We start from the raw sequence: 56,388 nt of genomic DNA, 5'->3' as shown, positions 1-56,388 counted from the left end.
GCAAGCCGCCTTCATCCTCTCCGAGTCCTGCCTGCGGCGGCAGATCGGCAGTCCGGCGATCATGGCCGAGCAGTTGCGCTACCTCGAAGAGATGGCCCTGATGGACAACATCCACCTCCAGGTCATGCCGTTCGACGCGCAAACGTATGCCGGAGCGATCAGCTACGACTTCACCCTGCTGACCATCCCCTCGCCGGGCGCCACCCCTGATCTGGAGTTTGTCTACGTGGAGTCTTTCGACGACGCTCACTACCTGGACAGCAAGGAAGCAGTAACCGACTACGTAAGCTTGTGGGGACGACTGCAAGCCGCCGCGCTGGGGCCGAAGGAGTCCCTGGACCGCATCGGGACGGTCGCGGAGCAGTACGCCCTCTAACGAACAGGAAGGCCCCACCATGTCAAACAGCCCTGACTTCAGCGGCGCACGTTGGTTCAAGAGCAGCCGTAGCAACGGCGCGCAGAACAACTGCGTCGAGACCGCCTTCGTTCCCGGCTTCATCGGCGTCCAGGACACCAAGGACCCGCACCGCCGGGACCGGCTGGTCTTCAGCTCCCAGCAGTGGGCCGCCTTCATGGCCGACGTGCAGGCGGGCCACCGCGACCTCTGAACAGATCGGCTGCACAACAGCAAGCACCCGCCTTCGGCATCCGACCTGCCGGGGGCGGGTGCTCTGCTTCTGCGCGACGACTCGCCGAGCGTGCGGCGGCGCAGCTATCCCTCGCCGATCATGGCTCGGTGTGGGCGACGACTACTGCGGCCGTTCGCGCAGGTCTGGCATCGGCGGTGGGTTCGAGCCCAGTTCACGCATACTGCGCTGCAGGTTTGCCCCAAGGTCGTCAAGTGAGCGCTCGACGGCACTCGTGGCGGCTTGGAGTTCGTTGGTGAAGGCTGCGAGTTGTTCGGGATTCCGAGCGCTGAGCTTTTGTACCAGGTCGTCGTACGCTGCATTGACGACTGCCGTAATCCGGTCGGCCAGCGTAGTTGTATCGAGCACGGGGCCATTTCGGCCCCTGCGAAGCAGTTCGGGGTCCAAGCTCAACTTCTGAAGGCGCCCTTCGGCATCCAGGTCTGCTGTGACCAGGCCGTCGTCCGAACGCGCAGTCCCGGTGAGCTCTTCCATGAGTTGCCCCAAATCTGTCTTCATCGAGATCTGGACAGTGTAACTTGTACCTTCGAGCACGGGACGACTCGGTCAGCCCACAGGTTGCGAGGTGCGATGGGATTCTCGATCGACCCGGAGAGGATGCACGACTCCGGGAGAAAGCTCGAGCAAACCAGTCAAGAGGGGGAGGCTGATCTCGCGGCACCGCGGATGACCATTACTGGTCAACGTCCATGGGGAGGAGACGAGGGCGGCGCGGCGGTGGCCGAGGCCCACGCAGAACTCGGTGCCGTAGCTGGCGAAGTGCTGACGCAGTTATTTTCAGCGATCAGCGACGTTGGAACCAACGTGAAGGGAATGGCCGACGACATGCAAGAGATCGACGAGCGTTCCCGTGATGACCTCAACATGGTCGCCCGACAACTGGGGGAGAGGTTGTGAGCGTCCAGCTTCCCGGGGACCTGGCGGCGCTCCTCGAGCGAGCCGGTGGAACGTGGCCGGAAACGGACGAAGACGGCGTCCGCGAAGTCGGACGCGCCTGGCGTGACCTGTCATCGAGACTTTCAGCTGTGCGCGAGGAATGCGGAAGCATCGCGAAGAAGATCAGCAATGAGCACACGGGCGAAGGCGTTGATGCTTTCGCGGTGCACTGGTCAGATTTGGACCGACGTCTGGAAACCGCGGTATCCCTTTCGGCGAAAACTGCCGATGTTGCCGACGGAGCCGCAGCTTCGACCGAAGCCGCGAAGCACGGGATCGTGCAGTCCCTTGAAGCGGGAAGAGCGGCCGTCGGCCAAGCCGAAAGGGTGCAGGCGATACCTGTTGCTGGGGCCGCGATGGCATCAGGAGTCGGCGTAGCACTGCGCTTGCTAGGCCAAGCCGTCGGCCTGATCATCAGAACTCTTTGGAAGTTTCTCGTCTGGGTCGGGAAGCTGATCGGCCAGTGGCTGGTAGCTCTATGGAAGAAGATCGCCGAATTATTCAAAAAGATCACCGGCCCCAAAGGAGGAAAGCCCAAAAAGAAGCCGAATTCAGAAAAGCTCAAGGAAGATTTTGGCGGCCTGAAAAAGGGCAAAAATGATCGCGTGCGATTGGCCGAGAACGAAGACGAGCTCCGAGGCCTCTTTGACAAGTGGACGAACGGCGCCGAACAGATGCCACCCCGAGGGGGCAAGGTGCCGGAAGTCTACAAGTTAGATGACGGAACCGTCGTCCAGTGGCGAACCGGATCAAAGTCCGGCGGAGCCACCATTGATATCATCCCGCAGTCAGGCAAACCGATGAAGGTGCACGTAGAATGAGTGAAATCAACGATCTCATTGACGAGATTCTCGAGGAAGGATTCGATGACTGGGTCATGCTGGTCAGCATTGTCCGGTCGGCGGAGGAGCGCAGGCCGGGCGACCCACAGGGCGCCCGGACGCTGGCTACCGCATTGATCCATGAGCTCATCGTGGGGGAGTGGATGCTTCCCGGCGAGGTCGGGGATTCGGGATTCAAGCCATGGCAGGAGCCGCCAGCCGACGCGGCAGCTCGCGTGATCCGCGACCTTGATGCCGTTGACTGGAACGTTGTTGACAACGTTGTTGCCTGGTTCGACAACACCGACAAGGGCAATCAGCGCGCTGACGAATTGTAGGACCGCCTCGGTGGACTGTTGTATTGGTGTGCGCGAGGGGGCCAGCGCGGTTTGGAGGATGGCGGGATGGACTCCGGTCAGGGGCGGTGGCGGCCTAGGCAGTTGAGCGTGGGTGCATGGGCTGGGCTGCCGAGGTCGCAGAGGAGTACCGAATCGCCCTTGAAATCACCTCGATGAAGGGCGGTCCCCAGGGATCGCGACAGGGTCGCAGATCCGAGCCTGATGGCCTGGGGCTTTGTGGCGAGTTGCGGCGGGTGTGGTTCCCGGAGGTGCGGAGAGATCACATCGAGGCGGCGAGGTCGCCGAGAACCTGGCGTACCTCGTGTCCCCAGCGGCTCTCTCCCGGAGCCGCCCTTCAATCGAGACGCCAAGAATGACGGCATCGCCGTGTACCTCTCGAGCGACCCAGCGGTTCCCGCCGGGACCCGTTGCGAGTCGGGATTAGGGCCTGTCCGCCGGGAGGCTCGACATGGAGACTGCTCGTTCGGCTGGGTTGCCGTGCTGCCGTACCGATAGCTGTGGTGTGCGCGATCGGCGTCATGTCTTGGGGCCGCTCTCGAGCATGGCTGGGCGGCACCGCCCTCGTGGGCGGGTGTTGCTGCCCAACCGCACTGCTCGCGACGTTGAAGGGATAGCGCAGCGATGTCCGCCAGCCGAACAGCGGATCGAACTTGCACAGGTGGGGCGCCGCCTACCTGCTCGTAGTGCTGTTCGTTGGGTCGTGGACCGACCAACGGTGGACGGCTGGGAGCGGGATTGTGGGAGGAAATTGGGAGGAGCCACATGCGCTGAACGGCGTCGAACAGGCTCGACAGGTACCCAACTACACCGCCCTGACCTGCGCAAAGTCGTTCAGTGCAGGTCAGGGCGATGTTGAGCGCTACCTTGACACGGTAGAGGTCACTGGTTCAATCCCAGTATCGCGCACCATTCACAATCGCAGGTCAGAGCCCCTGTCGGTGATCAGCACCGGCGGGGGCTTCGTCGTTTCCGGTCGAGCTGGGCCGCCGCGGTCCCGGTCCCTCCCGCTCCGACCCGACCGCGGTGTCGGTGCGGCCCGAGGCCCGCCTCCCGGGAGGAGCTCGGCGCGGGGCTAGTGGGCGTTCTCCGGGGCGGTTGCCGTTCGGTGGTCCGGCGCGTCCTGGGCTACCCGGACACCTGGCTCGTGGTCGTCAAGAGCGCGGTGGCGGCCACGCTGTCGTGGTGGATCGCCGCGGCGGTGCTGCGAGGAACTCGGCAGGCGGCTCGGAAGGAGGGGCTCGACTCGCCGGACCAGTGGCCGACCTTCCGCGCCCTCACCACCGATGCGCACCGCCTGGTCGATGACCTCACCGGCGCGCGGGGCGAGCTGGCGCAGCTCGTCTGAGGGGGTGCTCGTGCCGGGTAGTCCCAGGTATGGCCAAGAGCAGGAAGGACTACCGCGACACGTACACCGAACCCGAGTTGCGGGAGCGGCTCAAGGAGGAGGTCAAGGCATCGGACAAGGGCGCCGCGCCGGGGCGGTGGTCGGCCCGCAAGAGCCAGCTGCTGACCCAGGCCTACGAGCGGCACGGTGGTGGTTACCGGAACCCGGGGCGGAAGACGTCGTCGCAGCGCAGCCTCGAACGGTGGACCGAGCAGGAGTGGCAGACGGCGTCGGGTTCCGCGCGGGCCCGGCACGGTGACCGGACGGAGCGGTACCTGCCGAAGCAGGCGTGGGAGGAGCTCACCGAAGGCCAACGGCGGGAGACCGAGCAGCAGAAGCGGGACACGTCCCGGCGGGGGCGGCAGCACGCCTCGAACCCGCCGGCGGCCAAGAGCGCGCGCCGGATGGCCGAGCTCGACGAGCTGCCCGCGCAGGAAGCCGTGCAGCGGGCGCGCACCTTCGCGCCCGAGGAGGCCGAGCGGGCCCTCCGCCACGAACGTGAGCACAAGGCCCGCAAGACGGTCCTCGGTCAACTGTCCAAGCGCATCGACCGCGGTCGGTAGCGGCGGATCTCTGCCGGGAGCCGACCCGCCGGCACCGTGGCGACGTGGCCGGCCACGAGGTCCTGGATCCGCCGCTGCTCGGCGGTCGACGAGCTGTCTTCCCCGAGTTCTTCGGCCAGGACATCCACCTCGTCGTTCTGCGCGCCGGTGAAACCCGTGCCTGGCGCGGCCACTGCCGGGAACCCCGCCCCACCGCGCAGTCGAGCCCCGCTCCGTCGTTGGTGCGGAGGTACCGCGCGTGGGCGGCGTCGCAGTCGGAGCCGGGGACGAAGCCGACCACGCAGGCGCGGTCGGCGTGCCGCTGCTCGGCATCGCCGACCAACGCGGACGTGCGGCCCACTGCGAACAGCACCGCGCCGGTGAGGTACGCGAGACACCCCAGCGACAGCCGCAGGCGCACCTCGGTCCTGTGGTGGCTCCCGCTCCGGTGCGGTCGAGCCGTGCGGGGGCGTCAGGACGAGGACTGGTCCTGCTGGGCGGTGAGCGGGGTGGCGATGTCCTCCAGCGACCGGCCTTCGGCCTTGATGCCGAACGCGAGCTCGGCGATCCCGCCGAGCGCCATGATCGCCGCGCCGATGTAGAAGCCCAGGGCGACCAGCTCCGCGCTGCCGGATTCGATGAACCGGCCGAACAGCACGGGACCGGCGACGCCCCCGGCGGCGGTGCCCACGGCGTAGAAGAACGCGATCGCCAGGGCCCTGGTCTCCATCGGGAAGATCTCGCTGACGGTGAGGTAGGCGGCGCTGGCCCCGGTCGAGGCGAAGAAGAAGGTCACGACCAGCATCACCAGGAACGTCCACGAGGTCAGCCCGCCGCCGACGAACAACAGGCCGGTCACGGTGAGCAGCGCGGCGGAGCCGAGGTAGCAGCCGGAGATCATCGTCTTGCGGCCGACCGTGTCGAACAACCGCCCGAGGGTCAGCGGACCGGCGAGGCTGGCCAGCGCGTAGATCGCGAAGTAGTAGGGCACGGCGCCGGAGCCCACCGCGAAGAACTCGCTGAGCAGGGTGCCCAGGTCGAAGGTCACCGCGTTGTAGAGGAACGCCTGCCCGAGGAACAGCGCCAGGCACAGCAGGCTGCGCCGCGGGTAGGTCCGGAACGCGGTCCGGGCGATCTCGGCGATGCTGATGGAACGGCGCTGGCGGACGGTGATGCTCTGCTCGGGCCGGGCGAGCTGCCGGCCGGTCTGCTCGGTGACGGCGCGTTCGACGCCCTCGACGGTGCTCTCGGCCTCGCGGTCGCGGCCGTGGATGAACAGCCACCGGGGGCTTTCCGGGACGTGCCTGCGCACCAGCAGCACCGCGAAGCCGAGCACGACCCCGATCAGGAACGCGATCCGCCAGCCGAGGTCCGCGGCGAACACCGCGGTGTTGAGCAGGACCACGGCCAGCAGCGCGCCACCGGCCGCGCCGAGCCAGTAGCCGCCGTTGATGGCCAGGTCGACCCGGCCCCGGTACCGGGCGGGGATCAGCTCGTCGATCGCCGAGTTGATCGCGGCGTACTCGCCGCCGATCCCGACGCCGGTGAAGAACCGGCAGAGGTAGAAGAACCACGGCTCGAACGACGCCGCCGTCGCCGCGGTGGCGATCAGGTACACCGACAAGGTGATCAGCAACAGCCTCTTGCGGCCGTACCAGTCGGTGAGCTGGCCGAAGACCAGGGCGCCCAGGCACGCCCCGACGACGTAGATCGACCCCGCGAGGCCGATCTGACCGGCGGTGATCTCGATGCCGCTGCCCGGTTCGGTCAGCCGCGAGGACACGTTGCCGACCATGGTCACCTCGAGCCCGTCGAGGATCCACGCCGTCCCGAGCCCGAAGACGATCAACCAGTGGAACCGCGACCACGGCAGCCGGTCCAGCCGGGCCGGGATCTCGGTCCGGATCGTGCGCAGTCCAGCGGCGTCCGACACCGGCGTCCCTCCCATCAGGCGCTCCACGCGGGTCGGCGACCAGCGTGCTGGGTGACGAGCACCTCCGCGACCGCGGACCCCATGACCGGGTGGTCGCCCGGCGCCGGGGACGAGATGGTGTCCACCGGTTCGCCCACACCGTCGTGACATGCGGCCGCTCGTCGTTCACGATGGGGTATATGCAGTACGGTCGTACTGCATGTCCGATGGTGGAGGAGTCCGCACCCTTGATGAACCAAGCCCCCGACGGCCTGCAGCTGACGGCCGACGTCTACCGGACCATCCAGCTCCGGGACGGGCACCAGCCCGAGTTCAGCCAAGCTGCGCACGAGGTCCTGGAATCGCTGGAACCCGCCCTCTCGCGGCACCCCGAGTACCTGAAGTCCGGGGTGCTCGAACGGCTGTGCGAGCCTGAGCGCCAGATCATCTTCCGCGTGCCGTGGGTCGACGACTCCGGCGAGGTCCGGGTCAACCGGGGTTTCCGCGTCGAGTTCAACTCCGCGCTCGGGCCGTACAAGGGCGGGCTCCGGTTCCACCCGTCGGTGAACATCGGCGTGATCAAGTTCCTCGGCTTCGAGCAGATCTTCAAGAACGCGCTCACCGGATTGCCCCTCGGCGGCGGCAAGGGCGGCTCCGACTTCGACCCCAAGGGCAAGTCCGACGGCGAGATCATGCGGTTCTGCCAGTCGTTCATGACCGAGCTGCACCGCCACCTCGGCGAGTACACCGACGTGCCCGCCGGGGACATCGGGGTCGGCCGCCGCGAGATCGGCTACCTGTTCGGGCAGTACAAGCGCATCACCAACCGCTACGAGTCGGGCGTGCTCACCGGCAAGGGGCTCAACTGGGGCGGCTCGCAGGTGCGGACCGAGGCCACCGGGTACGGCACGGTCTACTTCGTCGAGGAGATGCTGCGCACCCGCGGGGCCGGGTTCGACGGTAGCCGCGTCGTGGTGTCCGGTTCCGGCAACGTCGCGATCTACGCCGCCCGGAAGGCCGAGGAGCTCGGCGGCACCGTGATCGCCATGTCCGACTCCGGCGGCTACGTCGTCGACGAGGCGGGCCTCGACGTCGAGGCGGTCCGGGAGCTCAAGGAGGTCCGCGGCGGGCGGCTCAAGGAGTACGTCGAGGGCCGGGGCAGCGCCAAGTTCGTCGAGGGCGGTTCGATCTGGGACGTGCCCTGCGCGATCGCGCTGCCCTGCGCGACGCAGAACGAGCTCGCGGACGACGCGGCCACCACCTTGGTGCGCAACGGCGTGACCGCGGTCGGCGAAGGCGCGAACATGCCGACCACCCCGGGTGCGATGAAGGTGTTCCTGGAGGCCGGGGTCGCCTTCGGGCCCGGCAAGGCCGCCAACGCCGGCGGGGTCGCCACCTCCGGCCTGGAGATGCAGCAGAACGCGTCCCGGGACTCGTGGCACTTCGACTACACCGATGCGCGCCTGTCGGAGATCATGGCCGACATCCACGAGGGCTGCCGGGAGACCGCCGAGGTCTACGGCGCTCCGGGCAACTACGTCCTCGGCGCGAACATCGCCGGGTTCATCAAGGTCGCCGACACCATGCTGGACCTCGGCGTCATCTGAGCGCCGGTCTCCCGTTCGGGGGCCGACCCGCGGGTCGTGCTCGCGGGCCCGCCGTCGACCGCTGCGAGGAGCGATGCCGTTGCCGTCCGCATCCGGCCTGGAACGGCACCAGGTCGCCGTCTACCTGGCGGCCCTGGTGGCCGGGGCCCTGCTGGGCTGGATCGCGCCCGGCGCGGGGCCGGGGCTGGAGCACGCCATCAACCCGGTGCTCGCCGCCCTGCTCTACGTGACGTTCCTGCAGGTGCCCGCCGCCGAGCTGGCACGTTCGCTGCGGGCGGGGCGGTTCCTGGGTGCCGCGCTGGTGGTGAACTTCGCGGTGGTCCCGCTGGTGGTCGCGGCGCTGTTCGCGTTCCTGCCCGACGACCGGGCGGTGCGGCTCGGCGTGCTGCTGGTCCTGCTGACGCCGTGCGTGGACTACGTGATCGCCTTCAGCGGGTTGGCGGGCGGCAGCAGCAGGCGGCTGCTGGCCGCCACCCCGCTGCTGCTGCTGGCGCAGTTGGTGCTGCTCCCCGGCTACCTGCTGCTGTTCCTGGGACCGGAGCTGGCCGAGGTCGTCGAGGTCGGCCCGTTCCTCGAGGCGTTCGTCGTGCTCATCGTCCTCCCGCTGGCGCTCGCCTGGCTCACCCAGGGCTGGGCGGCCCGCCGTCCGGCGGGGCGGCGGACCGCCGACGCGCTGGGGACGGCGATGGTGCCGCTGATGGCCGCGACCCTGTTCACCGTGGTGGCCTCCCAGGTGCCCGAGCTGGGCGGTGGCCTCGCCGACGTGGCCGGGGTCGTGCCGTTCTACGTGCTCTTCCTGGTGGTGATGGCCTTCGCGGGTCTCGGCGTGGCGCGGCTGTTCCGGCTCGCGGTCCCGGAGGCGCGGGCGATCGTGTTCACCGGTGCCACCCGCAACTCGCTGGTGGTCCTCCCGCTGGCCTTGGCGCTGCCCGACGCGTTGGCCCTCGCCGCGGTCGTCGTGGTCACCCAGACCCTCGTCGAGGTGGTCGGCATGGTCGCCTACGTCCGGGCGGTGCCCCGGCTCCTGCCCGACCGGTGATCGCCGCCCGCGGCGTCAGTCGCCCGGTCCCCGCTCGCCCGGGTCTTGCGGGGCGGGGTACCGCTTGGGGAGCTTGAGCCTGCGGTCGGCCATCAGCTCGCGCAGCCGGTCCGGGTGGTCGGTGATGATCCCGTCCACGCCGGCGTCCATCAGGGCGGCCATGGTCGGCTCGTCGTCGACCGTCCACGGGATCACGGCCAGCCCCGCCGCGTGCGCGCGGGTGACGAGCCCGGGCGTGGTGTAGGGCCGGTAGTCCGGGTCGGTGACGCGGCCGTCCTGCGGCATCCCGTGCACCGGCGAGATCGCGTCGGCGCCGAACGAGGCGGCGGCGGCGACCAGATCGCCGCCGAAGTCGTCGATGTCGATCCCGCCGAGCCACGGCGAGGCGCCGGGCTCGCCGACCTCGAGGAAGTCGCCGTTGGTCAGCGCCACGAGCGGCAGCCGCGGCTCGACCTCCCGCATCCGCATCAGCGCGCCCCAGTCGAAGCTCTGGACGCTCACCCGGTGCAGCAGCCCGGCCTCGCGCACCTCGCGGGCCACGATGCGGACGAACTGCTCGCGGGGTGCGGTCTCGTCCGGGGCGGCGGCTTCGACCTTGGTCTCGACGTTGAACCGCACCTGCTGGGCGCGGTAGCGCTCGACGAGGTCGAACACCTCCGACAGCAGCGCCATCCGGGCGCCCGGCACCGGCCGCTGCCCCGGGTGCTGCGGCTTGGTCAGCGAGCCGCAGTCCATCGTGCGCACCTGCGCCAACGTCAGGGTGCGCACGTACTTGCCGACGTACGGGTACTCGGGGTCGCCGGGGAAGGCCGGTCCGGTGTCCTGGCACACCGCGGCCGAGACCTGCCGGTCGTGGGTGACCACTGCGCGGCCGTCCTCGGTGATCTGCACGTCGAGCTCCAGGGTGCTGACCCCGAGCTCCAGCGCGTTCGCGAACGCCGCGAGCGTGCTCTCCACCACGAGCCCGGTACCACCGCGGTGCGCCTGGAGGTCGAAGCGCCCCGGCCCGGGGCGCGGCTCGGCGGTCGCCGGCGCGGTGAGCCCGCCGCACAGGCAGGCCACCACCAGGCCGACGAGGGCGGTCCTGGGCGCCCGTCGCGGACGCCGGTCCCCGTGCGGCGCCGCGGCGGTGCCGGTCGCGCGCGGCTGCCGCCGCATCGACAGGTGCGGCATCGACCCTCCCGGTGTTCGGTCACTTCGACCGGTGAGGATGCCGCCCGCGCGTGGAGCCCACTTGGATTCGCGCTGTCGGCCGCCCTGCGGGCCGGTGAACGGGCGGAGCGGCGCCGGGCTCAGGCCAGGGCGTCGCGGGCGCGGGTGCGCGCGGCATCCGCGCCCGCCGCGGTCAGGGCGGCCCGCGCGGCCTGCTCGCAGTCGGCCAGCGCGTGCCGGGCCAGGCGGGCGCCGACGGCGGGCAGCGCGGCCGCGGTCATGGACAGGCTGGTGATCCCGAGTCCGGTCAGGACCGCGGCCAGGGCCGGGTCGGCCGCGGCCTCGCCGCACACCCCGACCGGTGTGCCGCGCTCGCGGCCCGCGTCGGCCAGCATCGCGATCAACCGGAGCAGCGCGGGCTGCCACGGATCGTTGAGCCCCGCCAGCGCGCCGGTCATCCGGTCCGCCGCGAAGGTGTACTGCGCGAGGTCGTTGGTGCCGATGCTGACGAAGTCGACGACGTCGAGCAGTGCCGCGCCGCCGAGCGCGGCGGCCGGGGTTTCGACCATGACGCCGACGCGGTCCAGCCCGGCTTCCCGGGCCAGGTCGGCGAACCACGCGGCTTCCTCGGCGGTCGCGACCATCGGCGCCATCACCGACACGTCGGCGCCGGTGTCCCCGGCCGCGGCGGCGATCGCGTCGAGCTGCCGGCGCAGCAGGTCCGGCCGGTCGAAGGCGACGCGCAGTCCGCGCACGCCGAGCGCCGGGTTCGGTTCGGCTCCGGAGTCGAGGAACGGCAGCGGCTTGTCCGCGCCCGCGTCGAGGGTGCGGACCACGACGGGCTTCCCGCGCAGCGGGGCGAGCACCTCGGCGTAGGCGGCGCGCTGGGCGGCCACCCCGGGTTCGGCGGTGGCGGCGAGGAAGCAGAACTCGGTGCGGAACAGCCCGACGCCGTCCGCCGCCCCGGCGGCGCGCGCGTCCGCGGGGGAGCCGATGTTGGCCAGCAGCGTGACCGGGTGGCCGTCGGCGGTGGTGCCGGAGCCGTGCCAGTCGCCGCGGCTGCGCGGTGCGGCCACGGCCGGAACCGGCCCGGCGTGCAGTTCGACCACACCCCCGTCACCGTCCACGGTGGCGCCCGCGGCCGTTGCGACGAGAACACCGCGGGCGGCGACGACGGCCGGAATCCCCAGCGCCCGGGCCAGGATCGCCGTGTGGCTGGTGGGGCCGCCCTCCTCGGTGACCAGGGCCAGCACCAGCTCCGGGTCGAGGTCGGCGGTGTCGGCCGGGGCGAGGTCGCGGGCCACCAGCACGCTCGGACCGGTCAGCACCGGAACGCCCGGTGGCGCGACCCCGCCCAGCTCGGCCCGGATCCGGTCGGCCACGTCGCGCACGTCGCGGACCCGCTCGGCGAGGTAGTCGCCGGCGGCGGCCAGCATCTCGGCGACCTGCTCGGCCGCCTCGTGCACCGCCCGCGCGGCGGGCAGCGACCGCTCGGCGACCGATTTCTCCGCCTGCGCCAGCAACGTCGGGTCGACCGCCATCGCGGCCGTCGTCTCCAGCACCGACCGGGCTTCGCCCGCGGCCGCCGCTGCCCGGGTCCGCAACTGCCGCGCCACGGCCTCGGCGGCGGGACGGATCCGGGCCGCTTCGGCCGCCGGGTCGGCCGGTGCCGGACCGCGAGCCGGTTCCGGCAGGGGGTCGGCGACCCGCACGACCGGGCCGGAGGCGCGGCCGGGGCTGACGCCGACCCCGGACGGGACGGCGGGAGTGCTGCTGCCGGTCATGGAGCTCCCCTCGGGTTGCGCGTTGCTCATCCGCCGTTCGCACGGCCTTGACAATATGACAACAAGGGGCATACTCGGGCAACACCAAATATCAACCGGAGGAAAACGGGCATGTACGGGGCGGAGCGGCAGCAGCTCCTGGCGCAGCGGGCGCGCCGCGACGGGCGCATCGACGTGATGACCGCGGCGACCGAGTTCGAGGTGGCGCCCGAGACGATCCGGCGCGATCTCGGCGCGCTGGAACGGCGCGGCGTGGTGCGCCGGGTCTACGGCGGCGCCATCCCGGTGGAACGCCTCGACTTCGAGCCCGGCGTGTCCCTGCGGGACCGGACCAACTCCGCCGAGAAGGAACGCATCGCCCGCGCCGCGCTGGACCTGCTGCCCCCGCGCGGCACGCTGCTGTTCGACGCGGGCACCACGACCGCGCGGCTGGCCGCGCTGCTGCCGAACGACCGGGAGTTCACCGCGGTGACGAACTCGCTGCCGGTGGCGAACCAGCTCGCCACCCGGAGCAACTGCACCCTGCACCTGCTGGGCGGGCGGATCCGGGAGACGACGCTGGCCTCGGTCGAGTCCTGGGCGCTGAACGTGCTCGGCGGGCTGACCGTGGACGTCGGCTTCTTCGGCACCAACGGGTTCTCCGCGGCGCGCGGCTGCACCACGCCCGACCCGGCCGAAGCCGCGGTGAAGACGGCGATGGTGACCGCGAGCAGAAGGCGGGTGCTGCTGGCCGACCACAGCAAGTACGGCGACGACCAGTTCAGCCGGTTCGCCCGGCTCGCCGAGATGGACGTGGTCGTCACCGACGACGGTCTGGACGAGGCGGCGTGGACCGAACTCGCCGCCGAGACCGAAGTGGTGGCGGCATGATCGTCACCGTCACCCCGAATCCGAGCCTGGACCGCACGGTCCTGGTGGACGCCCTCGTGCCCGGGGCGATCCACCGGGTCGGCCCCGCGCGGCTCGACCCGGGCGGCAAGGGCGTCAACGTCGCCAGGGCGCTCACCGCGGCCGGGCGCCCGGCGGTCGCGGTGCTGCCCTCCGGTGGCGCCGAGGGGGCCAGGATGGCGGAACTGCTCGCCGCCGAAGGGGTGCCGGTGGTCGAGGTGCCGATCGAGGCGGCGACCCGCAGCAACGTCACCGTCGTCGAAGCCGGCGGGACCACGAGCAAGTTCAACGAGCCCGGCCCGGAGCTGACCGGTGCCGAACGGGCCGCGCTGGAGGGCAAGGCGGCCGAGCTCGCCGCGCGGGCCGACTGGCTGGTCAGCTCCGGCAGCCTGCCCGCGGGCGACGGCACCGATCTGCACGCCCGGCTGGTGCGCGCCGGACGCGGTGCGGGAGCCCGCGTCGCGGTCGACGCCTCGGGCCCGGGTCTGACCGCGGCCTGCCAGGCGGGACCGGACCTGATCAAACCGAACCTCCAGGAGCTGTCCGAACTCGCCGGCCGGCCGCTGCGGCGGCTCGGCGACGTGCTCGCCGTCGCCACCGAGGTGCGCGCGGCCGGGGTGCGGACGGTCCTGGTCAGCCTCGGCGAGCACGGGGCGCTCCTGGTGGAGCACAGCGGAGCCTGGCACGCGACGAGCCGGGCGGCGGCGGTGCGCAGCACCGTCGGAGCGGGAGACGCGGCACTGGCGGGTTTCCTGCACGCGGGCGGCACCGGGCCTTCGGCCCTGCGCGCGGCGGTCGCCCACGGCGCCGCCGCCGTCGGGCTCGCGGGCTCCCGGATGCCCGGTCCGCACCAGGTGCGCACGGCATCGGTGCGGGTGCACGAAGTGGACGAATCCTTGAGCCTCACTGGAGCGGCGGCATGACGCCCACCGATACCGAACTGATCACGCCCGACCTGGTCGACCTCGACCTCCGGGCCGACGACCGGCGCGAAGCCGTGCGGTCGCTGGCGATGCGGCTGGCCGACGCCGGGCGCGTCACCGACCTCGACACCTTCCTGTCCGACGTGGAAGCCCGCGAGCAGCAGATGGCCACCGGCCTGGAAGGCGGGATCGGGATCCCGCACTGCCGCTCGTCGGCGGTGACCGCGCCGACGCTGGCCTTCGGCCGCAGCGCCGCGGGCGTCGACTTCGGCGCCGCGGACGGGCCCGCGACGCTGATCTTCCTCATCGCCGCACCGGCAGGGGGTGGGGACGCGCACCTGGCCGTGCTCGCCGCGCTCGCCCGGCGGCTGGTGCGCGCGGAGTTCGCGCAGGCGCTGCGCGAGGCCGACGACCCGGCGGCGCTGGCCGAGTACGTGCGCGGGGAGGTCGCGCCATGAGGCTCGTCGCCGTGACCGCCTGCCCGACCGGCATCGCGCACACCTACATGGCCGCCGAGTCCCTGGAGCAGGCGGCGAAGGACGCCGGGGCCGAGATCCGGGTGGAGACCCAGGGTTCGGCGGGATCCGCCCCGCTGTCCGCGGCCGACATCCAGGCGGCCGATGCGGTGATCTTCGCCGCCGACGTCGGCGTGCAGGACCGCGAACGCTTCGCGGGCAAGCCGCTCGTCGAGGCCGGGGTCAAGCAGGCCATCAACGACGCCGCGGCGCTGCTGGACCGCGCGCGGACCGCCGCCGCAGGGCGGCCCGCCGAGCCCGGTGACGCCCCCGCCGCGGAACCGGCGGCGGGGCCGGAGCGGACCGGTGCGGTCGAGCAGGCCGGTGCGGTCGAGTCGGGCGCCGGGCCGGCCGCCCGGCTGCGCCAGTGGCTGATGACCGGGGTGAGCTACCTGATCCCGTTCGTGGCCGCGGGCGGCCTGCTCATCGCGTTGAGCTACGCGCTCGGCGGGTACCGGATCAGCGACGCCCCGGACGTGACCGAGCACTTCGACCCCGCGAGTCTGACGAGCTGGGCGGCGCTGACCAACCAGATCGGCACCGGGGCCTTCGAGTTCCTGGTACCGGTGCTGGCCGGGTTCATCGCCTACGCCATGGCCGACCGCCCGGCGATCGCCCCCGGGTTCGTCGGCGGCTACGCCGCGGTGACCGTCGGCGCCGGGTTCCTCGGCGGCCTGGTCGCCGGGTTGCTCGCCGGTGCCGTCGTCGCCGGGCTGCGCCGGGTCCGCGTCCCCCGCGCGGTGGCCGGGATCATGCCGGTGGTGGTGCTGCCGCTGGTGGGCTCGCTCGTGGTCGGCACCGTCATGTTCGTGCTGATCGGCAAGCCGATCGCCGCGGTGATGACCGGGCTCACCGACTGGCTCGGCAGCCTGTCCGGGGCCAACGCGGCGCTGCTCGGCGGGCTGCTGGGCGCGATGATCGCCTTCGACATGGGCGGACCGGTCAACAAGGTCGCCTACACCTTCGCGGTCGGCGGCCTGAGCATCGGCAACCAGACCTCGCTGGAGATCATGGCGGCGGTGATGGCCGCGGGCATGGTCCCGCCGCTGGCCCTGGCGCTGGCCGCCGCGCTCCGCGGCAGGCTGTTCACCCCGGCCGAGCGCAACGCGGGGCGCACCGGATGGCTGCTGGGCGCCTCGTTCATCACCGAGGGCGCGATCCCGTTCGCCGCGAGCGATCCGCTGCGGGTGATCCCGTCCATCGTGGTCGGTTCGGCCACCACCGGGGCGCTGTCGATGGCCTTCGGCGCCACCCTGCGCGCCCCGCACGGTGGGCTGTTCGTGCTGCCGCTGGCGGGCAACGCGCTGCCGTACCTGCTCGCGATCGCCGCGGGCGTGGTCGTCGCCGCCGGGGCGGTGCTGGTGGCCAAGCGGATCGGCGGCGGCACCGAACCCGACATCCCCGCGCCGACCACCACGGCCGCCACCGCCTGAGCTCGGCACCGCCCGAGCAGCAATCGACCCGGGAGGAGTCCCCGTGCAACGACGCGCCACCATCGCCGCCTCGATCGGCCTGCACGCCAGGCCCGCGGCCCTGTTCGCCGAGCAGGCCGCCGCCCAGCCGTCCCCGGTGACCATCGCCAAGGTCACCGACGGCCGACCCGGAACGCCCGTCGACGGAGCCAGCGTGCTCGCCCTGATGACCCTCGGCGCCCGGCACGGGGAGGAGGTGGAGCTGACCTCCGACAGCCCCGAAGCGCTCGACGCACTCGCCGCGCTGCTGGAGCAGGACCTCGACGAAGAGCCCGTCACCGCCTGACCGCCGCGGCCCGATCAAGGAGGATCGATGCCCGAAGCGACCGCAGCACCAGGTCCCCGTCCGAGCCGTCCCGAACTCACCCGACGCGGTTTCCTCGCCGGAACCGGCGCTGCCCTGGGACTGGGCCTGGCCGCGCCGCCGGCCTGGTCGGCGGTCCCGGCCGCACCGCCCGGCGGGACGCCCCGCTGGCGGCCGGAGGTGCACTTCACCCCGGCGCGGAACTGGATGAACGACCCCAACGGCCTGGTCTTCCACCAGGGCGAGTACCACCTCTTCTTCCAGCACAACCCGGAGAGCACCGAGCACGCCAACCTGAGCTGGGGCCACGCGATCAGCACCGACCTGGCCCGCTGGCAGGAGCTGGACGTCGCGCTGCTGCCCGACGAGCTCGGCGAGATCTACTCCGGCAGCGCCGTGGTCGACCACCACGACACCAGCGGGTTCTTCGGCGGTGGCGCGGGACTGGTCGCGATCTACACCAGCGCGGGCGACACCCAGCAGCAGAGCATCGCCCACAGCGCCGACAACGGGCGCACCTGGACCAAGTTCGAGGGCAACCCGGTGATCCCGAACCCGGGTGTCCAGGACTTCCGCGACCCGAAGGTGATCCGGCACGAACCCACCGGCCAGTGGGTGCTGATGCTGGCGGCCGGTGACCACATCCGGTTCTACGGTTCGCCGAACCTGCGCGAATGGCGGCTGCTCAGCGAGTTCGGCCGCGAGCACGGGGCGCACGGTGGCGTGTGGGAGTGCCCGGACCTCTTCGAGCTGCCCGTCGACGGCGACACCGCCGACACCCGGTGGGTGCTCGTCGTCAGCATCAACCCCGGCGGGCCCGCGGGCGGTTCGGGGACGCAGTACTTCCTCGGCGACTTCGACGGCACCGCGTTCGTCGCGGAAGGTCCGGCCGAGCAGGTCCGGTGGGCGGAGCGCAGCGCCGACTTCTACGCCGCGCAGTCCTGGTCGGACGTCCCGGCCGCCGACGGCCGCCGGTTGTGGGTCGGGTGGCTCAGCAACTGGGCCTACGCCCAGCAGGTGCCCACCTCCCCGTGGCGGGGAGCGATGACCGTGCCGAGGCAGGTCGGGCTCACCGCCACCGATTCCGGTCCGGCGCTGACCCAGCGGCCCGTCGCCGAGCTGGACCGGCTCCGCACCGGCGCGCGGCGGTGGAGCGGCGCGGTGACCGGTCCGGGGCCGGAGTTCGCCGGGACAGCGCTCGACGTCGTCGCCGAGTTCCGGCTCGACACGGCCACGTCGTTCGGGTTCGACGTCTTCGCGGGGGAGGCGGGGCGCACCCGCGTCGGCTACGACGTCGCGGCGGGCGAGCTGTTCGTCGACCGCACGGCGTCCGGGTCGACCCCGGTCAGCGCGACCTTCCCGGCGAAGCACGGCGCACCGCTCGCGGTGCCCGACGGGGTGCTGCGGTTGCGGTTGATCGCCGACCGGTCCTGCGTGGAGGTCTACGCCGACCGCGGCCAGGTCGTCCTGACGGAGCTGGTGTTCCCCGACGCCGGGAGCGACGCGCTCCGGCTGTTCGCCACCGGCGGTCGGGTCCTGGTCCCGTCGCTGGAGGTCTTCGACCTGACCGCGTGAGGGGACTGCCGGAGCGGTGCGGGTGGCGGAGCCCGACCCGTGGTCGGCGGCGGGATTCGGGTGCCCGGCCGGTGGGTAGCACCCACGGCGGGAACGATGGCCCCTCGTCGTGGAGGTGCGACATGGCCGTGAACACGGCACGCGAGATCATGACCGCCGATCCCCGGTGCGTCCGGACCGACGGGACCGCCGCCGACGCCGCGCGGCTGATGGCCGAGCAGGGCGTCGGTGCCCTGCCGCTGTGCGGACCGGACGACAAGATCAAGGGCGTGGTCACCGATCGCGACCTGGTGGTCAAGGTCGTCGCCCAGGGGCGCGACGCGGGCACCTTCCCCGCGGGCGACCTCAACCAGGCCGAGGCCGTCACCATCGGGGCCGACGACCCGCTGGAGGAGGTCATGACGACCATGTCCCGCCACGGGGTCAAGCGGTTGCCGGTCATCGACGGCAGCAGGCTCGTCGGGATGATCACGCTGTCCGACGTCGCCCGCTCGCTCCCCGGTTCGCGCACCGGCGAACTGGTCGACGCCCTGTCCCGCTGACCGCCGGGGGCGGCGACTTCGGAGCCGTTGCCCCGAAGTCGCCGCCCTCCGCTGCTCCGGGCGGCGGGCTCCGGGGGTGAAGTGAGCCACATCACAGTTAACTCTTTCTGGTGAACGTTTTCGGCGTGGCTGGCGTGGTCCCGGCGTGCCAGCAACCGCCGCCGTTCAGCGCGCCGTGGCTTTCCCGCGCGGGTGCGGTCGCATCGACGGCCCCGCGAACCGGGAGAGGAGTCCGCGCGCGTGACCATCGAGCAGAAGTTCGCCGCCCCCGATTTGGAGGCGACGGCGGATCCGCCGCCCCGGATGCGCACCGCCCGTCGCCCCGGGCCGCCCCACCGCCGGGAGCGCGCCCCGTGGTGGGTGCTCGGGCTCGGGCTGCTGGCCGGGCTCGGCTTCGTCGGGGTGAACCTGTACTACAACGGCGGGCGCTACATCCCGCCGCTGGACGACGCCTACATCCACCTGCAGTACGCCAAGCAGATCGGCTCCGGGCACTTCCTGCAGTACAACACCGGTGATCCGATCAGCACCGGCGCGAGCAGCCTGCTGTACGTGGTGCTGCTCGGCGCGCTGTACTTCCTCGGCGTGCAGGGCGCGCTGTTCCTGCCCGCCGCGGTGCTGTTCGGCGTCGTCTGCCACGCGCTGACGGCGGCGGGCGTCGTGGTCCTCGGCGGTCGGCTGTCCGGTCGGCGCACCGGCATCTGGGCCGGGGTGCTGGCCGCGCTCAGCGGGCCGCTGCTGTGGGGCGCCACCAGCGGCATGGAGGTGTCGCTCACCGCGCTGCTGCTGGTCGCCGCCCTGCTGGTTTTCACCGCGGAGGCGCCGCGCGCGCTGTTCCGGTTCACCCCCGCGGTCGTCGCGCTGGCCGCGCTGTGCCGGTTGGAGGCGTTCGTCTTCCTGGCACCGCTGGTGCTGCTGATGCTCGTCGCCGCGTGGCGCAGGCACCGGCCCGCGCGGGCGGCCGGGTGGTCGCTGTGGGCGCTGCTGCCGATCTGGGTCACCGGCGCCCAGCTGCTGTTCTACAAGGCGGCGACCGGGAGTTCCTCGCCGAACGGTTCGCAGGCCAAGTCGCTGCTCAGCGCCCCGCACTTCACCTGGGGCGAGTTCGCGGGCGGGGTGGCGGCCAACGCCCGCGAGTTCCTGTCCATCCTCAGCGGGCTGAGCAGGCAGGACTTCGCGTTCCCCGGTGCGCTGGCGGTGGCCGCGATCGGCGTGGTGGCGCTGACCGCGCGCGGTGGCGTGCGCAGGCAGGTCGGGCTGGCGATGGCGGCCGGGATGGCGCTGGCGGTGCTGGCGATCTCGACGATGGCCACCGCGCTGTGGCAGCAGGTGCGCTACCTCCAGCCGTTCCTGCCGCTGTTCGCGCTGGCCTGCGTGGTCGGCCTCGCCTCGGTGGCGACCTGGCTGGCCGGTCGCGCCGGGCGTCGCGCGGCCACCGCGCTGCTCGGCGTCGCGCTGGTGTTCACCGCGGTGTCGCTGCCGCTGTGGGCGAACAACGTCGGGCGGGACTCGGAGTCGATCCGGACCCGGATCGTGGCCCTGGCCACCTGGATGAAGGGGCACCTGCCGCCGGACGCGTCGATCGGGGTGCACGACGTCGGCGCCGCGGCCTACCTGGGCGGGCACGAGACGGTGGACCTGGTCGGGCTCACCACCAACGGCGTGGCCGACGCCGCGATCAACGGCATGGGCAGCCTGTACGAGGTGCTCAGCGGGTGGACCGCGCAGCAGCGACCGGACTACATCGCCATCTACGACGCGATGCCGGACGGCATCCGGCTGGAGGAGCTGGCCGACGGGTCGGTGTTCGGCACCACCATGCTCGCGCTGCCGAACATGACCGTCTACCGGGCCGACTGGAGCGAGCTGGGCAGCGGGGCGCAGCCGCTGGTCGAGGTCTCCGGGCAGCTCCGCGACCGGCTCAACGTCGGGTCGATGGCCGACGAGGAGGCGCACGACCACAGCATCGACCCGCCCCGCCGGAACTTCCAGCCCGCGACCGGCCTGCACACCGTGGCGGAGGGCGGCCGGGAGGTCGTCGACAGCTACCGGCACGTCTGGGGGACCGAGGAGTTCACCCTGAACGGGTTGACCCCGGGGCAGCCGGTGCAACTGGTCATGCGGCACGACTCGACCGAACCCAAGCCCGGCGCCTACACCGGTGCGCGGGAGGTCCGGGTGCAGGTCGACGGGGTGGAGATCGGCAACCAGCTCCTCGAACCGCACCCCCGGGGCTGGGCGGAGTCGGTGATCACCATCCCGGGCGAGCGGGTCACCTCCGACACCATCGAGATCCGGATGGCGCCCACCCAGGAGTACGTCGGTCCCTACCCGAACTACCGCTCCTTCGGCTACTGGGCCTACCAGTGAGGACCGGGCGCTAGCCGCTGCGGGGTCGGACTCGGTCTCACTCGATCGGGCTAGTGCGTTGCTAGGATGCCCCGCGCCGCGGACCGCGGTGCCGTCGCAGCCAGGGGAGTCCGATGTCCGAGCCCACCCACCCGGCGTCCGGCGACGCCGCGGCAGGCGCCGCGCGGCCGCGGACCAAGCGCGTCGCGGTCCTCGGCAGCAGCGGCGGCAACCTGCACAGCCACGGCGGGGACGATCCGGCGGCGCTGCTCGGCGACATCCGGCGCCAGCTCGCCGCCGCGGGCGTCGAACTCGCCGCGATCCAGTTCGTCGCCGCCGAGGGGTCGATGGACGGCATCGCCGAGGACGCCCCGGCGGCGCTGTGGGCGCTCCGCGACGGTGCCCCCGCGGTCGTGGAGCGGGGCCCGCTGGCGGCGGTGAACGCCGCCGCCCGGGAACGCGACGGGCAGCTCGCCGAGGCGGTCCGGAGCGGCGAGGTGGACGGGATCGTGCTGGTCAGCGCCGATCCCGACGACATCAACCACCTGACCGTGCGGGCCGCCGCCGATGCCGGCCTGCCCGCGGGCGGCACCGGGGGCACCTCGCTGGCCGGGGCGCGGGCGCTGGGCCTGGACCTCGTCGCCGCCTCCGGCACCACCGGGACCACCAGCGCCACCCGCGCGGTCTCCTACGCCGCCGGGCTGGCCCGCCACTGGGGGCTGAAGTACCGCCCGTCGATCGGCAGCGCCACCGCCGCGGCGGCGGGCAGCCCGTGGCGGCGGATCAGCCCGCGCGGGATCATGGTCGGCAGCATCCCGGCCTTCATCGCGCTGGCCCTGGTGCTGGCCGTCAGCAAGATCCCCGGGATGGACTTCCTCGGCCCGGTCTTCGACACCCTGATGGACGGCCTGCCGGTGGTGGTGGCCGCCGTCGCCGCCCGCCGGGTCTCCGGGCTCGACGAGGTCGGGCTGGTCGCCGGGGTCGTGGCGGGGGTGCTCGCGGTGCCCGGCGGCGTGCTGGGCGGACTGGTCGGCGGCGTGCTGGCCGGGGTGCTCGCCGCGGCCCTGCTCGGCTGGACGCTGGCGCGCCGCTTCCCGGCCACCACCGCCAACATCGTCAGCGGGGGGCTGGCCGGGCTGGTCGGCGGGCTGGTGGTGCACGGCGCGCTCGCCCCGGTGACCGACGCCCTCGGCGCCGGGGTCAAGACCGGGATCGAGGCCCTGGTGGCGTTCAACCCGCTGCTGGCCGGGGCCGTCGCCGGGCTGGCGATGTGGCCGGCCATCATCGGTGGCGTCTACCACGCGGTGATCCTGCCGCTGGTCCTGGTCGAGATGGGCGAGAAGGGGCACAGCTTCTTCGGCGCGATCGACATGGTGGCGCTGGTGATGGTCAGCCTGGGCGTCACGCTGGCCAACGCGGTGCTGCCGCGCACCGGCGGGGAACGCGCGCTGGCCGCCTCCGGGGCGGTGGTGAACTTCGGCTTCGGCACCTTCGTCGAGGCGTCCTACCCGTTCCTGTTCGCCGACAAGCGGGTCTTCGCCGGGGCGCTGCTCAGCGCCGGGCTCGGCGGTGCGCTGGTCGGGCTGTCCGGTTCCGAGGCGACCGCCTACCTGCCCGCGTTCGTCCCGCCGTTCATCGCGACGGACAAGGTGGGCATGGCGGTGGCGATGCTGGCCGCGTTCGGCTGCGCCTTCGGCCTCACGGCGCTGGTGAACCTGCACGTTCGTCGGCGGTCGGCCGCGGCGTAGCCGGTGCGGAGCGGCCGCCGGGCAGCAGCCGGTCGAGCAGCACCAGCGCGCTGCCGAGCAGCCAGAACGCCACCGCGTAGACGACCACGTTGAGCAGCAGGCCGTCGTAGCCGAGCGCGTCCACGTCGATGAACGGGTAGGGGTAGCGGTCCGGCCCGTCGACGAAGCCGCCCCGGATCATCGCGAACGCCAGGTAGCCGAACGGGTAGACCAGCCAGAGCGCGGCGTGCGACCAGCGCAGCCTGCGGTGCGCGGCGAACAGCAGCCAGTCCAGCGCCGCGAGCACCGGGGTGACGCTGTGCAGCAGGTCGCTGCCGAGCTGCTCCGAGGCGGGCTGGACGTGGGCCGGGGCGAACTCGTCGGCCGCGGTGTCCACCAGCACCAGGTTGAACACCAGGCCGGTGATCAGGATGTAGACGGTCACCGCACCCTTGAGCGCCGGGGGCAGGTGGCCGCGGCCGAGCGCCGAGGCCACCGCCGACCAGGCGAAGGCCGCCGCGAGCAGCACGTTGCTCTGCACGGTGAAGTAGACCAGCGAGCCGCTGAAGCTGCCGTCGCCGACGGTCAGCACGATGCCGACGACGGCGATGACGGCGATGGCCAGCCGGAACAGCACGGCGAGCGCTCGGAGCACGGGTGTTCCCCCAGGGAATGCGAAGAATATTCGCTACCCAGTGTAGGGGAACGGCGACCCCGGACGGGCCATGATCAGCTCGACGAGACCAGCGAGCGCAGGAAGAAGCCGAGGTTGGCCGGGCGCTCGGCGAGCCGCCGCATGAAGTAGCCGTACCACTCCTCGCCGTAGGCGACGTAGACCCGCATCCGGCTCCCCTCGGCCGCCAGCCGCCGCTGCTCGGCGTCCCGGATGCCGTAGAGCATCTGGTACTCGTGGTCGTCCGGTCGGCGCCCGGCCCGCGCCGCCAGCTCGGCCGCCAACGCCACCATCCGCGGGTCGTGGGTGGCCACCATCGGGTAGCCCGCGCCGTCCATCAGCACCTTCAGGCAGCGCACGTAGGAGCGGTCCACGTCCTCCTTGCGCTGGAAGGCCACCGAGGCGGGCTCGGCGTAGGCGCCCTTGCACAGCCGCACCCGCGAGCCCTCGCCCGCGAGGTCCCGGCAGTCCTGCTCGGTGCGGTGCAGGTAGGCCTGCAGCACCGCGCCCACCCACGGGAAGTCCACCCGCAGGTCGCGCAGGATGCCGAGGGTGGAGTCCGTGGTGGTGTGGTCCTCCATGTCCAGCGTCACGGTGGTGCCCGCCGCGGCGGCGGCCTCGCAGATCCGCCGGGCCCCGTCCAGCGCCACCTTCTCGCCGTCCGCGGGCAGGAACTGGCCGACCGCCGAGAGCTTCACCGACACCTCGGCGCGGTCGGCGAGCCCCTCCTCGCCCAGCAGCCGCAGCAGGTGCCGGTAGGCCCGCACCGTGGTCGCCGCCTGCTCGGTGTCCGAGGTGTCCTCGCCCAGGTGGTCGAGGGTGACGAGCCGGTCGTCGGCGCCGAGCCGGCGGACCGCCCGCACCGCGTCCTCGGCGCCGGTGCCGACGACGAAGCGCTCGACGACCTTGCCGGTCAGCGGGTTGGCCTCGACGAGCCGGCGCACGCCGCGGGACCGGGCGGCGGCGAGCATGCTGCTGCGGAGCATGGCGCTCTCCTTCGGGAGTGATCTGCGGTGCGGGCGGGGCGCGACGGGCACCCGGGGGACCGGTGCCCGTCGCGCGGGCGCGCCGGTTCAGCCCATGTGCGGGTAGGTGTGCGAGACCGGGGCGACGAAGGTCTCCTTGATCGCCCGCGGGCTGGTCCACCGCTGGATGTTGAGCAGCGACCCGGCCTTGTCGTTGGTGCCGGAGGCCCGGCTGCCGCCGAAGGGCTGGCGGGACACGATCGAACCGGTGGGCTTGTCGTTGACGTAGAAGTTGCCCGCCGCGTGCCGCAGCACCCGGTGCGCATGCTCCACCGCGGCCCGGTCGGTGGCGAACACCGCGCCGGTCAGCGCGTACGGGCTGGAGGAGTCGACCACCTCCAGGATCTCGGCGTAGCGGTCGTCGTCGTAGACGTGCACGGCCAGGATCGGACCGAAGTACTCGGTGGTGAACGCCTCGTCGGTCGGGTCGGTGCCGACCAGCACCGTCGGCTCCACGAAGTAGCCGGTGGAGTCGTCGCAGCCACCGCCGACCAGCACCTCCAGCGACGGCGTCGCGGCGGCCCGCTCCAGCGCGGCCTGGTGCTTGGCGAACGCGCGGGCGTCGATCACCGCACCGCCGAAGTGGCTGAAGTCGGTGACGTCGCCGTAGCTGATGGCGCGGGTCAGCTCCACCAGCTCCTCGCGGAGGCCGCCCTCCCAGATCGACCGGGGGACGTAGGCGCGGGAGGCCGCCGAGCACTTCTGGCCCTGGAACTCGAACGCGCCGCGCGCGAACGCGGTGGCCAGCGGCGCCGGGTCGGCCGACGGGTGCACGACGATGAAGTCCTTGCCGCCGGTCTCCCCGACGATGCGCGGGTAGCTGCGGTAGTCGTCGAGGTGCTCGCCGATGGTCCGCCACAGCTTCTTGAAGGTGGCGGTGGAGCCGGTGAAGTGCAGCCCCGCGAAGTCGGGATCGGTCAGCGCGACCTCGCTGACCGCCTGCCCGTCGCCGGTGACCAGGTTGATCACGCCCGGCGGCATCCCGGCGGCCTCGAACGCCCGCATGGTGTGGTGCGCGGCGAACTGCTGCGAGGGGGTCGGCTTCCAGATCACCGTGTTGCCCATCAGCGCCGGGGCGGTGGGCAGGTTGCCCGCGATCGCGGTGAAGTTGAACGGGGTGATGGCGGTGACGAACCCGTCCAGCGGGCGCCAGTCCATCCGGTTCCACTCCCCGGGCACCGAGTTGGGCTGCTCGGCCATGATCCGCCGCGCGTAGTGCACGTTGAAGCGCAGGAAGTCGATGAACTCGCAGGCCGCGTCGATCTCGGCCTGCTGCACCGACTTGGACTGGCCGAGGATGGTGGCGCCGTTGATGGTGTCGCGCCACGGCCCGGAGATCAGGTCGGCGGCGCGCAGCAGCACCGCCGCCCGCTCGTCGAACGGGGTCGCGGCCCACTCCGCGGCGGCGTCCTTGGCCGCCCGCACCGCGTCGGCGACGTCGGCGCGGGTGGCCTGCGCGCTGGTGCCCAGCACGTGCGCGTGGTCGTGCGGCTGCACGACGTCGAAGCGCTCGCCCCCGGCCATCCGCTGCTCGCCGGCGATGGTCTGGGTCAGCTCGATGCGCTCGGACTCCAGCTCGGCGATCCGCTTCTGCAGCGACTCCCGCTCCGGCGAGCCCGGCGCGTAGCCCTGGACCGGTTCGTTCGCCGGCACCGGTACTGACGTGATGGCGTCCACGGCCATTCGCCTCCCTTCGAAGCCGGCCCCGCGCAGGAGCCGTGAGGTTCGTTACTAGGAGATTAGGAGTTCGCGGCGGTCGCCGATTTGTCCGCTCGGCTATCGTTGCCGCCATCCGATTGTGCTGCCGGACAAGCCGAGGTGGACGTGCGCGAGATCGCCGGGGTGCCGCTGCGCCAACTGCTCAACGCGGTGGGGGAACCGCTGGTGGACGTGCTGGCCGCGCCCGGCGGGTTCGACGCCGAGGTGCGCGACGTGGTCCTCGTCGACCCGGAGGAGGAGGTCGCGGCCCGCGCCGGGGACTTCGCGCTGGTCATCGGCGCCCGGGGGCGGGCGGCGATGCCCCTGGTGCGGGCGGCGGCGCGGGACGGGGCGGTCGCGGTGGCGGTCAAGGTCGGCGCCGAGCAGGACGCCCGCGCGCTGCGCGACACCGCCATCGACGCCGGGATCGCGCTGCTCGGGGTCCGGCCGGAGGTCCGCTGGGAGCAGCTGGAGTCCTTCGCCCGCACCGCCGTGGACAACGCGCGGCTGACCGGGGACGCCGACCTCGGCGAGGCGCTGGGCGACCTGTTCTCGCTGGCCCAGACGGTCGCGGCGATGACCGACGGCACCGTCACCATCGAGGACACCGCCAACCGGGTGCTGGCCTACTCGCGCTCCGACGACGAGGTGGACGAGCTGCGCAGGCTGTCCATCCTCGGGCGCCAGGGCCCGGAGTCCTACCTCGCCAAGCTCCGCGACTGGGGCGTCTACCAGCGGCTGCGGGCCGGCGAGGAGGTGGTGCGCATCGAGGAGCGGCCGGACCTGGGCATCCGGCGGCGCAAGGCGATCGGCATCCACGCGGGCAGCCAGCCGCTCGGCACCATCTGGGTGCAGGAGGGCAGGCGCCCGCTGTCGGACGACTCCGACCGGGCGCTGCTCGGCGCGGCCCGCGTCGCCGCGCTGCACCTGGTCCGGCAGCGCACCGAGGCCCACGCCGGACCGCGGTTCCGGGAGAACCTGCTCGCCGGGCTGCTCGACGGGCGCGTCGACGCCCGCTCGGTGGCGGCGAACATCGGCGCCGACCCGGCCAAGCCCGCCGTCGTGGTGGTGTTCGCGCTGCGCCCGGACCCGGAGCACGCCGGTGCGGACCGCTCCGAGCGCGAGCTGGAACTGGCCGAGCTGAGCAGCCTGATCTCGGTGCACGCCGCCGCCTACCGGCGCAGCGCGCTGGTCACCACGACCGGCCCGCGGGTGCACGTGCTGCTGCCCGACCTCCCGGAGCGCTCCGGCGCCTCCGCCGCGCTGGCCCTGGCGCAGGAGATCGCCGGAGCGGCCCGGCAGCACCTGCGCGCCCAGGTGCAGGCCGGGGTGGGCTCGGCGGTGCCCACGCTGGACGAGGTCGCCGACTCCCGCACCGAGGCCGACCGGGTGCTGGAGGCGATGGCGCAGGACCTCGGCGGCGGGATCGCCACCATCGCCGACGTCCGGGCGCGGGTGGTGATCAGCGAGCTGCTCACCGTGCTGCACGGCGACGAGCGGTTCCGCGATTCCCGGCTGGCGGCCCTGCACCGGCACGACGCCGAGCACGGCGCGGGGCTCGCCCCCTCGCTGCTGGCGTACCTGGAGCACTTCGGCGACGTGCGCGGCGCCGCCCAGCGCCTGCACGTGCACCCGAACACGCTGCGCTACCGGGTCAAGCGCGCCGCCGAGATCACCGGGATCGACCTGTCCGACCCCACCGAACGGCTCAACGCGCAGTTGCAGCTACTAGCCGCCCGCCGCGGTCGTTAGGGTTGTGTCTGGTCTTCTTTTGCGGGGCGGTGCGGGTGGCGGAACCTCAGCGGCCTTCTCGCTGCGGGATCGCCTCCTGATGTACCAACGACGTACACGGCGTCGGCGCTGTCCTCGCGAGAAGACCGCTGAGAACCCGCGGCGGTGCAAGCTGCGAGCGTGGGGCAAGGCGGAAGCGGCTGCGCCGCTTGCCTGGCGGTGGTTCGGTGCGCGTGGTGCGAGGTCCCCCAGGTGATCCGGTTGGTGCCGGTGGCCGCTGAGGTTCCGCCACCCGCACCGCCAAGCAAGGCGAGCCTGAATCCCTCGCCCCGGAAACGGTCACAACTTGCGGAGGCGTACCCGGTTGATGGCGTGGTCGGCGTCCTTGCGCAAGACGAGGGTGGCGCGCGGTCGGGTGGGCAGGATGTTGTCCACCAGGTTCGGCTCGTTGATCGTCTTCCACAGGTGGTGCGCCTCGGCCCGGGCCTCCTCGTCGGAGAGCTGGGAGAAGTGGTGGAAGTGCGACTCCGGATCGGCGAACGCCGTGCCGCGCAGCGCCAGGAAGCGGTCCACGTACCAGCGGGCGATGTGGTCGGTGTGCGCGTCGACGTAGATCGAGAAGTCGAACAGGTCCGAGACCGCCAGGCTCGGTCCGGGTTGCAGCACGTTGAGGCCCTCGACCAGCAGGATGTCCGGCTGCCGGACCACCTGCCGCTCCCCGGGCACGATGTCGTAGGCGACGTGCGAGTACACCGGTGCGGACGCGACCGGCTCGCCGGACTTCACCTCGGTGACGAAGCGCAGCAGCGCCCGCCGGTCGTAGCTCTCCGGGAAGCCCTTGCGGTGCATCAGGCCGCGCCGCACCAGCTCGGCCTTGGGGTGCAGGAAGCCGTCGGTGGTGACCAGGTCGACGCTGGGGTGGTCGGGCCAGCGGGCCAGCAGCGCCCGCAGGATGCGGGAGGTGGTGGACTTGCCGACCGCGACGCTGCCCGCGATGCCGATCACGAACGGCACCTTGGGGCGCTCCTCGCCGAGGAACGTCGTGGTGGTCTCGTGCAACCGCTGGCGGGCCGCGACCTGGAGGTTGATCAGCCGGGACAGCGGCAGGTAGACGTCGGCGACCTCGGCCAGGTCCACCGGCTCCCCGAGCCCGCGGAGGGCGACCAGCTCGTCCTCGGTCAGCGGCAGCGGCATGGCGTTGCGCAGTTCCCGCCACTGTTCGCGGTGGAGTTCCACGTACGGGCTGAGCTCGCGGACGCGCGTCATCAGGCACCCCTCGGCGTTGAGGCCCGGAAGCAACTTCGCCGCCACCATAAGCCGCTCGGCAGCGGGAACGCTGTGATGCACTGCACGCTGAGACCCGTTCGACACCCTTGATCGATCGCGCCTCGGCCCGGCGGCGCGGGCGCCGGAGCGCACCGCGCCGCCGGGCGGGGGTTCAGCCCTGGTCGCCGGGGCGGTTCAGGGCGGACTTGCGGTAGCCGTAGAGGGCGTAGATCGCCAGGCCGATGAGGAACCAGAGCCCGAAGCGCAGCCAGGTCTGCGGGTTGAGGAAGGTCACCAGCCAGAGCGAGAACACGATGCCGATGATCGGCACCACCGGCATCCCCGGGCACTTGAAGCCGCGCGGCAGGTCCGGGCGCCGGTAGCGCAGCACGATCACCGCGACGCAGACCACGACGAAGGCGAGCAGGATGCCGATGTTGGTCAGCTCGGCGGCCTCCCCGATCGGCAGCAGCCCCGCCATGACCGCCGACGCCGCGCCGATCACCCAGGTGACGCGCGACGGGACCTTGCGCACCGGGTGGGTCTTGGCGAACCACCGGGGCAGCAGCCCGTCCCGGCTCATCGCGTAGCCCACCCGCGTGACACCGAGCATGAAGGTGAACATCACGGTGAGGATGCCCAGGATCGCGCCGACGGCGATCACCGCGCCCAGGGCGGGCAGCCCCACGTCGGTGAAGGCGGTCGCGAACGCGCTCTCCGAGCTGATCTCCTGGTAGGGGATCATGCCGGTCAGCACCAGGCACGCCAGCACGTAGAGCACCATCGCGATGACCAGCGAGTAGATGATGGCCTTCGGCATGTGCTTCTGGGCGTCCTTGGACTCCTCGGCCGCGGTGCTCATGGCGTCGTAGCCGAACACGGCGAAGAACACGGTCGCCGCCCCGGTGAACGCGCCGCCGACGCCGTAGGGCAGGAACGGGTCCCAGTTGCCGGTGTTGATGTGGAAGGCGCCGACCACGATGATCAGCAGCACCACGCCGACCTTGAGGTAGACCAGCATGGTCTCGAACCGCGCGGCGTTCTTCATGCCCTGGTTGAGCACGAACGCCATGAACAGGCACAGCAGCGCGGCGAACAGGTTGATCTTGTAGCTGCCCGCCGGCGCGGCGCCGTTCTCGGTGCCGGGGGCGCCCATCATCCACAGCGGCAGGTCCAGGCCGAGGAAGCCGAGCAGCTCGTTGAAGTAGCCGGAGATGCTGATGGCCACCACCGCGGCGATCGCGGTGTACTCCAGCAGCAGGTCCCAGCCGATCAGCCAGCCGACGACCTCGCCGAGCACGGCGTAACCGTAGGTGTAGGCCGATCCCGCCTTCGGGATCATCCCGGCGAACTCCGCGTAGGAGAACGCCGCGGCGGCGCTGGCGATCCCGGCGATCAGGAACGACAGCAGCACGGCGGGCCCGGCCTTCTCGTTGGCCACGGTGCCCGCCAGCGAGAAGATGCCCGCTCCGATGATGCCGCCGACGCCGATCGCGGTGAGCTGCCACAGCCCCAGCGAGCGCTGCAACCCGCTGGTCTCCTCGGTGATCTGCTCGATCGGTTTGCGGCGGAACATGCCGCGTCCGGGCTGGAGGTCGGTGCTCACAGCGCTCCCTCGTCGTGCTCGTGCCGCGGAAGCCCGGCGCGGACGTGACACGTCTCGCTCCGTGGTGTTCCGCACCATGTCGCGCCGAAACGTACGCCGAATGGCCGATCGCGAGGTTGTGGGGGTGTCCGACGGTGCGGCGGAACCGTTGTGCGGGCGCACAACGGGCGTCGGTGCGGGAACGATGCGTGACCGGGGCGCGCCCCGATCGTTAGTGTTCACGTCGGAGCACGCGCCGTGCGTCCCGCCGGAAGAGGGAGTTCGATGGCCAGTTACCGCACCGTCGTGGTCGGCACGGACGGCTCGCCGCCGTCCCTGCGCGCGGTGAGCCGGGCCGCCGAGGTGGCCCGCGACGCGTCGGCCCGGCTGCTGATCGTCTGCGCCTACTACCCGAGCGACCGGCGGGAGATCGAGCAGGCCCAGGACGAGCTCGGCGACGAGGCGTTCCAGGTGATCGGCTCGGCCCCGGCCGAGGACACCTTGCGGGAGGCCGCCGACGTGGCGCGGTCGGCGCGGGCCGAACGGGTCGAGACCGCGGCGGCGGTCGGTGCGCCCGTCCCGGTGCTGCTGGAGGCCGCCGAGCGGCACGGCGCCGACCTGCTGGTGATCGGCAGCCGCGGGCTCAACAGCCTGAAGGGCCGCATCCTCGGTTCGGTGCCCTCGGACGTGTCCCGGCGAGCGGACTGCGATGTGCTCGTCGTACGAACCACGCGATAGCGCCGAGCTCCACGGGTCCGAGGTGGAGCGGGTCCTGCTCGGCGGCGTGGCCCGCTACACCAAGTCCGAGGTCGCCGAGGCCACCGGCGTCCGGCTCGACCGCGCCGAGCGGTTGTGGCAGGCGATGGGCTTCGCGCACGTCGAGGACGACGCGGTGGTGTTCACCGACGCCGACGTGGCGGCCCTGCGGTCGCTGGTGCAGCTGGTGTCGGCGCAGGTCATCTCCCCGGAGCTGGAGACGGCGGTGGCGCGGTCGCTGGCGCAGACCATGTCCCGGCTGGCGGAGTGGCAGATCGGCATCTTCCGCTCGGTGCTGGGGGAGCGCTTCGCCGTCGACCTGGACACCACCGCGCAGGTCGCGGAGGCGATCATGCCGGTGATGGAGCGGTTGCAGGGCTACGTCTGGCGCAGGCACCTGGCCGCCACCGCGAGCCGGGAGCTCACCGAGCGCGACGCGGGGGCCGACGAGCGGGTGCAGGTGATCGGCTTCGCCGACATCGTCGGCTACACCCGGCTGATCCGGGATTTCACCGAGCTGGAGCTGGCCCGGCTGATCGACGGCTTCGAGGAGCTGGCGACCAGCGTGGTGGCGGAGAACCGCGGCCGGATCGTCAAGACCGTCGGCGACGAGGTGCTGTTCGTGACCGACGCGGCGGAGGAGGCGGCGGAGATCGCGCTGACGCTCAACGAGCGGATCGGGCGCAGCGACCGGCTGCCCCCGCTGCGCATCGGGTTGGCGCAGGGCTCGGTGCTGGCCCGGTTCGGCGACGTCTACGGTTCCACGGTGAACATCGCCAGCAGGCTGACCTCGGTGGCGCGTCCGGCGTCGGTGCTGGTCGACCGGGAGCTGGCGGAGGCGCTGCGGGACCACCCGGACTACCGGCTGATCTCCGTGGGCCCGACCAAGGTGCAGGGCTTCCGCGGGTTGCGCGCGTGGGCGCTGCGGCGGGCGGTGTGATGGAGCTCGCGCGCTGCGCGCATCGATCGGCGGCGGGCGGCGCGGGCCGGGAATGTGAATTGATTTTGCGTTGATTGCCGGAGGCCGATGGGCGCTCCAGCGGGATGCCCGGGTCGGCGACCCGCCATAGAGTCAGGACATGGCCGATCCGGGAACCGTGGCCGAAGGCCGCCACACCGACGACGTGGCGGCGCTGACCGCCGAGTACTCCCGGCTGCCCGCCGGGGCCGGGGTGCGGCTCGCCAAACCCACCTCGAACCTGTTCCGGTTCCGCGCGCCGGAGGGCGCCGGGCTCGACGTCGGGCGGTTCGACCGCGTCCTCGACGTCGACCGCGGCACCGGCCGCGCCCAGGTGCAGGGCATGGCGACCTACGAGTCCATCGTGGACGCGCTGCTGCCCGCCGGGTACGTGCCGCTGGTGGTGCCGCAGCTCAAGACCATCACGCTCGGCGGGGCCGTCGCCGGGCTGGGCATCGAGGCCAGCTCGTTCCGCAACGGGCTCCCGCACGAGTCGGTGCGCGAGCTCGAAGTGCTCACCGGCTCCGGCGAGGTCGTCCGCGCCCGCCCGGACAACGAGCACGCCGACCTGTTCCGCGGGTTCCCCAACTCCTACGGCACGCTCGGCTACGCGCTGCGGCTGGAGATCGAGCTCGAACGGGTGCACCCGTACGTGCGGCTGCGGCACCTGCGCTTCGGCTCCGCCCAGGAGTGCGCCGACGTGCTCGCCCGGATCTGCCGCGACCGGGCGTTCGACGGCGAGCGGGTCGACTTCCTCGACGGCACGGTGTTCACCGGCACCGAGCAGTACCTCACCCTCGGCACCTGCACCGACGAGGCGCCCTACACCAGCGACTACACCGGCCAGCAGGTCTACTACCGCTCGATCCAGCGGCGGCGCGCCGACTACCTCACCGTCCGGGACTTCCTCTGGCGCTGGGACACCGACTGGTTCTGGTGCTCCCGCGCGTTCGGCGCCCAGCACCCGCTGGTGCGGCGGCTCTGGCCGCGCCGCTACCGCCGCTCCGACGCCTACCGCCGGATCGTCGCGTTCGACCGGCGGCACGGGCTGACCGACCGGCTCGCGGTGCTGCGCGGTCGCGGGGTCAACGAACCGGTGATCCAGGACGTCGAGATCCCGGTGGACCGGCTGCCCGAGTTCCTGGAGTTCTTCCACCGCGAGATCGGGATCAGCCCGGTGTGGCTGTGCCCGGTGCGGCTGCGCGACCGCGCCGGGTGGCCGCTGTACCCGATGGACCCCGACACCCTCTACGTCAACGTCGGGTTCTGGTCGGCCGTCGGGCTGGAGCCGGGTGAGCGCCCGGGCCGGTACAACCGCGCCATCGAACGCGTCGTGCGGGACCTCGACGGGCACAAGTCGTTGTACTCCGACTCCTACTACCCGCGGGAGGAGTTCTGGGAGCTCTACAACCGGCCCGCGCACCAGCGGCTCAAGGAGCGCTACGACCCCGACGGGCGACTGCCCGGGCTGTACGAGAAGTGCGTGGGGGAGAAGTGAGGAAGGAGGACCGCTGATGGGTTGGGCGGAGTTGTTCCCGCGCATCCTCGGCGAGGACGTCGCGGTGGAGATCCGCGCGTACGACGGGAGCCGGGCGGGCACGCCCGGGGCGCCGGTGGCGGTGGAGATCCGGTCGCCGCTGGCGATCGCGCACCTGGCCGCGGCGCCGGGGGAGCTGGGGCTGGCGCGCGCCTACGTGACCGGCGCGCTGGAGGTCCACGGCGACATGCACGCCGCGCTGTCGGCGTTCCCGGCCGTCACGCTGGAGGCCATCCCGCCGAAGCTGCGCTGGGAGCTGATGACCCGGCTCGCCCCGATGCGGCTGTGGTGGCCGGTCGGCGTGCCCGCGGTCGAGCACCGGCCGCGCGGCTGGCGGCACTCCAAGGCGCGGGACAGCAGCTCGGTGTCCTACCACTACGACGTGTCGAACCGGTTCTACGAGTGGGTGCTCGGGCCGTCGATGGCCTACACCTGCGCGGTGTACCCGGAGGCGGGCGCGACCCTGGAGCAGGCCCAGCACGCCAAGCACGACCTCGTCGCCCGCAAGCTCGGCCTCGCCGAGGGGATGCGGCTGCTCGACGTCGGCTGCGGCTGGGGCGGCATGGTCATGCACGCCGCCGAGCAGTACGGGGTCCGGGCCCTCGGCGTGACGCTGTCCCGGCAGCAGGCGCAGTGGGCGCAGAAGGCCATCGCCGAACGCGGGTTGGCCGACCTCGCGGAAGTCCGCCACCTGGACTACCGCGACGTCGCCGAATCCGGGTTCGACGCGGTCAGCTCGATCGGCCTCACCGAGCACATCGGCGCCGCCCAGCTCCCCGGCTACTTCTCGTCGCTGGCGGACAAGCTGCGCCCCGGCGGTCGGCTGCTCAACCACTGCATCACCCGTCCCGACGGCAGCCACGGGTCGCGGCCGGGCAAGTTCATCGGGCGCTACGTGTTCCCGGACGGCGAGCTGGAACCCGTCGGCGCCCTGGTGTCGGCGATGAACGACCACGGCTTCGAGGTGCGCCACGAGGAGAACCTCCGGGAGCACTACGCGCTCACCCTCGCCGACTGGTCGGCCAACCTCGAACACCGCTGGGACGACGCGGTCGCCGAGGTGGGCCTGTCCCGGGCGCGCGTGTGGCGGCTCTACATGGCCGCGTGCCGCCTGGGCTTCGAGCGCAACGTGGTGCAGCTGCACCAGGTCCTCGGCGTCAAGCTCGACGAGTACGTCTCGGCCATGCCACTTCGCCCGAACTGGTGACGCACCGGCGCTTCGTTCTTGAGTGAGGGGCACCCTGCACCACGTGACTTGGTACAGGGTGCCCCTCACTCACGGGTTTTCCGGGGGACCGCCGGACGGGGGTGCCGGTGGGTCAGCGGCTCGTGAGGTCGTCGAGGGTGGTCGGCGGGACGAACTCGCCGACCTCGTGGCGGACCCAGTGGGCGCCGGTGGCGCGGTGCTCGGCGCGGTCGGCGAAGCGGTAGCGGTACATCCGGATCCGCACCGCGCCCGGCGGGTCGTCCGGGAAGGGGTTGCCGCGCAGCAGCCGGAGGACGTGCCGGTCGCCGCGCAGCAGCGCGACCAGGAACCGCGGCAGCCAGCCCCGGCCGTAGGTGGGCGAGAGCGCCAGGAACCAGAACTGCCAGTCCAGCCGCAGGTGGTACGGCGCGACCTGGGGCGGTCGCCGGCGGGGATCGCCGGGCTTGCCCTTGAATTCGTACTCCCGCCACGGCCCGTCCTCCCCGGGCGCGCCCTCGACGACCAGCTCGTAGCGGGTCCGGGTGATGCTGCCGAACGCGCCGTAGGTGTTGCCCAGGTGCAGCTTGTTGAAGCTGCGGTTCATCACCTGGCCGCGCCCCAGCATGTTGCGCACCGGCCAGTAGCTGAGCACGACGAACCCGGCGGTCAGCACCAGCAGCAGCACGGCGAACCACGTGGGCGGCGCGGCGGTGACCGGCCCGCCGCCGACCGGTGCCACCGCGGCCAGCGCCAGGGTGATGGTGAGCGCGTTGAGCCAGGCGAAGTTGCCGCTGAGCACCAGCCAGAGCTGGGTGACGACGATGATCCCGGCGGCGATCGTGGCCACCGGCTGCGGTGCGAACAGGCCGAACGGCACGACGAGCTGCGCCGCGTGGTTGGCCAGCACCTCCACCCGGTGCAGCCGTCCGGGCAGCAGGTGGAACCGGCGGCTCAGCGGTCCCGGCATCGGCTGGGTCTCGTGGTGGTAGTGCAGCGCGGTGAGGTCGCGCCACACCGGGTCGCCGCGCAGCTTGATCAGCCCGGCGCCGAACTCGACGCGGAACACCAGCCAGCACAGCAGCCACACCACCGGCGCGGGCGGCGCCAGGTGCGCCGGGCCGAGGAACACCGCGAGGAAACCCGCTTCGAGCAGCAGCGATTCCCAGCCGAACGAGTACCAGATCTGGCCCACGTTGACGATCGACAGGTACAGCACCCAAAGCAGCGCCCAGTAACCCAGCCACCCGCCGAGCGGCAGCAGGTCCGGCAGCCCGAGCACGGCGAGGGCGCTGAGCACCACCCCGGTCCAGGCGACCCCGGCGAACGCGCGGTCGGAGTAGTGCAGGTGGAACAGGCTCGGCGAGCGCCGCCACGGCACCCGGGCCAGGAAGCGCGGGATCGGCGTCAGCCCGCGGCTGCCGAGCAGGCCGCGGAACTGCAGCGCCGCGCTGAGGAACGCGAGCAGGTAGACGACCGCGAGCAGGCGGGTCACCGCCAGCCGCGCGTACCAGTAGTCCGGGAGCGCCAGCCAGTCCCACGTCATGCCGTCGACGTACCCGGCGCGGGCCGTTCTCAGTGCTCACCCGCCGGGGTCCGGCCACCCGCACCGCTGCGCGGGGCGGCCTCGGCACGGCACTAGGATCGGCGCTGACGGCCCGGGGTGGGCTGACGGTCCTGGGTGGGCTGACGTTCCGGGGTGGGGGTGCGCGGTGCTCGACGACGTGCTGTCCGCGCTGGCCTGCCCGCACTGCGCGGCGGAGCTCACCAGGGCGGACGGCGGCCTGCGCTGCGCGCGCGGTCACGCGTTCGACATCGCCCGGCAGGGGTACGCGAGCCTGCTGTCGGCGGGCAGCCGGACCGGGACCGGGGACACCGCCGCGATGGTCGCCGCGCGGACCGCCTTCCTCGACGCGGGGCACTACGCGCCGATCGCCGACGCGGTGGCCCGGCTGGTCGCCGCCCTCGACACCGGCGGGACGCTGCTGGACGTCGGCGCGGGCACCGGGCACCACCTCTCCCGCGCGCTGGCGGAGCTGCCCGGTAGATCGGGGATGGAGGGGTCCGGGATCGCGCTGGACGCCTCGAAGTACGCCGCGCGCCGGGCGGCCAAGGCCCCCGGCCGGATCGGCGCGGTGGTCGCCGACGCCTGGCAGCGGCTGCCGGTGCGGGAGGGCGCCATCTCCACGGCCCTGGACGTGTTCGCCCCGCGCAACGCCGCCGAGCTGCACCGGGTGCTGCGCCCCGGCGGCCACCTGGTCGTGGTCACGCCCGGTTCCGGCCACCTGTCCGGGCTGGTCGCCGAGCTCGGCCTGATCAGCGTGGACGCCCGCAAGCGGGAGCGGCTCTCCGAGCAGCTCGCGGACCGGTTCGCGCTCGTCGAGCGGCACGGGCTGGAGTTCCCGCTGGAGCTGTCCCGGGCCGATGCCGAAGCCGTCGTCGCGATGGGTCCCAGCGCCCGGCACCTCGACGAGGGGGAGCTGCGCGACCGGCTCGCCGCGCTGCCGGAACCGATCGCGGCCACCGCCTCGGTCGAGGTCGCCGGGTACCGCCGGGTCGGGTGACCCGCCGGTACCCGGCTCCGGCTCAGCGGGGTCCGTGCACCGCCTGCGGCACGCCCCACGGGTTGTCGTCGCGCAGCGGCCGCGGCAGCAGCTCCTGCGGGGTGTTCTGGAACGTCACCGGCCGCAGGAACCGGTCGATCGCGGCGGTGCCCACCGAGGTGAACCGGGCGTCGGTGGTCGACGGGTAGGGGCCGCCGTGCTGCATCGCCGGGGACGGCGACACCCCGGTCGGCCAGCCGTTGCACAGCACCCGACCGGCCCGCTCCCGCAGCACGCCGAGCAGCCGGGCGAGGTCGGTGGTCTCGTCCTCGGCGTGCTGCACGGTGGCGGTGAGGTTGCCCTCCAGCGCCGCGGCCACCTCCAGCAGCTCCTCCTCGGAGCCGTAGGTCACCACGACCGACAGCGGGCCGAAGACCTCCTCCAGCAGCTCGTCGCGGTGGGCGAGCAGCGTCTCGGCGCTGGTCTCCAGCAGGGTGGGCGTGGCGCCCTCGGCCGCGTCGCCGGGCGCGCTGCCCTCGGCGAGCACCCGCACGCCGGGCACCGAGGTCACCGCGGCGCGCCGGTCGCAGTAACCGCCGTGCAGCCGTTCGTTGAGCAGCCGGTGCGGGCCGACGTTCCGGGTGGCGGCGGCCAGCTCCTCGTCCAGGCCGTGCCCGGCGGGCAGCAGCAGCACGCCCGGCTTGGTGCAGAGCTGGCCCGCGTTGCCGGAGAACGACGTCACGTAGCCCTGGGCGAGCTCGGCGCCGCGCTCCTCCAGCGCCGCCGGGGTGACGAACACCGGGTTGAGGCTGCCCAGCTCGCCGAAGAACGGGATCGGCTTGGGGCGCTGGGCGGCGATGTCGAACAGCGCCCGGCCACCGGGCACCGAGCCGGTGAAGGACGCGGCCTTGACCCGCTCGTCGGTCAGCGCGCGGGTGCCGGTCTCGACGCCGAGCACCACCGCGAAGGCGCCCTCCGGGGCACCGGCGGCGCGCAGCGCCTCGACGATGACCTCACCGGTGCGCACCGACAGCTCCGGGTGGCCGGGGTGGGCCTTGAGCACCACCGGGCAGCCGGCGGCCAGCGCCGAGGCGGTGTCGCCCCCGGCGACGGAGAAGGCGAACGGGAAGTTGCTGGCGGCGAACACCAGCACCGGGCCGATCGGCAGCTGCACCCGGCGCAGGTCGGGCTTGGGGCCGAGCGCGAAGTCCGGGTCGGCGCGGTCGATGGTCGCTTCCAGGTAGCGGCCTTCGTCGAGCACCTCGGCGAACATCCGGAGCTGGAAGGTGGTGCGCTTGAGCTCGCCGGTCAGCCGCCCCTCGGAGAGGTTCGACTCGGCGATGGCCAGCGGGACGAGCTCGGCGGCGGCCGCGTCCAGGGCGTCGGCCACGGCGTTGAGCAGGCGGGCGCGGTCAGCGGGCGCGAGGGCGCCGAACGGTTCGGCCGCCTCGGCGGCGCGGGTCAGGACGGTGTCGAGTTCTTCGTGCGTGGTTTCCGGGATCACCGTGCATCCTTCGGCTCGGCGGGAGCTTGCCGCCCACACCGTAATACGGATCACCGACGACTGGTCGCACAGTGTTCGACATGACGTCAGCCACGCCCACCTCACCCGGAAGGATGGTGAGTGGGGGCACCTTCACCCGACTATGCCGGGTGAAGGTGCCCCCACTCGGAAAAGGAGAAGGTGGTGGTCAGGACGGGTCGCGGGAGATGCGGACCATGTCCTCGCGCGGCACCACCTTGACCCGCTCGCGGCCCTCGGACTCGCCGAGCGCCCGCTCGTGCGCGTCGAGCCGTCCCCAGCCCTCCCAGGTCGTGTACTCGACCTGGCGCTCCTCCAGCAGCCGCAGCACCGCATCGGGGTCGGGCTCCTCGGCGGCGGCCAGCGACTCGCGGTCGGCGAGGAGGTTGTTCACCGTCTCCAGCGCGTCGCCCTTGGTGTGGCCGATCAGACCGACCGGGCCGCGCTTGATCCAGCCGGTCGTGTAGACCCCGGCCATCGGCTCGCCGTCCAGGCCCAGCACCCGGCCCGCGTCGTTGGGCACGGTGCCGCTGGCGTGGTCGAACGGGATGCCCGCCACCGGTGAGCTCAGGTAGCCCACCGCGCGGTAGACCTGCTGCGCGGGCCAGGTCTCGAACTCGCCGGTGCCCCGGACGCCGCCGGTGCCGTCGAGCTCCATCACCTCGACGCGCACGCCCTCGACCCGGTCGGTGCCCTGCACCTCGGCGGGGGCGCGCAGGAAGTGCAGGTGCAGCCTGCGGGGGGTGTCGTGCTTCGGGTCCCGCAGCGCCCAGTCCTGCAGCGTCTTGACGATGCTCTTGACCTGGTTGCTGGACCGGATGGACTCCTCGCTGGCCTCGTCGAGCTCGAAGCCCTCCGGGTGCACGATGATCTCCACGCCGGGCTGGTGGTCGAGCTCGCGCAGCTCCAGCGGGGTGAACTTGGCCTGCGCCGGGCCGCGCCGGGCGAACAGGTGGACGTCGGTGACCCGGGAATCCTTGAGCCCGCGGTAGACGTTGTCCGGGATCTCGGTGCTGAGCAGGTCGTCGGCCTGCTTGGCCAGCACCCGGGCGACGTCCAGCGCCACGTTGCCCGCGCCGATCACCGCGACCTGCTCCCCGTCCAGGGTCCAGTCGCGCGGCGCCTCCGGGTAGCCGTCGTACCAGTAGACGAACTCGGCGGCCCCGTAGCTGTGCGGCAGGTCGGCGCCCGGGATCTCCAGCACCCGGTCCTTGTCCGCCCCGGTGGCGAACAGGACCGCGTCGTAGTGCCGGTGCAGGTCGTCGAGCTTGATGTCGACGCCGTACTCGATGTGGCCCAGGAAGCGGATCTCCGGCTTCTGCATCACGCGGTGCAGGGCGCTCACGATCCCCTTGATGCGCGGGTGGTCGGGTGCCACGCCGTAGCGGATCAGCCCGTAGGGGGCCGGCATCCGGTCGAGCAGGTCGATGTCGACCGCGACATCCGACTTGGTCAGGATGTCGGCGGCGTAGACGCCGGCCGGGCCGGCTCCGACGATCGCCACTCGCAACGGGCGGGTCATGCGCTCTCCTCCTGGTGTACTGCGGTGGACCCGCGACCGGTCGACCCGCGTCATCGTCAGGTCCCGGCTCGCCGGCGGTCCCGGGCCGCTGGCACGTCGGCGGACGTGCGCGGAAGTCAGCACCAAGCTTAGGTACCCCTTACCCGGGATCCCGGCATCCGGACCGGTGACAATGCTCTCAGCGGAGATCGGCGGCGCCCGACGTGCCGAGCCGACTGCGCTCCGTGGCCAAACCGCGACGACCTCAGTAGGATGCCTCCCGATCATCGCTGGACCCCGCGAACGGGTAACGCCCAGCACCCCATCGAGGATCAAGGAGATGTCAGGCGGACGTGGACCAGCCGCAGGAGGGTGCAGGTGTCGGCACGCAGATCTCCGCTGGGCCGGGCTCCGGGCGGGCGCGCGCTACCGCGCCGCGCGAGGGGCCGTACGCCGTGACGGGGACGGCGGTGGCGGACTTCGTGCGGCGCTGGAAGCGCGGCATCGTCCACACCAGCTACGTCCCGGCCAGCAGCGCCGAGCTCGACGACCGGCTCGGCGGCTGCTTCGAACGCCTGCGCGCGGAGCTCACCGGCACCGCCGCGGGCCCGGCGGCGCTGGAACTCGGCGCCGAACTGGTCCAGATCCACTTCACCAACCCGGCGGCGCTGTCCAGCACGCTGCGGTTGTTCGGCGCCGAGCTGCCCCGGTTGTTCCCGGGCCTGGACGCGCACCGGCTGCACGCGGTGCTCGCCGACATCGCCGCCGGATTCTCCGGACGCTTGCGGGAGCAGACCCTGGACGAGCAGGAAGTCATCAAGGTCGCCGTGCTGCACGCCAGGGACGCGGCCGAGGACAAGGTGCGGGCCAGCGAGGCGAAGTCGCGGGCCGTCTTCGAGACGTCGGTGCTCGGGCTGGCCGTGGTGCGGCTGGACGGCGGCATCGACGAGGTCAACCCGGCCATGGCGCAGATCTTCCAGCGCTCCGAGGAGGAGCTGCTGGCGGGAACCATCTTCGACCTGTGCGACCAGGACTGGGTGGCCGAGCTCGACGACGTCGAGGCCGGGCTGGTCGCGGGTGATCAGGAGACCTTCCACGCGGAGCTGCGGTTCACCCGCGCCGACGAGACGCAGGTCTGGACCGCCGTGACGGCCTCGCTGGTCCGGGACCGCGACGGCGCCCCGCAGTACCAGGTGGTGCAGTACGAGGACATCACCGACCGGCACCTGCTGCAGGAGCACTTCCGGCGGCAGTCCACCGTGGACACGCTGACCGGGCTGGGCAACCGGACGTTCCTGCGCGGCAGCATCGACCAGGCGCTGGAGCCGACGTACCGGGGCAGGCGGGTCGGGCTGTGCTACGTCGACCTGGACGGCTTCAAGGCGATCAACGACAGCCTCGGCCAGGAGATCGGCGACGCGCTGCTGCGCCAGGTCGCGCAGCGGTTGCGGGCCATGGCCGAGCTGGAGGGCGCGGAGGCGACGCGGCTGGGCAGCGACGAGTTCGTCGTGCTGCTGCCCGACTCGCACGGCGCGACCCCGCTGATCCAGTTCGTCGAGCGGATGCTGCGGGAGGTCCAGCAGCCGGTGCGGATCGGCACCCACGAGCTGAGCCCGTCGGCGAGCGTGGGCGTGGTCGAGCGCGAGGTGGTCGGCGCCGAGGCCGAGGTGCTGCTGCGCGACGCCGACATCACGCTGTACCGGGCCAAGCGCGACGGCCGGGCGCAGTGGGTGCTGTTCGACTCCGAGCACACCGCCGCGGCCCGGGACCGGTTCAAGCTCTCCGCGACGCTGCCCGCCGCGCTGGACCAGAACGAGCTGTTCGTGCAGTACCGGCCCGTCCGGCGGCTGTCCGACGGCAAGCTGACCGGGGCGACCGCCACGGTGCAGTGGGACCACGAGGAGTTCGGCGAGCTCTCCGCCGAGCAGTTCCTCGGGGTCGCCGAGGAGACCGGCCTGATCACCCGCCTCGGGAGCTGGATGCTGGAACGGGTGTGCGAGCACGCGGCGCGCTGGACGCAGCGGCTCGGCGCCGACGCCCCGATCGCCGGGATGGACCTGTCGCTGCGGCACTGCCGCGATCCCGAACTGGTCGCCGAGGTGCAGCGGGTGCTGCGCAAGACCGGGTTGGCGCCGCAGCAGCTCGCGCTCGGGATGCCGGAGGTGGCGCTGTTCGACCACCAGGGCGACCCGGTGGACACCCTGGAGATCTTCGCCGACATGGGCATCGGCCTGGTCCTCTACGACTACGGCGACGATTACACGCGGGTACCGTTGTTGAAGGACCTGCCGTTGCAGGCGTTGCAGATCAACGGGCCGCACCTGGCCAGCTTCGCCGACCCGGCGGGTCCGGACCCGATCCACGACTTCCTGGTCAAGGCCGCGGTCGGCGCGGCGGGCCTGGTGCGGATCCCGGTCGTCGCCACCGACGTGCGCACCGACCAGCAGGCCGAGCGGTTGCAGGCGGTCGGCGTGTCGAGCGTCTCCGGGGAGTGCACCGGAGGTCTGGTGTCGGCCCTGGAGCTGGAGGAGCTGGTCGTGGCGCAGCGCTCCTGATCACCCTGGTCGGGAGCTGCGACGCGGCCTCCGGACCCCGGCCGATAGCATCGGGTCGAAGGGTATCCGCTGCCGGTCGGTGACCGGCTCCATCCGAGGAGTGACCGTGTCCGTTCAGCCTTCGCCAGCCCAGCAAGCTCTCCGGGTGAAGGTTCCGGCGGGCACCACCGCGGGCGAGGCGGTCGCCGGGGCGGGCCTGCCGAACAAGGGCCCGGAGGCGATCGTGGTGGTCCGCGACGCCGCGGGTGAGCTGCGCGACCTGTCCTGGGCGCCGGAGTCCGACGTCGAGGTGGAGGCGGTGCCCGCCGACTCCGAGGACGGCCGCGGCGTGATCCGGCACTCCGCCGCGCACGTGCTCGCCCAGGCGGTGCAGGACACCTTCGACGACGCCAAGCTGGGCATCGGCCCGCCGGTCAAGGACGGCTTCTACTACGACTTCGACGTGGACCGCCCGTTCACCCCGGACGACCTGCGCGCGCTGGAGAAGCGCATGAAGCAGATCATCAAGTCCGGGCAGAAGTTCTCCCGCCGCAGGCTGGACTCGGTGGAGGAGGCCCGCGCGGAGCTGGCCGACGAGCCCTACAAGCTGGAGCTGGTCGACCTCAAGTCCGATGTGGACACCGATGAGGTGATGGAGGTCGGCGGCGGCGAGCTCACCGTCTACGACAACGTGGACCGGCACGGCGAGGTCGTCTGGGGCGACCTGTGCCGGGGACCGCACGTGCCGCACACCCGCTACCTCCCGGCCGTCAAGCTGATGCGGGTGGCCGCCGCCTACTGGCGCGGCGACCAGAGCAACCAGCAGCTCCAGCGGATCTACGGCACCGCGTGGGAGTCCAAGGAACGGCTCGACGAGCACCTGGAGTGGCTGGCCGAGGCCGAGCGCCGCGACCACCGGCGGATCGGCGCCGAGCTGGACCTGTTCTCCTTCCCGGACGAGGTCGGTTCCGGGCTGCCGGTGTTCCACCCCAAGGGCGGCATCATCCGGCGCGAGCTGGAGGACTACTCGCGCAAGCGCCACGAGCAGGCGGGCTACGAGTTCGTCTACTCGCCGCACATCACCAAGGACGCGCTGTTCAAGACCTCCGGTCACCTCGACTGGTACAAGGACGGGATGTTCCCGGCGATGCACCTCGACGAGGAGCTCGACGCGGACGGCGAGGTGCGCAAGCCCGGCCAGGACTACTACCTCAAGCCGATGAACTGCCCGTTCCACAACCTGATCTACCGCTCGCGGGGCCGGTCCTACCGGGAGCTGCCGCTGCGGCTGTTCGAGTTCGGCTCGGTGTACCGGTACGAGAAGTCCGGCGTGGTGCACGGGCTGACCCGGGTGCGCGGCATGACGCAGGACGACGCGCACATCTACTGCACCCCCGACCAGCTCCAGGAGGAGCTGAAGTCGCTGCTGGGCTTCGTGCTCGACCTGCTGCGCGACTACGGGCTGGAGGACTTCTACCTGGAGCTGTCCACCCGCAACGAGCAGAAGTACGTCGGTGACGACGCGAGCTGGGACCTGGCCACCGAGGCGCTGCGCGAGGCCGCCGCGTCCTCCGGGCTGGAGCTGGTGCCGGACCCGGGCGGGGCCGCCTTCTACGGCCCGAAGATCTCGGTGCAGGCCCGCGACGCGCTGGGCCGGAGCTGGCAGATGTCGACCATCCAGGTCGACTACCACCTGCCGGAGCTGTTCGGCCTGGAGTACACCGCCCCCGACGGCAGCAAGCAGCGGCCGATCAAGATCCACCGGGCGCTGTTCGGGTCGATCGAGCGGTTCTTCGGGGTGCTCACCGAGCACTACGCGGGCGCCTTCCCGGCCTGGCTGGCGCCGGTGCAGGTGGTCGGCATCCCGATCGCCGACGAGCACGTGGAGCACCTGCGCGAGGTGGCCGACCGGCTGCGCGCCGAGGGCCTCCGGGTCGAGGTCGACGCCGGGGACGAGCGGATGCAGAAGAAGATCCGCACCCACACCACGCAGAAGGTGCCGTTCCAGCTCCTCGCGGGCGGTCAGGACGTGGAGTCCGGCGCGGTGTCGTTCCGGTTCCGCGACGGCAGCCAGATCAACGGCGTCCCGGTGGACGACGCGGTCGCCGCGCTGACCGGCTGGGTGCGGCGCCGGGAGAACGCCTCGCCGACCGCCGAGAACTTCCCGGTGGTGGAGCCCGCGTGAATCCCGAGGGCGTGGACGTGACCGAGCAGCGGGGCTACGGCGTGCCCGACGCCCTGCAACGGCTGTGGACGCCGCACCGGATGGCCTACGTCCAGGGCGAGAACAAGCCGGTGGGGCAGGACAGCGAGGGCTGCCCGTTCTGCGTGCTGCTGGAGTCGGCGGCGCCGGACCGGGACACGCTGATCGTGGCGCGCGGGGAGCTGGTCTTCGCGATCCTCAACCTGTACCCGTACAACCCCGGGCACCTGATGGTGCTGCCGTACCGGCACGTGGCCGACTACACCGACCTCACCACCGAGGAGACGGCCGCCGTCGCGGCGTTCACCCAGCGCGCGATGCGGGTGGTCCGGGCGGTGTCCGGTCCGCACGGGTTCAACATCGGGCTGAACCAGGGGCCGGTGGCGGGCGCGGGCATCGCCGCCCACCTGCACCAGCACGTGGTGCCGAGGTGGGGCGGGGACGCCAACTTCATGCCGGTCATCGGCCACACGAAGGTGCTGCCGCAGCTCCTCGGGGAGACCTGGGAGCTGCTGGCGGAGGGCTGGCGCGAACTCGACTGAGGCGCGGGCGCCCTCGTCCCGGCCGGACGAGGGCGCCCCGCACGGGCGGGCGCTCAGCTCCGGAGCTGCGCCTCGACCTCGATGGTCAGCTTGACCTTCTCGCCGACCATGGCGCCGCCGTCGGGGCCGACGCCGAAGTCGGTGCGGTTGAGGGTGGTCTCGGCCGACAGCCCGAGCACGCCCTCCTCGGTGATGCCGCCGAGCTCGGTCTCCAGCGCGATGGTCCTGGTGACGCTGTGGAGGGTGAACTCGCCCTCGATCACGTAGTCGTCGCCGTCCGCGCGGATCGCGGTGGAGCGGAAGGTGGCGGTGGGGTGGTTCTCGCTGTCCAGGAAGTCCGGGTTGGCGAGGTGCGCGTCGCGGTCGGCGTTGCCGGTGTCGACCGAGTTCGTGTCGATGGTGGCGGTGACCGAGGACTCGAGCGGGTTCTCGGCGGTCACGATCTCGCCCCGGAAGCTCTGGAACCGGCCGCGGGACTTGCCCACGCCCATGTGCCGCACCGAGAACTCGATCGCCGAGTGGACCGGGTCGATGTCCCAGGTGCCGACGGTGTAACCCGGGACCTGCTCGGTCGTGGTCATGCTGCCTCCTCGTTCGTCGGGGTTTTCGTGGGGACGAACCCCGTTGCGGCGCCGCCGATTCCGGCTTGTGTCCGACCTCACCGGACCGGTGGGCCACCGGTGCCCGCAGGTCATCCCGCGCGGGGGCGGCTAATCTTCGGGTGTAGGCACCTCGGCGCTAGGCGGTCGTTCCAGGACGATGCTCAACTTCTCGGCGCGGGCGACACTGGCCCGGCTCCTCGATCCGGTCGGCGCGGGTCTGGTGCGGCTCGGTCTGTCGCCGAACACCGTGACCCTCGTCGGCACCCTCGCCGCGATCGCGGCCGCGCTGTGGTTCTTCCCGCGCGGTGAGCTGTTCGCCGGCACCGTCGTGGTCACCCTCTTCCTGCTGTTCGACCTGCTGGACGGGGCGATGGCCCGGGCGGGCGAGCGCGCGACCGCGTTCGGCGGCGTGCTGGACGCGACCTGCGACCGGCTGGTGGACGGGGCGCTGTTCGGCGCGCTGGCCTGGTGGGCGCTGGCGGTGGAGGGCGACCGGGCGCTCGGCGCCGGGTTGCTGATCTGCCTGGTGTGCGCGCAGGTCATCTCCTACGTCAAGGCGCGCGCCGAGGCCAACGGGCTGCGCGCCGACGGCGGGTTGGCCGAGCGCGCCGAGCGCTTCATCGTCGTGCTGGTCGGCACCGGTCTGCACGGCCTCGGCGTGCCTTTCGTGCTGGACGTCGCGGTGTGGCTGCTGGTGGTGCTCTCGCTGCTCACCGTCGCGCAGCGGATGGTCGCGGTGCGCACCGAGCACCGCGGCGCCCAGCGCTGAGCGCGACCCGCTTCGGCCGCCGGAAAGTGGACTACTGAAATGGGCCCCTAGTGGCCCGTGTCCGTGGTCCAGTTCGCGCCTAGCCTCGTCCCCGCAGGATCGCGGTGGAAGGAGTTCGCAGGTGAGCGCACAGACGGGTGCCGAGCGCACCGGTACCGACGGGGTCAAGCGCGGCATGGCCGAGATGCTCAAGGGCGGCGTGATCATGGACGTGGTGACGCCCGAGCAGGCGGTGATCGCCGAGCAGGCCGGGGCGGTCGCCGTGATGGCGCTGGAGCGGGTGCCCGCCGACATCCGCGCGCAGGGCGGGGTGGCCCGGATGTCGGACCCCGAGCTGATCTCCGGGATCGTCGAGGCGGTGTCGATCCCGGTGATGGCCAAGGCGCGGATCGGGCACTTCGTCGAGGCCCGGGTGCTGCAGGCGCTCGGCGTCGACTACGTCGACGAGTCCGAGGTGCTCACGCCCGCCGACGAGGAGCACCACATCGCCAAGCACGACTTCACGGTGCCGTTCGTCTGCGGCGCCACCGACCTCGGCGAGGCGCTGCGCCGGATCGCCGAGGGCGCCGCGATGATCCGTTCCAAGGGCGAGGCGGGCACCGGCGACGTCGTGCAGGCCACCCGGCACATGCGCCGGATCCGGCGGGACGTCCGCCGGCTGGCCGCGCTCGACGCCGACGAGCTGCCCGCCGCGGCCAAGGAGCTGCGGGCGCCGCTGGAGCTGGTCCGGGAGGTCGCCGGGGCCGGTCGGCTGCCGGTCGTGCTGTTCACGGCGGGCGGGATCGCCACTCCCGCCGACGCGGCGATGATGCGCGCGCTGGGGGCCGAGGGCGTCTTCGTCGGCTCCGGCATCTTCAAGTCCGGCGACCCGGCCGCGCGCGCGGCGGCCATCGTCAAGGCGACGACGTTCTGGGACGACGCCGACGTGCTCGCGCAGGTCTCCCGGGGGCTGGGCGAGGCGATGGTCGGCATCAGCGGCGAGGCCGTCGACGATCACTACGCGACCCGCGGTTGGTGAGGCCCGCCCACCCTCACCAGGCGCACGTTCGGGGGCTCAGACGTGCTCCATGAGCAGGACCGCCGTCGTGCCGGGGGCCAGGGCTTCGTAGAGGTGCGGGGCGCTGCCGGAGAAGGCGGCGTAGTCGCCCGGGGCCAGCTCCACCGGCTGCTCGCGCGGGCCGACGCGCAGGTGCCCGGCGGTGACCAGCACGTGCTCGACGGAACCGGGGATGTGCGGGTCGCCGTGGCGCACGCCGCCGGGTTCGAGTTCGAGCAGGTACAGGTCGCGCCGGGCGCCCGGCGGGCAGGAGCTGAGCAGGGCCGCGGCGTAGGGCGACTGCTCGGAGCGCACCATCGGGGCCTCGCCGGAGCGGATCACCCGGACCTGCGGGGACGGCGGTTCGACGAGCCTGCTGAACGGGATGCCGAGGGCGACGCCGAGCGCCCACAGGGTCTCCACGCTCGGGTTGCCCGTCCCGGCCTCGAGCTGGGAGAGCGTCGACTTGGCGATGCCCGCGCGCTTGGCCAGCTCCGTCAGGGACAGGCCGGCGCGGTCCCGCTCCCGGCGCAGCGAGGCGGCGATGGTCTCCAGCGGTGGGGCCGCCCGGCTGGTGTCGTTCTCGCGCATCATGTTCGGTGTACCGACCTTCCTGTTCGGTTTGACGAACGCGGGACGCATGTTCATGCTAGCGAACGTGAGTACGGTTCAACGAACGCGGTGGTGGCACGATCGGCTGGTCCGCGACGCCCTGTCCATGGCCGCGGCCATGGCGATCGTGGGCGCCTCGCTGGGGGCGATCGCGGTCGGCAAGGGCGTCCCGCTCTGGCTGATCACGCTGATGGGCGCGGTGGTCTTCGCCGGCGGGTCGGAGTTCATGGTGGTCGGCCTGGTGACCGCGGGCGCCGCGCCGGTGACCGCGGTGCTCGGCGGGCTGATGCTCAACGCCCGGCACTTCCCGTTCGGCCTGGCGGTCGGCGGGCTGCTCGACCGGGGCTGGCCGAGCAGGCTGCTCGGCAGTCACCTCATGGTCGACGAATCGGTGGCCTTCGCGCTGGCCCAGCCCACCGAGCCGGAGCGCAAGCGCGCGTACTGGCTGGTCGGGGTCGCCCTGTACCTGGCGTGGGCGCCGTCGGTGTTCGTCGGCGGCCTGCTGGGCGCCCGGATCGGCGACCCGGCGGTGCTCGGGCTGGACGCGGCGCTGCCCGCCGCGCTGCTGGCGCTGATCACGCCCGCCCTGCGGGAGCACCGGACGCTGCGGGCGGTCGCCCTGGGCGCCCTGGTCGCGGTGGCGACCACGCCGCTGCTGCCCGAGGGGCTGCCGGTGGTGGCCGGGCTGGTCGGGCTCGCCGCCGCGCTGCCGCTGCCGAAGGGGGTGGCCGCCCGATGACGGTGGGGATCGTCCTCGCGCTGGCCGCGGGGACCTACGCGATGCGGCTGGCCGGGCCGCTGCTGCGCGGCCGGGTGGAGTTCTCGCCGCGCTGGGAGCAGCTCATGTCGATCGCCGCGATGGTGCTGCTCGGCGGGTTCGTGGCCACCAGCACCGCGTTCGAGGGCGGCGACCTCGCCGGCTGGGCCCGGTTCGCCGGGGTGGCCGTCGGCGGGGTGCTGGCCTGGCGCAAGGCGCCGTTCGTGCTGGTCGTGGTCGCCGCGGCGGCGACCACCGCGCTGCTGCGGGTGGTCGGCCTGAGCTGATCGAGATCGAGGAGGAGACGTGCAGGTGATGAACGCCCGGCCGGTGATCGGGGTGCTGGCCCTGCAAGGCGGGGTGGCCGAGCACCTCACCGCGCTGGAGCGCGCCGGGGCGGTGGCCCGCCCGGTCCGCCGGCCCGAGGAGCTGGCCGAGGTGCACGGCATCGTGCTGCCCGGCGGGGAGTCCACCACCATGTCCCGGCTGCTCGACGCCTTCGAGCTGACCGAGCCGCTGCGCGCCCGGCTGGCCGCCGGGCTGCCCGCCTACGGCTCCTGCGCCGGGATGGTGCTGCTCGCCCGCGAGGTCCAGGACGACCGGGCGGTGCGCCCGCTGGGCGCGCTGGACGTGGTGGTCCGGCGCAACGCCTTCGGCAGGCAGGTCGACTCCTTCGAGACCGATCTGGACGTGCGCGAGGTGGGCCGGGTGCGCGGGGTGTTCATCCGGGCCCCGTGGGTCGAGTCGGCGGGGCCCGCGGTCGAGGTGCTGGCCACCGCCGGACACCCCGAGGTGCCCGACGCGTCGGCGCCGGCGGCGCCCGCCGGTAGGATCGTCGCGGTTCGGCAGGCACGCGTGCTCGCCACCGCCTTCCACCCGGAGCTGGTCGGCGGGGACGAACGCGTGCACCGCCATTTCGTGCAGACCGTCCGCGCGCGGTGACGCTCGCCGTCGGCGCGCGGGCGAACAACGACGGAGGACAGATGAGCGGCCACTCGAAGTGGGCCACCACCAAGCACAAGAAGGCCGCCGTCGACGCCAAGCGCGGCAAGCTGTTCGCGAAGCTGATCAAGAACGTCGAGGTCGCCGCGCGGACCGGCGGTGGTGATCCGGAGGGCAATCCGACCCTCTACGACGCCATCCAGAAGGCCCGGAAGAACTCGGTGCCGACGGACAACATCGAGCGCGCGCGCAAGCGCGGCGGCGGCGAGGAGGCGGGCGGCGCCGACTGGCAGACCATCATGTACGAGGGTTACGCCCCGAGCGGGGTCGCCGTGCTGGTGGAGTGCCTGACCGACAACCGCAACCGCGCCGCGGGCGACGTGCGCACCGCGATGACCCGCAACGGCGGCTCGATGGCCGACGCGGGCTCGGTGTCCTACCTGTTCAACCGCCGCGGCGTCGTGCTGCTGCCGAAGAACGGCCTCGGCGAGGACGACGTGCTCGGCGCGGTGCTGGAGGCCGGTGCGGAGGAGGTCAACGACCTCGGCGAAAGCTACGAGGTGCTGGCCGACCCGTCCGACCTGGTCGACGTCCGCAAGGCGTTGCAGGCGGCGGGCATCGAGTACGACTCGGCCGAGCTGAGCTTCCTGGCCTCGGTGACCGTGCCGCTGGAAGCCGACGCCGCCCGCAAGGTGTTCAAGCTGATCGACGCGCTGGAGGACTGCGACGACGTGCAGAACGTCTACGCCAACTTCGACGTGTCCGACGAGGTCATGGCCCAGGTCGACGCGTAGAAGTCGGCGTTTCGCCGCTGTGCCAGATTCCACGTGTCCGACGAGGTCATGGCCGAGGTCGACGCGTAGAAGTCGGCGTTTCGCCGCTGTGTCAGATTCCACGTGCCGACGAGGTCATGGCCCAGGTCGACGCCTGATCGCCGGAGCGCCCCGGTCGGCGGGTGTGGGCCACCGCACCCGGCCCGGCCGTCCGGGCCGTCCCGCGGCGCGCGGCAGGCAGAATGGCGCCGTGGTGGACGAGGAGCTGCGGAAGTGGTTGGTCGACACCGCCGAGCGCGAGGGCGCGGCGGTGGTGCAGGTCGCCGGGGACGAGGGCGGTGCCCCGTTCGCGTTCTCGGTGGGTGCCTGGCGCCGGTTCGGCAAGCCGGAGGTGGTCGTGATCGGGCTGCCGCCGGAGGTCGCGCAGTCGGTCATCGGCCAGTACGTGCGCCGGGTGTCGGCCGGGGAGCGGTTCGCCCCCGGGCAGCTCTACGAGGGCTTCCTGCGGGGCTGCCCGGTCACCTTCGAGCGGATCGACCACCGGCACTACCCGGAGTACCTGGGCAGCGCGTTCGTGGTCTACGGCGGTGACGACTTCCCCGCGGTGCAGCTCATCGTCGCCAGCCCGGAGGAGGGCCGCTTCCCCTGGGACGACGACGCGCCCGGCGGCTTCCGCGAGTACCAGCCGGTGCTGACCGCCAGCGGGGCCCCGGAGAGCTGGCGGCCCGGCGTCGACGGACCCTGATCGCGTCGGCATGTCGGACCCGGGGCGATGATCCCGGTCGGCTAGGCTTCGAACGGGTGTTCACGGCCGGAGTCGTCAGGTCAGCGGGGGAGTCAGCTCATGGTGCGGGTGCTCGGCGTCGACCCCGGGTTGACCCGGTGCGGCCTCGGCGTGGTCGACGGCCGGGGCCGGAAGCTGAGCTGCGTGGCCGTCGGCGTGGCGCGGTCCCCGGTGGACGACGACCTGGCCCTGCGGCTGCGGTCGGTGGCCGAGGTGGTCGAGGACTGGATGGACACCCACCGCCCGGAGGTCGTGGCGATCGAGCGGGTGTTCAGCCAGCACAACGTGCGCACCGTGATGGGCACCGCGCAGGTCTCCGGGGTCGTGGCGCTGGCCGCCGCGCGCCGCGACCTCCCGGTGGCCTTCCACACCCCCAGCGAGGTCAAGGCCGCGATCAGCGGATCGGGCCGGGCCGACAAGAAGCAGGTGACCGCGATGGTCACCAGGATCCTCGGGCTCGCCGCGGCGCCCAAGCCCGCCGACGCCGCCGACGCGCTGGCCCTGGCCGTCTGCCACCTGTGGCGGGCGCCGATGGCCGAGCGCTTGGCGGCGGCGGAGGCCAAGGCCGCCGAACTGGCCCGCAACCACCGCGCGCGGCTGCAGGCGGCACAGCGCTCGGCACGGAACGGAGGTCGACCGTGATCTCAACGGTGCGCGGCCCGGTGCTCTCCATCGGTCTCGATCACGCGGTGGTCGAGGTCGGCGGGGTCGGGTTCGCCGTCCACGCCACCCCGGCGACGCTGGCGGGGCTGCGCCGGGGCGAGGAGTCCCGGCTGTGGACCTCGCTGGTCGTCCGGGAGGACTCGCTGACCCTGTACGGCTTCCCCGACGCCGAGTCGCGGGACCTGTTCGGCCTGCTCCAGACGGCGTCCGGGGTGGGCCCCCGGCTGGCCCTGGCGACGCTGGCCGTGCTCACCCCCGACCAGCTCTGCCACGCGCTCGGCGACGGCAACCTGACGGTGCTCACCCAGGTCCCCGGCATCGGCCGCAAGAGCGCCGAACGGCTGGTCCTGGAACTGCGGGACAAGGTCGGCGCGGTGGTCTCGCCCGCGCCGTCGGGACCGGACCGCGGGCGGCTGCGGACCGAGGTCTCCGAGGCCCTGGTCGGCCTCGGCTTCTCCGCCAAGCAGGCCGAGCAGAGCGTGGAGGCGGTGCTGGCCGCCGGGCACGACGGGCTGGACAACTCGGCGGTGCTGCGCGAGGCCCTGACCAAGCTGGGCCCGAAGTGAGGCGGGCATGACCGAGCTCGACGAGGACGGCCCGGGGCGCGACGAGGTCGCCCTGGACCCGCACCGGCAGGCCACCGAGCAGGACGTCGAACGCACCCTGCGCCCGCACCACCTGGCGGAGTTCATCGGCCAGCCCCGCGTCCGCGAGCAGCTCGAACTGGTGCTGCGCGGGGCGCTGAACCGGGGTGACCAGCCCGACCACGTGCTGTTCTCCGGACCGCCGGGCCTGGGCAAGACCAGCCTCGCCATGATCATCGCCGCCGAGCTGGGCGCCGCGATCCGGGTCACCTCCGGCCCCGCGCTGGAACGCCCCGGCGACCTCGCGGCGATGCTGTCCAACCTCGCCGAGGGCGACGTGCTGTTCATCGACGAGATTCACCGCATCGCCCGCCCGGCCGAGGAGATGCTGTACCTCGCGATGGAGGACTACCGGGTCGACGTGGTGGTGGGCAAGGGCCCCGGGGCCACCAGCATCCCGCTGGAGATCGCGCCGTTCACGCTGGTCGGGGCGACCACCCGGTCCGGGGCGCTGACCGGCCCGCTGCGCGACCGGTTCGGCTTCACCGCGCACATGGAGTTCTACGTCCCGGCGGAGCTGGAGCAGGTGCTCCGGCGCTCGGCGGGCATCCTCGGGGTGGACCTGCGCGACGACGGGGCGGTGGAGATCGCGCGCCGCTCCCGGGGCACGCCGCGGATCGCCAACCGGTTGCTGCGCCGGGTCCGGGACTACGCGGAGGTGCGCTCCGACGGCGCGGTCACCCGCGAGATCGCCCGGGCCGCGCTGGAGGTCTACGACGTCGACGAGATCGGCCTGGACCGGCTGGACCGCGCGGTGCTGGGCGCCCTGGTCCACTCCTTCGGCGGTGGCCCGGTGGGGATCTCCTCGATGGCCGTCGCGGTGGGCGAGGAGTCCACCACCGTCGAGGAGGTCTGCGAGCCGTTCCTGGTGCGCGCCGGGCTGCTCGCCCGCACCCCGCGCGGCCGGGTCGCCACCGCCGCGGGCTGGGCGCACCTGGGACTGCCGGCGCCGGAGAACGCCCCGGGCGGGCAATCAGCGACCCTGTTCGACGTCTGATCCCCGCGCCCCGGAACGGCGGTCCGCGCGAACGGCGCGCGGTGCGAGTTAGGTGAGGGGCACCCTTGCCCAAGTTACTCGGGCAAGGGTGCCCCTCACTCACGTCCCGAACGGGTGGCGGGCCTGCTGCGCGGGTGGCCGGTGCGCTGCTGGTGAGAAGGCCCACCCGGGCCTGCCGCGGCGGTCGGCGGGGCTGTTCGGGGCGGCCCTGGGCTGCTGCTGGGGGCCGCGTGGCTGCCGCTGGGAGCCGAGCGCTCGGCGACAGGTGCTGAGGCGGAGGAGTAGGGTGCCCGCTACCTCCAGTTGACCTGGCACACTGGAGGTTGTACATCCGAACAATTCGGGCGCAGTGCTGCGAGGGCTGGGCCCTTAGCGTCCGCTGAAACGGAGCACGATGGAATCCCTGATCTTCCCCCTGCTGATCGTCCTGCTCGCCGTTCCGCTGTTCCTGCAGGCGCGCAAGCAGAAGCGCATGATGCAGGAGCAGCAGAAGCTGCAGAACTCGCTGACCGCGGGTGACCGGGTGATGACCACCTCCGGCGTCTTCGGCACCGTCGTGGCCACCGCCGACGACAGCATCGAGCTGGAGCTGGCCCCCGGCCTGACCACCACCTGGGTGCGCGCCGCCGTGCGCGAGAAGGTCGTCGACCAGGCCGCCGCGGAGCAGGCCGCCCCGGTCGAGTCCGCCGACGCCGACGAGGCCGAGGACACCGGCAAGACCGAGGACGCGAGCAAGGCCGCTGCCGACGACAAGGCCGCCGAGACCGACAAGGTCGCCGAGCCGGAGCAGCAGAAGGCGAACTGAGCGGGTTCGGTGCCCGGGCGGTGCCGGTGGAACGACCGGCGCCGCTCTGGAACGCCACCGAGCCGACCCCGCCGAACCGGTCGCACCCGAAGGCGGCTCCGGCCGCCACCGGGTGCCGGACCGGTTCGCGCCGGGACCCGTCGCGCCAGGCAGCGCTGCCTGGCGCGCACCTGTGCCGACCCCCGGCGACCCCGGGTGACCAGCGGTGCACCTCCGGTTAGCACCCCGCGGCGGAGGGACCGCGCACCCGGCCTGTCAGACTGAGGGGCGGATTTCCGCGTCGTCCGCCGGGCGGGCGCGGTCTGGAGACGTAGATCGTGGACGGGAGACGGACGCACCGTGGCACCTCCGGCCGGGCAGATCCGCCCAGGGCGTTATCTCGGGATCTTCGCGCTGATCGTGGTGGCGCTGTACTCGCTGGTCTTCTTCACCGGCGACGGCAAGCCCACCCCCAAGCTCGGGATCGACCTGCAGGGCGGCACCCGCGTCACGCTCACCGCCCGCACTCCCGACGGCGCCCCGCCCACGAACGAGTCGCTGGAACAGGCGCGGCAGATCATCGAGACCCGCGTCAACGGCATGGGCATCAGCGGCTCCGAGGTGACCCGGGACGGTTCGAACCTGGTCATCACGGTCCCCGGCGCGGGCGGTGAGCAGGCCAAGCAGCTCGGCCAGACCGCGGAGCTGAACTTCCGGAAGGTCACCACCGCCGTCCCGGTGCAGCCGGCGCCGCAGGGCACCACGCCGCAGAACGCCGCTCCCGCGCAGGCCCCGTCGCCCGAGGACCAGCAGCGGCTCATCGAGGAAGCCAAGTCCACCCGGCAGAGCACCGATCCGGCCGTGCTGCAGCAGGCGTTGCAGACCCTGGACTGCAACGCCGAGGACCCGCTGCGCGGCAACGACGATCCGACGCGCCCGCTGGTCACCTGCGACCAGGAGGGCACCGCGAAGTACCTCCTGGAACCCGTCTTCCTCCAGGGCGAGCAGGTCGCCGACGCGATGGCCCAGCCGCCGCAGCCGCAGAGCGGCCAGGGCTGGACGGTCAACCTGGAGTTCAAGAGCGAGGGCGCCAAGAAGTGGGCGGACTTCACCTCCGCCAACGTCGGCCAGCAGGCCGCCTTCGTGCTCGACACCGAGGTGGTGTCGGCGCCCAGCATCGAGACCGCGCTGCTGGGCGGCAACGCGATGATCTCCGGCCAGTTCAACCAGCAGAGCGCCACCGAGCTCGCCGAGATCCTCAAGTACGGCTCGCTGCCGCTGGCCTTCGAC

54 protein-coding genes and 1 tRNA gene (2 of these 55 cut by a window edge) are annotated in these 56,388 nt (G+C 72.5%); 40 read left to right on the top strand and 15 right to left on the bottom strand.

The window, feature by feature from the left end; all coding sequences use genetic code 11:
* Positions 1–376: the 3' end of a helix-turn-helix domain-containing protein gene (locus ABD976_RS12990; RefSeq protein WP_345362474.1), read on the top strand. 485 nt of this gene lie to the left of the window's left edge; 376 of the gene's 861 nt are visible here — the last part of the coding sequence; the start codon falls outside the window, past its left edge; its stop codon occupies positions 374–376.
* A gap of 19 nt (positions 377–395) precedes the next feature.
* Positions 396–608: a DUF397 domain-containing protein gene (locus ABD976_RS12985; RefSeq protein WP_345362471.1), complete on the top strand. Its 213-nt coding sequence runs from the start codon at positions 396–398 to the stop codon at positions 606–608.
* Positions 609–749: 141 nt separating this feature from the next.
* Here ABD976_RS12985 and ABD976_RS12980 read toward each other — a convergent pair whose 3' ends face one another.
* Positions 750–1,145: a YbaB/EbfC family nucleoid-associated protein gene (locus ABD976_RS12980; RefSeq protein WP_345362468.1), complete on the bottom strand. Its 396-nt coding sequence runs from the start codon at positions 1,143–1,145 to the stop codon at positions 750–752.
* A gap of 72 nt (positions 1,146–1,217) precedes the next feature.
* On the opposite strand from ABD976_RS12980, the gene ABD976_RS12975 reads away from it, so the two are divergent.
* The 6 genes from ABD976_RS12975 (at position 1,218) to ABD976_RS12950 (ending at position 4,710) form a co-directional block, all read left to right on the top strand.
* Positions 1,218–1,544, top strand: a complete 327-nt coding sequence (locus ABD976_RS12975) for a hypothetical protein (protein ID WP_345362465.1) — start codon at positions 1,218–1,220, stop codon at positions 1,542–1,544.
* Positions 1,541–2,404, top strand: a complete 864-nt coding sequence (locus ABD976_RS12970) for a WXG100-like domain-containing protein (RefSeq protein ID WP_345362462.1) — start codon at positions 1,541–1,543, stop codon at positions 2,402–2,404. Before ABD976_RS12975 ends, ABD976_RS12970 begins: the two co-directional genes overlap by 4 nt.
* A complete protein-coding gene (locus ABD976_RS12965; protein WP_345362459.1) occupies positions 2,401–2,742 on the top strand; it encodes a hypothetical protein in 342 nt (113 codons plus the stop codon). Before ABD976_RS12970 ends, ABD976_RS12965 begins: the two co-directional genes overlap by 4 nt.
* An 840-nt stretch (positions 2,743–3,582) precedes the next feature.
* Positions 3,583–3,672: transfer RNA gene (locus ABD976_RS12960), tRNA-Val, on the top strand.
* A gap of 196 nt (positions 3,673–3,868) precedes the next feature.
* Positions 3,869–4,108 (top strand): hypothetical protein, encoded by a 240-nt coding sequence (locus tag ABD976_RS12955; RefSeq protein WP_345362456.1) that lies wholly within the window; start codon positions 3,869–3,871, stop codon positions 4,106–4,108.
* Positions 4,109–4,137: 29 nt separating this feature from the next.
* Positions 4,138–4,710 carry a hypothetical protein gene (locus tag ABD976_RS12950; RefSeq protein WP_345362453.1) on the top strand — a complete coding sequence of 191 codons (573 nt, stop codon included), beginning with the start codon at positions 4,138–4,140 and terminating at the stop codon, positions 4,708–4,710.
* Here ABD976_RS12950 and ABD976_RS12945 read toward each other — a convergent pair.
* Both ABD976_RS12945 and ABD976_RS12940 read right to left on the bottom strand, forming a co-directional pair.
* Entirely contained in the window at positions 4,677–4,883 is a 207-nt protein-coding gene (locus ABD976_RS12945) for a hypothetical protein (protein WP_345362450.1), read from the bottom strand. The genes ABD976_RS12950 and ABD976_RS12945 overlap by 34 nt on opposite strands.
* A gap of 278 nt (positions 4,884–5,161) precedes the next feature.
* Positions 5,162–6,637 carry an MFS transporter gene (locus ABD976_RS12940; protein WP_345362447.1) on the bottom strand — a complete coding sequence of 492 codons (1,476 nt, stop codon included), beginning with the start codon at positions 6,635–6,637 and terminating at the stop codon, positions 5,162–5,164.
* A gap of 215 nt (positions 6,638–6,852) precedes the next feature.
* On the opposite strand from ABD976_RS12940, the gene gdhA reads away from it, so the two are divergent.
* A complete protein-coding gene (gene gdhA / locus ABD976_RS12935; RefSeq protein WP_345362444.1) occupies positions 6,853–8,208 on the top strand; it encodes an NADP-specific glutamate dehydrogenase in 1,356 nt (451 codons plus the stop codon).
* Between the two features lie 73 nt (positions 8,209–8,281).
* Positions 8,282–9,247, top strand: coding sequence for an arsenic resistance protein (locus ABD976_RS12930; RefSeq protein WP_345362441.1), 966 nt, complete (start codon positions 8,282–8,284; stop codon positions 9,245–9,247).
* Between the two features lie 15 nt (positions 9,248–9,262).
* On the opposite strand, the gene ABD976_RS12925 is transcribed toward ABD976_RS12930, so the two are convergent.
* A complete protein-coding gene (locus ABD976_RS12925; RefSeq protein WP_345362438.1) occupies positions 9,263–10,420 on the bottom strand; it encodes a glycerophosphodiester phosphodiesterase family protein in 1,158 nt (385 codons plus the stop codon).
* Between the two features lie 119 nt (positions 10,421–10,539).
* The gene (locus ABD976_RS12920) at positions 10,540–12,183 is read right to left on the bottom strand and encodes a putative PEP-binding protein (RefSeq protein WP_345362435.1); all 1,644 of its coding nucleotides are present in this window, start codon (positions 12,181–12,183) and stop codon (positions 10,540–10,542) included.
* A gap of 111 nt (positions 12,184–12,294) precedes the next feature.
* Here ABD976_RS12920 and ABD976_RS12915 point away from each other — a divergent pair, with 111 nt between their 5' ends.
* The 9 genes from ABD976_RS12915 to ABD976_RS12875 all read left to right on the top strand — a co-directional run bounded on the left by ABD976_RS12915 (position 12,295) and on the right by ABD976_RS12875 (position 22,499).
* Positions 12,295–13,053: a DeoR/GlpR family DNA-binding transcription regulator gene (locus tag ABD976_RS12915; protein ID WP_345362432.1), complete on the top strand. Its 759-nt coding sequence runs from the start codon at positions 12,295–12,297 to the stop codon at positions 13,051–13,053.
* Positions 13,050–13,994, top strand: coding sequence for a 1-phosphofructokinase (gene pfkB, locus ABD976_RS12910; protein WP_345362429.1), 945 nt, complete (start codon positions 13,050–13,052; stop codon positions 13,992–13,994). The genes ABD976_RS12915 and pfkB overlap by 4 nt, the downstream gene beginning before the upstream one ends.
* Positions 13,991–14,452 (top strand): PTS sugar transporter subunit IIA, encoded by a 462-nt coding sequence (locus ABD976_RS12905; protein ID WP_345362426.1) that lies wholly within the window; start codon positions 13,991–13,993, stop codon positions 14,450–14,452. Before pfkB ends, ABD976_RS12905 begins: the two co-directional genes overlap by 4 nt.
* Positions 14,449–15,942, top strand: a complete 1,494-nt coding sequence (locus ABD976_RS12900) for a PTS fructose transporter subunit IIC (RefSeq protein ID WP_345362423.1) — start codon at positions 14,449–14,451, stop codon at positions 15,940–15,942. The genes ABD976_RS12905 and ABD976_RS12900 overlap by 4 nt, the downstream gene beginning before the upstream one ends.
* 43 nt (positions 15,943–15,985) lie before the next feature.
* On the top strand, positions 15,986–16,267 hold the full coding sequence (locus tag ABD976_RS12895; RefSeq protein ID WP_345362420.1) for an HPr family phosphocarrier protein: 282 nt from the start codon (positions 15,986–15,988) through the stop codon (positions 16,265–16,267).
* Between the two features lie 27 nt (positions 16,268–16,294).
* Entirely contained in the window at positions 16,295–17,860 is a 1,566-nt protein-coding gene (locus ABD976_RS12890) for a glycoside hydrolase family 32 protein (protein WP_345362417.1), read from the top strand.
* A 128-nt stretch (positions 17,861–17,988) separates the two neighbouring features.
* Complete coding sequence (locus ABD976_RS12885) at positions 17,989–18,402, top strand: CBS domain-containing protein (protein ID WP_345362587.1); 414 nt, start codon at positions 17,989–17,991, stop codon at positions 18,400–18,402.
* 240 nt (positions 18,403–18,642) lie between these two features.
* A complete protein-coding gene (locus tag ABD976_RS12880) occupies positions 18,643–20,772 on the top strand; it encodes a glycosyltransferase family protein (RefSeq protein WP_345362414.1) in 2,130 nt (709 codons plus the stop codon).
* A gap of 113 nt (positions 20,773–20,885) precedes the next feature.
* Positions 20,886–22,499, top strand: a complete 1,614-nt coding sequence (locus tag ABD976_RS12875; protein ID WP_345362411.1) for a hypothetical protein — start codon at positions 20,886–20,888, stop codon at positions 22,497–22,499.
* Here the strand turns inward: ABD976_RS12875 and ABD976_RS12870 are convergent.
* The 3 genes from ABD976_RS12870 to pruA all read right to left on the bottom strand — a co-directional run bounded on the left by ABD976_RS12870 (position 22,450) and on the right by pruA (position 25,853).
* Complete coding sequence (locus ABD976_RS12870; RefSeq protein WP_345362408.1) at positions 22,450–23,133, bottom strand: Pr6Pr family membrane protein; 684 nt, start codon at positions 23,131–23,133, stop codon at positions 22,450–22,452. The genes ABD976_RS12875 and ABD976_RS12870 overlap by 50 nt on opposite strands.
* A 74-nt stretch (positions 23,134–23,207) precedes the next feature.
* A complete protein-coding gene (locus ABD976_RS12865; RefSeq protein ID WP_345362405.1) occupies positions 23,208–24,137 on the bottom strand; it encodes a proline dehydrogenase family protein in 930 nt (309 codons plus the stop codon).
* 87 nt (positions 24,138–24,224) lie between these two features.
* Positions 24,225–25,853, bottom strand: coding sequence for an L-glutamate gamma-semialdehyde dehydrogenase (pruA, locus tag ABD976_RS12860; RefSeq protein WP_345362584.1), 1,629 nt, complete (start codon positions 25,851–25,853; stop codon positions 24,225–24,227).
* 147 nt (positions 25,854–26,000) lie between these two features.
* Here pruA and ABD976_RS12855 point away from each other — a divergent pair, with 147 nt between their 5' ends.
* On the top strand, positions 26,001–27,626 hold the full coding sequence (locus tag ABD976_RS12855; protein WP_345362402.1) for a PucR family transcriptional regulator: 1,626 nt from the start codon (positions 26,001–26,003) through the stop codon (positions 27,624–27,626).
* 318 nt (positions 27,627–27,944) lie between these two features.
* Here ABD976_RS12855 and coaA read toward each other — a convergent pair whose 3' ends face one another.
* Together coaA and ABD976_RS12845 are read right to left on the bottom strand one after the other, a co-directional pair.
* A complete protein-coding gene (gene coaA / locus ABD976_RS12850; protein WP_345362399.1) occupies positions 27,945–28,871 on the bottom strand; it encodes a type I pantothenate kinase in 927 nt (308 codons plus the stop codon).
* A 172-nt stretch (positions 28,872–29,043) separates the two neighbouring features.
* Complete coding sequence (locus ABD976_RS12845) at positions 29,044–30,447, bottom strand: amino acid permease (protein ID WP_345362581.1); 1,404 nt, start codon at positions 30,445–30,447, stop codon at positions 29,044–29,046.
* Positions 30,448–30,741: 294 nt separating this feature from the next.
* On the opposite strand from ABD976_RS12845, the gene ABD976_RS12840 reads away from it, so the two are divergent.
* From ABD976_RS12840 to ABD976_RS12825, 4 genes are all read left to right on the top strand, one after another.
* The gene (locus tag ABD976_RS12840; protein WP_345362396.1) at positions 30,742–31,194 is read left to right on the top strand and encodes a universal stress protein; all 453 of its coding nucleotides are present in this window, start codon (positions 30,742–30,744) and stop codon (positions 31,192–31,194) included.
* Between the two features lie 22 nt (positions 31,195–31,216).
* Complete coding sequence (locus ABD976_RS12835) at positions 31,217–32,152, top strand: adenylate/guanylate cyclase domain-containing protein (protein WP_345362393.1); 936 nt, start codon at positions 31,217–31,219, stop codon at positions 32,150–32,152.
* Between the two features lie 139 nt (positions 32,153–32,291).
* Entirely contained in the window at positions 32,292–33,668 is a 1,377-nt protein-coding gene (locus ABD976_RS12830) for an FAD-binding oxidoreductase (protein WP_345362390.1), read from the top strand.
* 16 nt (positions 33,669–33,684) lie between these two features.
* The gene (locus ABD976_RS12825; protein WP_345362387.1) at positions 33,685–34,914 is read left to right on the top strand and encodes a class I SAM-dependent methyltransferase; all 1,230 of its coding nucleotides are present in this window, start codon (positions 33,685–33,687) and stop codon (positions 34,912–34,914) included.
* Between the two features lie 112 nt (positions 34,915–35,026).
* Here ABD976_RS12825 and ABD976_RS12820 read toward each other — a convergent pair whose 3' ends face one another.
* The gene (locus ABD976_RS12820; RefSeq protein WP_345362384.1) at positions 35,027–36,436 is read right to left on the bottom strand and encodes a lipase maturation factor family protein; all 1,410 of its coding nucleotides are present in this window, start codon (positions 36,434–36,436) and stop codon (positions 35,027–35,029) included.
* A gap of 166 nt (positions 36,437–36,602) precedes the next feature.
* Between ABD976_RS12820 and ABD976_RS12815 the strand changes: the two genes are divergently transcribed.
* Positions 36,603–37,454 carry a putative RNA methyltransferase gene (locus tag ABD976_RS12815; protein ID WP_345362381.1) on the top strand — a complete coding sequence of 284 codons (852 nt, stop codon included), beginning with the start codon at positions 36,603–36,605 and terminating at the stop codon, positions 37,452–37,454.
* A 22-nt stretch (positions 37,455–37,476) separates the two neighbouring features.
* Here the strand turns inward: ABD976_RS12815 and ABD976_RS12810 are convergent, their stop codons facing one another.
* Together ABD976_RS12810 and ABD976_RS12805 are read right to left on the bottom strand one after the other, a co-directional pair.
* Positions 37,477–38,937 carry an aldehyde dehydrogenase (NADP(+)) gene (locus tag ABD976_RS12810; protein WP_345362378.1) on the bottom strand — a complete coding sequence of 487 codons (1,461 nt, stop codon included), beginning with the start codon at positions 38,935–38,937 and terminating at the stop codon, positions 37,477–37,479.
* A 187-nt stretch (positions 38,938–39,124) separates the two neighbouring features.
* Positions 39,125–40,477 carry an FAD-dependent oxidoreductase gene (locus ABD976_RS12805; protein WP_345362375.1) on the bottom strand — a complete coding sequence of 451 codons (1,353 nt, stop codon included), beginning with the start codon at positions 40,475–40,477 and terminating at the stop codon, positions 39,125–39,127.
* A 434-nt stretch (positions 40,478–40,911) separates the two neighbouring features.
* Here ABD976_RS12805 and ABD976_RS12800 point away from each other — a divergent pair, with 434 nt between their 5' ends.
* The 3 genes from ABD976_RS12800 to ABD976_RS12790 all read left to right on the top strand — a co-directional run bounded on the left by ABD976_RS12800 (position 40,912) and on the right by ABD976_RS12790 (position 45,735).
* Complete coding sequence (locus ABD976_RS12800) at positions 40,912–43,011, top strand: putative bifunctional diguanylate cyclase/phosphodiesterase (protein ID WP_345362372.1); 2,100 nt, start codon at positions 40,912–40,914, stop codon at positions 43,009–43,011.
* Positions 43,012–43,156: 145 nt separating this feature from the next.
* Positions 43,157–45,175: a threonine--tRNA ligase gene (gene thrS / locus ABD976_RS12795; protein ID WP_345362369.1), complete on the top strand. Its 2,019-nt coding sequence runs from the start codon at positions 43,157–43,159 to the stop codon at positions 45,173–45,175.
* A gap of 80 nt (positions 45,176–45,255) precedes the next feature.
* The gene (locus ABD976_RS12790) at positions 45,256–45,735 is read left to right on the top strand and encodes an HIT family protein (protein ID WP_345362578.1); all 480 of its coding nucleotides are present in this window, start codon (positions 45,256–45,258) and stop codon (positions 45,733–45,735) included.
* 53 nt (positions 45,736–45,788) lie between these two features.
* Here the strand turns inward: ABD976_RS12790 and ABD976_RS12785 are convergent, their stop codons facing one another.
* Entirely contained in the window at positions 45,789–46,316 is a 528-nt protein-coding gene (locus ABD976_RS12785) for a YceI family protein (protein ID WP_345362366.1), read from the bottom strand.
* A 178-nt stretch (positions 46,317–46,494) separates the two neighbouring features.
* On the opposite strand from ABD976_RS12785, the gene pgsA reads away from it, so the two are divergent.
* Positions 46,495–47,106, top strand: coding sequence for a phosphatidylinositol phosphate synthase (gene pgsA, locus ABD976_RS12780; protein WP_345362363.1), 612 nt, complete (start codon positions 46,495–46,497; stop codon positions 47,104–47,106).
* A gap of 121 nt (positions 47,107–47,227) precedes the next feature.
* Complete coding sequence (gene pdxS, locus ABD976_RS12775; RefSeq protein WP_345362360.1) at positions 47,228–48,124, top strand: pyridoxal 5'-phosphate synthase lyase subunit PdxS; 897 nt, start codon at positions 47,228–47,230, stop codon at positions 48,122–48,124.
* Between the two features lie 36 nt (positions 48,125–48,160).
* Here the strand turns inward: pdxS and ABD976_RS12770 are convergent, their stop codons facing one another.
* A complete protein-coding gene (locus ABD976_RS12770; protein ID WP_345362357.1) occupies positions 48,161–48,733 on the bottom strand; it encodes a helix-turn-helix domain-containing protein in 573 nt (190 codons plus the stop codon).
* Between the two features lie 67 nt (positions 48,734–48,800).
* On the opposite strand from ABD976_RS12770, the gene ABD976_RS12765 reads away from it, so the two are divergent.
* From ABD976_RS12765 to secD, 10 genes are all read left to right on the top strand, one after another.
* Positions 48,801–49,493: an AzlC family ABC transporter permease gene (locus ABD976_RS12765; protein WP_345362354.1), complete on the top strand. Its 693-nt coding sequence runs from the start codon at positions 48,801–48,803 to the stop codon at positions 49,491–49,493.
* Positions 49,490–49,798 (top strand): AzlD domain-containing protein, encoded by a 309-nt coding sequence (locus tag ABD976_RS12760; RefSeq protein ID WP_345362351.1) that lies wholly within the window; start codon positions 49,490–49,492, stop codon positions 49,796–49,798. The genes ABD976_RS12765 and ABD976_RS12760 overlap by 4 nt, the downstream gene beginning before the upstream one ends.
* A 28-nt stretch (positions 49,799–49,826) precedes the next feature.
* The gene (gene pdxT / locus ABD976_RS12755) at positions 49,827–50,453 is read left to right on the top strand and encodes a pyridoxal 5'-phosphate synthase glutaminase subunit PdxT (RefSeq protein ID WP_345362575.1); all 627 of its coding nucleotides are present in this window, start codon (positions 49,827–49,829) and stop codon (positions 50,451–50,453) included.
* Between the two features lie 41 nt (positions 50,454–50,494).
* Positions 50,495–51,247, top strand: coding sequence for a YebC/PmpR family DNA-binding transcriptional regulator (locus tag ABD976_RS12750; RefSeq protein WP_345362348.1), 753 nt, complete (start codon positions 50,495–50,497; stop codon positions 51,245–51,247).
* A 229-nt stretch (positions 51,248–51,476) separates the two neighbouring features.
* On the top strand, positions 51,477–51,971 hold the full coding sequence (locus ABD976_RS12745; protein ID WP_345362345.1) for a DUF4262 domain-containing protein: 495 nt from the start codon (positions 51,477–51,479) through the stop codon (positions 51,969–51,971).
* Between the two features lie 102 nt (positions 51,972–52,073).
* Positions 52,074–52,652, top strand: coding sequence for a crossover junction endodeoxyribonuclease RuvC (gene ruvC / locus ABD976_RS12740; RefSeq protein WP_345362572.1), 579 nt, complete (start codon positions 52,074–52,076; stop codon positions 52,650–52,652).
* Positions 52,649–53,239, top strand: coding sequence for a Holliday junction branch migration protein RuvA (gene ruvA / locus ABD976_RS12735; protein ID WP_345362342.1), 591 nt, complete (start codon positions 52,649–52,651; stop codon positions 53,237–53,239). Before ruvC ends, ruvA begins: the two co-directional genes overlap by 4 nt.
* A gap of 7 nt (positions 53,240–53,246) precedes the next feature.
* Entirely contained in the window at positions 53,247–54,314 is a 1,068-nt protein-coding gene (gene ruvB, locus ABD976_RS12730; protein WP_345362339.1) for a Holliday junction branch migration DNA helicase RuvB, read from the top strand.
* A 394-nt stretch (positions 54,315–54,708) separates the two neighbouring features.
* The gene (gene yajC, locus ABD976_RS12725) at positions 54,709–55,119 is read left to right on the top strand and encodes a preprotein translocase subunit YajC (protein WP_345362336.1); all 411 of its coding nucleotides are present in this window, start codon (positions 54,709–54,711) and stop codon (positions 55,117–55,119) included.
* 339 nt (positions 55,120–55,458) lie between these two features.
* On the top strand, positions 55,459–56,388 hold the 5' portion of the coding sequence (gene secD / locus ABD976_RS12720; protein WP_345362333.1) for a protein translocase subunit SecD. Its footprint extends 642 nt past the window's final position; only the first 930 of its 1,572 coding nucleotides appear in the window; the start codon lies at positions 55,459–55,461; the stop codon falls past the right edge of the window.

The organism is Saccharopolyspora cebuensis (assembly GCF_039542665.1).
Taxonomy (GTDB): domain Bacteria; phylum Actinomycetota; class Actinomycetes; order Mycobacteriales; family Pseudonocardiaceae; genus Saccharopolyspora; species Saccharopolyspora cebuensis.
The sequence above is the reverse complement of the archived record's forward strand: the minus strand, read 5'-3'. Positions and strand labels throughout refer to the sequence as shown.

Bases quoted from the DNA above. Each gene is read 5' to 3' on its own strand.
- ABD976_RS12985 (WP_345362471.1), top strand. From the start codon at position 396: ATGTCAAACAGCCCTGACTTCAGCGGCGCACGTTGGTTCAAGAGCAGC.
- ABD976_RS12980 (WP_345362468.1), bottom strand. From the start codon at position 1,145: ATGAAGACAGATTTGGGGCAACTCATGGAAGAGCTCACCGGGACTGCG.
- ABD976_RS12975 (WP_345362465.1), top strand. From the start codon at position 1,218: ATGGGATTCTCGATCGACCCGGAGAGGATGCACGACTCCGGGAGAAAG.
- ABD976_RS12965 (WP_345362459.1), top strand. From the start codon at position 2,401: ATGAGTGAAATCAACGATCTCATTGACGAGATTCTCGAGGAAGGATTC.
- ABD976_RS12950 (WP_345362453.1), top strand. From the start codon at position 4,138: ATGGCCAAGAGCAGGAAGGACTACCGCGACACGTACACCGAACCCGAG.
- ABD976_RS12940 (WP_345362447.1), bottom strand. From the start codon at position 6,637: ATGGGAGGGACGCCGGTGTCGGACGCCGCTGGACTGCGCACGATCCGG.
- gdhA (WP_345362444.1), top strand. From the start codon at position 6,853: ATGAACCAAGCCCCCGACGGCCTGCAGCTGACGGCCGACGTCTACCGG.
- ABD976_RS12930 (WP_345362441.1), top strand. From the start codon at position 8,282: ATGCCGTTGCCGTCCGCATCCGGCCTGGAACGGCACCAGGTCGCCGTC.
- ABD976_RS12925 (WP_345362438.1), bottom strand. From the start codon at position 10,420: ATGCCGCACCTGTCGATGCGGCGGCAGCCGCGCGCGACCGGCACCGCC.
- ABD976_RS12920 (WP_345362435.1), bottom strand. From the start codon at position 12,183: ATGACCGGCAGCAGCACTCCCGCCGTCCCGTCCGGGGTCGGCGTCAGC.
- ABD976_RS12915 (WP_345362432.1), top strand. From the start codon at position 12,295: ATGTACGGGGCGGAGCGGCAGCAGCTCCTGGCGCAGCGGGCGCGCCGC.
- pfkB (WP_345362429.1), top strand. From the start codon at position 13,050: ATGATCGTCACCGTCACCCCGAATCCGAGCCTGGACCGCACGGTCCTG.
- ABD976_RS12905 (WP_345362426.1), top strand. From the start codon at position 13,991: ATGACGCCCACCGATACCGAACTGATCACGCCCGACCTGGTCGACCTC.
- ABD976_RS12900 (WP_345362423.1), top strand. From the start codon at position 14,449: ATGAGGCTCGTCGCCGTGACCGCCTGCCCGACCGGCATCGCGCACACC.
- ABD976_RS12890 (WP_345362417.1), top strand. From the start codon at position 16,295: ATGCCCGAAGCGACCGCAGCACCAGGTCCCCGTCCGAGCCGTCCCGAA.
- ABD976_RS12875 (WP_345362411.1), top strand. From the start codon at position 20,886: ATGTCCGAGCCCACCCACCCGGCGTCCGGCGACGCCGCGGCAGGCGCC.
- ABD976_RS12865 (WP_345362405.1), bottom strand. From the start codon at position 24,137: ATGCTCCGCAGCAGCATGCTCGCCGCCGCCCGGTCCCGCGGCGTGCGC.
- coaA (WP_345362399.1), bottom strand. From the start codon at position 28,871: ATGACGCGCGTCCGCGAGCTCAGCCCGTACGTGGAACTCCACCGCGAA.
- ABD976_RS12845 (WP_345362581.1), bottom strand. From the start codon at position 30,447: ATGTTCCGCCGCAAACCGATCGAGCAGATCACCGAGGAGACCAGCGGG.
- ABD976_RS12840 (WP_345362396.1), top strand. From the start codon at position 30,742: ATGGCCAGTTACCGCACCGTCGTGGTCGGCACGGACGGCTCGCCGCCG.
- ABD976_RS12830 (WP_345362390.1), top strand. From the start codon at position 32,292: ATGGCCGATCCGGGAACCGTGGCCGAAGGCCGCCACACCGACGACGTG.
- ABD976_RS12825 (WP_345362387.1), top strand. From the start codon at position 33,685: ATGGGTTGGGCGGAGTTGTTCCCGCGCATCCTCGGCGAGGACGTCGCG.
- ABD976_RS12820 (WP_345362384.1), bottom strand. From the start codon at position 36,436: ATGACGTGGGACTGGCTGGCGCTCCCGGACTACTGGTACGCGCGGCTG.
- ABD976_RS12805 (WP_345362375.1), bottom strand. From the start codon at position 40,477: ATGACCCGCCCGTTGCGAGTGGCGATCGTCGGAGCCGGCCCGGCCGGC.
- ABD976_RS12790 (WP_345362578.1), top strand. From the start codon at position 45,256: ATGGCCTACGTCCAGGGCGAGAACAAGCCGGTGGGGCAGGACAGCGAG.
- ABD976_RS12785 (WP_345362366.1), bottom strand. From the start codon at position 46,316: ATGACCACGACCGAGCAGGTCCCGGGTTACACCGTCGGCACCTGGGAC.
- pgsA (WP_345362363.1), top strand. From the start codon at position 46,495: ATGCTCAACTTCTCGGCGCGGGCGACACTGGCCCGGCTCCTCGATCCG.
- ABD976_RS12770 (WP_345362357.1), bottom strand. From the start codon at position 48,733: ATGCGCGAGAACGACACCAGCCGGGCGGCCCCACCGCTGGAGACCATC.
- ABD976_RS12760 (WP_345362351.1), top strand. From the start codon at position 49,490: ATGACGGTGGGGATCGTCCTCGCGCTGGCCGCGGGGACCTACGCGATG.
- pdxT (WP_345362575.1), top strand. From the start codon at position 49,827: ATGAACGCCCGGCCGGTGATCGGGGTGCTGGCCCTGCAAGGCGGGGTG.
- ABD976_RS12750 (WP_345362348.1), top strand. From the start codon at position 50,495: ATGAGCGGCCACTCGAAGTGGGCCACCACCAAGCACAAGAAGGCCGCC.
- ruvB (WP_345362339.1), top strand. From the start codon at position 53,247: ATGACCGAGCTCGACGAGGACGGCCCGGGGCGCGACGAGGTCGCCCTG.
- yajC (WP_345362336.1), top strand. From the start codon at position 54,709: ATGGAATCCCTGATCTTCCCCCTGCTGATCGTCCTGCTCGCCGTTCCG.